The following is a 57671-nucleotide window of genomic DNA, read 5'->3' as shown; positions in this document are numbered from 1 at the left end:
GCGAGCGGCTGACCGCCGTCTGCGAGACGAAAAAGAAATCCGGCCCCGGGCTCATCAGTGCCACAATGTGCACCATCGCCACGGTGAGAAATAACATTAACATGATGAAATACTCGCGGGGGAAACAGTTCAGTGAGTCACCATCCTGGCACTTTTTTGTCTGGCTGACTACTGTTCGTCGTCACCATCGACATGAGCGCGGATAAGCGCCATAAATTCTTTGCCGAAGCGCTCCAGTTTACGCATGCCCACGCCGTTAACGCTGAGCATTTCGCTCGCGGAAACCGGCATCTGTTCCGCCATCTCAATTAACGTGGCATCGTTAAAGACGACGTACGGCGGGATGTTCTCTTCATCGGCAATGGCTTTACGCAGCTTGCGCAGTTTGGCGAACAGTTTGCGATCGTAATTGCCACCAAACGATTTCTGCATCACCCGTGGTTTCAGCGCGACAATACGCGGCACAGCGAGTTGCAGAGCGACCTCGCCGCGCAGCACCGGACGTGAAGCGTCGGTGAGCTGTAGCGCGGAATGCTGGGCGATATTCTGAGTAACGAAGCCCAGGTGAATCAACTGGCGGATCACGCTCACCCAGTGCTCGTGGCTCTGCTCGCGTCCCATACCGTACACTTTGAGCTTGTCATGGCCGAGCTCACGAATGCGCTGGCTGTTCGCTCCGCGAATCACTTCCACCACGTAACCCATCCCAAAGCGCTGATTTACCCGACCAATGGTTGAGAGCGCAATCTGCGCGTCCTTCACGCCATCATACTGTTTCGGTGGATCGAGACAGATATCGCAGTTACCGCACGGCTCCTGACGCCCCTCGCCAAAGTAGTTCAGAAGCACCAGACGACGGCAGGTTTGCGCCTCGGCAAACGCTCCCATCGCATTTAGCTTATGCCGTTCAATATCCTGTAATTGCCCTTGCGGTTTCTCTTCCAGGCAGCGTCGCAGCCAGGCCATATCCGCCGGATCGTAAAACAGCATTGCCTCCGCTGGCAGACCGTCACGCCCGGCACGACCCGTTTCCTGATAGTAGGATTCAATGTTGCGCGGAATATCGAAATGCACCACAAAGCGCACGTTGGGTTTATTGATCCCCATACCGAAAGCGACAGTCGCGACGACGATTTGCAGATCGTCGCGCTGAAATTTTTCCTGCACGTCGGCGCGAATATCATTTTCTAGTCCGGCATGGTACGCCGCAGCGCTAATGCCTCGACTTTGCAGACGCGCGGCGGTGTCTTCCACCTTTGCACGACTGTTGCAGTAAATAATGCCGGACTTACCGCGTTGCTCCTGAACATAACGCATGAGCTGATCGAGCGGTTTAAACTTCTCCATCAACATGTAGCGGATGTTCGGGCGGTCAAAGCTGCTGATCTGGATTAAGGGATCGTTCAGCCCAAGCAGGCGAACAATATCCAGCCGCGTGGTTTCATCGGCGGTGGCGGTCAGCGCCACAAACGGCAGGGCAGGAAAACGCTGTCTGAGCTGGCCCAGAGCGGCATATTCCGGGCGGAAGTCGTGTCCCCACTGTGAGATGCAGTGCGCTTCGTCCACGGCCAGCAGTACCGGATTCCAGTGCGCCAGATGTTCAAGAAAGTTGTCCAGCATCAGGCGTTCAGGCGCGATATACAGCAGGCGAATTTGCCCGGTTCGACAACCCGCCATCACCTCAAGCTGCTGTTCGCGCGTTTGCGTCGAGTTCAGACACGCCGCCGCCACGCCGTTCGCCAGCAACTGATCGACCTGATCTTTCATCAGGGAAATAAGCGGTGAAACGACCACTGTCAGGCCGTTGAGCAATAAGGCGGGGATTTGATAGCACAAGGATTTTCCGCCCCCGGTCGGCATCACGACCAGGCAGTCGCGTCCCGAAACAACGGTGTCGATAATCGCTTCCTGACCCGGGCGAAACTGTTGGTAGCCAAAGGTTTCCTGCAAAACCTGCTTAGCCCCTGACTCCAGATTCAACACTTCCGCCTGCGCCACATTAACCCCGTTCGCTTAAATCAAAACAGGCGCTATTTTCAGCGCCTGAGGAAGAAACTGCAATGTTTAAAACACAATCATCGGTCAGAAGATATCGTTGAGCATGACGCCCACGCCGACACGCGTCTGATTAAAGTTATAGTCGATCAGCGATTCGCCGTATCCGCTATACACCTGGGTATAGAGACGAATATGCTTCGTCATCGGATAACTCAGCCCCAGTTCCGCGCCGCCATAACCGGTGTTCCAGTTGTACTGGCCTTTCGCGCTCAGTACCGCATCACCCAGATGATAGCCGACCTTAAGCTGATAATAGCCCATGTATTTGGTGATATCCGGGTTGTCGTCGGTACTGCCGATGACATACCACGGTTTAACCTCCACCAGCCAGTTGCCGTTTTCCGCCATCAGGCGCGTGTAAAGACGGTTCCAACTGCGTGATGTCGGATCGGAACGCCCGTTCGAATCATGGTTGTAACCCATTTCCACGTCGCGCAGCGTCCATCCGGCAACGCGATAATCCGTCGCAAAACCCAGGAACAGCTGCGGTTCATAGTTGGTTTCACGAAATGGCGAAGACTCTTCTGTGTTGGAGAGCTGCCACCAGGACTTCTGCGTATAAGAAGCGCCCAGAACCGAGTTTGGCCCCACAATTCCTCGCCAGATCGGAAACGCCAGACTCAACTGGAACTTCACTTCATCTTTGCGGGCGTTTTCGGACCAGTTGTAGGAACTAATCGCTTCTTTGTTCATGTCGCTGGTGTTGGTGTAGATCAGGTAGTTCGTGTCGTAGGGGTAAAGCGTAAAAGGATTATCATGCTCCTGCAGCATATTGGCGATAATACTGCCCCGCACCGCGGGTGCATCATGAACCTCTTTCACTGTCGCCTCTTGCGCATACGCCGTCAGCGGCAGCATTGCTGCTGGTAGCAACCAAGCCAGAATCGCCCGCATTCTTGTTGTTCTCCTGAACGAAAAATTTTTGATTTGTCTATTATTCTGCCGACCATTTTACATATTTACACACCTCCTCGTTAGTTATCCCGTCTTAAAGTGGAAAACAACATTTAAGAAGCATAACATCAACATTCCATTAACCATTGGAGTGTTGAAATCGTATGTCTGCCGTACTGACTGCTGAGCAAGCCCTGAAGCTCGTGGGTGAAATGTTTGTCTATCACATGCCGTTTAATCGGGCTTTGGGGCTGGAGCTGGAACGCTACGAAAAAGAATTTGCCCAACTGGCCTTTAATAATCAGCCAATGATGGTCGGAAACTGGGCGCAGAGCATTCTGCATGGCGGGGTGATTGCCTCGGCTCTGGATGTGGCTGCCGGACTGGTGTGCGTCGGCAGTACCCTGACGCGCCATGAAACCATCAGTGAAGACGAACTGCGCCAGCGACTGTCCCGTATGGGGACCATCGATCTGCGCGTAGACTACCTGCGCCCGGGTCGGGGCAATCGCTTTACCGCCACCAGCAGTCTGTTGCGCGCCGGGAATAAAGTCGCCGTCGCACGCGTGGAATTGCACAACGAAGAGCAGCTTTATATTGCCAGCGCCACCGCCACTTATATGGTGGGGTAAAAACAGGTAAACTGTTGTTACATTTCAAACATGAGTTTTCCCGATGGATGCAAAACAAACGCGGCTGGGCGTGTTACTCGCGCTTGCCGCCTATTTTATTTGGGGGATCGCTCCGGCGTACTTCAAGCTAATTTATTACGTCCCCGCAGATGAAATCCTGACTCATCGCGTGATCTGGTCGTTTTTCTTTATGGTAGTGTTGATCAGCATCAGTCGTCAGTGGTCGAGCGTGAAAGCGCTACTACAAACGCCGAAGAAGATCTTCCTGCTGGCGCTCTCGGCGGTACTCGTGGGGGGTAACTGGCTGCTATTTATCTGGGCGGTAAACAACCACCATATGCTGGAAGCCAGCCTGGGTTACTTTATCAACCCATTGGTGAACATTCTCCTGGGGATGATTTTCCTCGGCGAACGCTTTCGCCGGATGCAGTGGCTGGCGGTGATTCTGGCGGTATGCGGTGTGCTGGTTCAGCTCTGGACCTTTGGTTCACTACCGGTAATTGCCCTGGGGCTGGCGTTCAGTTTTGCGTTTTACGGTCTGGTACGCAAGAAAATCGCCGTTGAAGCGCAAACCGGGATGTTAGTGGAGACCCTGTGGCTGTTGCCCGTTGCCGCGATCTACCTGTTCGGTATCGCCGACAGCTCAACGAGCCATATGGGGCAGAACCCGATGTCGCTCAACCTGCTGTTGATTGCCGCCGGGGTGGTGACCACGGTGCCGCTACTGTGCTTCACAGGCGCGGCGACGCGCCTGCGGCTTTCCACGTTGGGCTTCTTCCAGTATATCGGCCCGACGCTGATGTTCCTGCTGGCCGTGACGTTCTACGGCGAAGTGCCAGGATCGGATAAAATGGTGACCTTCGCTTTTATCTGGGTCGCGCTGGCGATCTTCGTGACGGATGCGATTTATACGCAAAGACGAGGACATCGGAGTTAGGGGATTGCCGGATGGCGCTGCGCTTATCCGGCCTACAAAAAGTTCATCATCGTAGGCCGGATAAGCGCAGCGCCATCCGGCATGACAATCATAGCCAGTTCTTGCGTTTAAAGTACAGGTACGGCGCCAGACCGGCGAGCAGCATAAAGATAATCGCGCCCGGGTAGCCAAAGCTCCACTTCAGTTCCGGCATAAACTCAAAGTTCATCCCATAGCTGGAGGCCACCAGCGTCGGCGGCAGGAAGACCACGGAGACCACCGAGAAGATCTTGATGATGCGGTTCTGTTCGATATTGATAAAGCCCATCGCCGCCTGCATCAGAAAGTTCACTTTCTGGAACAGGGATTCGTTATGCGGCAGCAGGGATTCGATATCTCGCAGGATTTCGCGGGCCTGTTCCAGTTGTCCGCCCGGCAAACGCGCCTTGCGGACCAGGAAGTTCAGCGCGCGCTGGGTATCCATCAGACACAAACGGACTTTCCAGCCGATATCTTCCAGTTCCGCCAGGGTGGAGAGCGCTTCGTCATACTCATCGCCCTGATGACCTTCCATAATCACCCGACTCAACTCTTCCAGATCGCTGTAGATGTTTTCAATTTCATCCGCCAGCTGTTCGATTTTGGTTTCGAACAAGTCCAACAGCAGTTCATAAGCGTTACCGTCAACCATCGCCTGGCTACGGGCACGCATACGATACAGACGAAACGCGGGCAGCTCACGCTCACGCAGGGTAAACAAGCGGCCATCGCGAATGGTGAATGCCACGGTGGAGTTACCCGCGTGGTCTTCCGCATCTTCGAAGAAGAAAAAGGAGTGGATGTGCAGACCGTCTTCATCTTCGAAGAAACGGGCGGAAGCTTCGATGTCTTCCAGTTCAGGACGGGTCGCCAGGCTCTGGCCCAGCTCAGATTGTACGCGTAGCCGCTCGTCGTCGTCCGGTTCGACCAGGTCGACCCAGACGGCATCAATCAGCGTTTGTGACTCTTCGACTTCCAGCCGGGTGAGTCGGTTATTTTCCAGTTGAAATGCGCTCAGCATGACCGGGACTCCCAATGCTTAAAAATATCGGACAGTTCGGTGGGCACACAGAAACAAATTGGGTTTCAGACCATTAAACAGCCTGACTCAGCGCGACGGGAAAATAGAGAAGGTCGCTGACAACCGCTAAGGCTATCAGCAAAAAGGGATAGCCTTAGGAGTTGATCCTGGATGACAGGATAATGAGCCAGTATCTACTGGGTGTGTCCAAGGCGAATGTCCTCTTAGCGTAATCGTGCGCGCATGTTACGCCAGCAAAAATTTGCCGTCAACACGCAACGAAACGCGAAAAAGTAATAATTTCCCCTTATGTAAAAAGGTTAGCAGAGGGGGGGTATTTATCTATGATTTCAGAATATTAAGCGGGAATGTGACGATGCAAAATCGTAGGCCTGATAAGCGCAATGTCATCAGGCGATAATACAATGCCGGATGACGGCTTCGTCTTATCAGGCCTACAAATCAACCGGTTAGAGCAATCAGACCGTTTCCAGCTTCGCATACGCGGCGACAAGCCACTTGATTCCCTGCCCCTGAAAAGCCACCTGCAACCGGCTGTGTTCGCCGCTGCCTTCCAGATTCACAATGGTGCCTTCACCGAACTTAGCATGACGTACACGCTGGCCCAACTTGTAGCCGGTGTCGTTCTCCGCCATCGGTGTCCCCATCCGCTGATGGCTCACCGGGCGGCTGATCGTGGCACGCAGGCGCACCTCTTCAACACACGCTTCTGGTAACTCGCCGATGAAGCGTGATGGACGGTGATACACCTCTTTGCCATACAGTCGACGCGTTTCGGCATAGGTTAAGGTCAGTTTTTGCATCGCACGAGTCACGCCGACGTAAGCCAGACGACGCTCTTCTTCAAGTCGTCCGCCCTCATCCAGCGACATCTGGCTGGGGAACATTCCCTCTTCCATCCCGACGATAAACACCTGCGGGAACTCCAGCCCCTTCGCCGAGTGTAGCGTCATGAGCTGTACCGCATCCTGCCAGGTATCCGCCTGCCCTTCGCCCGCTTCCAGCGCCGCATGGGAGAGAAATGCCTGCAATGGCATCAGGTCTTCGTCTTCTTCGTTGTAGCTGAACTGGCGCGTCGCCGTCACCAGTTCCTCTAAGTTCTCAATGCGCGTCTGACCTTTCTCGCCTTTCTCCTGCTCGTACATCATGCGCAGACCGGAATCTTTAATCACCCGGTCAGTCTGCACGTGCAGCGGCATATCGACGGTTTCCTGCGCCAGTGCGTCAATGAGTTCCATAAAGCGTTGCAGCGCACTGGCGGCACGACCGGCCAGCGCTTTTTCCTGTAACAGTTCGCGACACGCCTGCCACAGCGTGAGCTGGCGATCGCGAGAAGCCTGGCGCACCACGTCCAGCGTCCGATCGCCAATCCCGCGTGTCGGGGTATTCACCACGCGTTCAAAGGCGGCGTCGTCATTCCGGTTTGCAATCAAACGCAGATAAGAGAGGGCGTCTTTGATTTCCTGACGTTCGAAGAAGCGCATGCCACCGTAGATACGGTACGGCATACTGGCCTGCAGCAAGGCTTCTTCCAGCACTCGCGACTGGGCGTTACTGCGGTAGAGAATGGCGCACTGCTCCAGCGCGCCGCCGTTGTCCTGCCAGGTTTTGATCCGGTTGACGACAAAGCGCGCTTCATCCAGTTCGTTAAACGCGCAGTAAAGCGAAATCGGCTCGCCTTCTACGCCATCGGTCCACAGTTTTTTACCCAGACGCCCGTTGTTGTTCTCTATCAGGGCGTTCGCCGCGCTGAGGATATTGCTGGTTGAGCGATAGTTCTGCTCAAGGCGGATTGTTTGTGCGCCGGGGAAGTCGTTCAGGAAGCGCTGGATGTTCTCAACCTGTGCGCCACGCCAGCCGTAGATTGACTGGTCGTCATCGCCTACGATCATCACTTTACCGGTATCGCCAGCCAGCAGGCGGACCCAGGCATACTGGATGTTGTTGGTATCCTGGAATTCGTCCACCAGAATATTGGTGAAACGTTCGCGATAGTGCTGAAGAATATGCGGCTTGTTAAGCCACAACTCATGCGCACGCAGCAGCAGTTCGGCAAAATCCACTAAACCCGCACGATCGCACGCTTCCTGATAAGCCTGATACACCTTCTGCCAGGTCTGCTCAATCGGGTTACCGAAACTCTGAATATGATGCGGGCGCAGACCTTCGTCTTTCTGCCCGTTGATGTACCACATCGCCTGACGCGCCGGCCACTGCTTCTCGTCGAGGTTCATCGCCTTAATCAGACGCTTGAGCAGACGCAACTGGTCTTCGCTGTCGAGGATCTGGAAATCCTGCGGCAAATTCGCATCCATGTGATGCGCGCGCAACAGTCGGTGCGCCAGACCGTGGAAAGTGCCGACCCACATGCCGCCCTGGCTGGTGCCCATAATCTGGCCGATACGGTGACGCATTTCCGCCGCCGCTTTATTGGTAAAGGTCACCGCCATAATCGAGTACGGCGAGTTATTTTCTACCGTCAGCAGCCAGGCGATACGGTGTACCAGTACGCGCGTTTTACCACTCCCCGCCCCCGCGAGCACCAGCATGTTGCTTCGTGGCGCGGCCACCGCTTCGCGCTGTTTATCATTGAGGCTGTCGAGCAGGTAAGAAACGTCCATTGGCACCGCCGCGTTAGGAATAGATAAACTGCGAAATGCCCGATGGCGCTTCGCTTATCGGGCCTACGTGATCGCAGTCAGCGTAGGGCGGATAAGCGTAGCGCCATCCGCCAAAACCCTGGAATTTTATACAGAACTGCTGGTGATTATATCAGCGAGGTCAGAGATGCCAACTGTGAAATTTCGATATGCGGCAGTAAACGGCTGTCAACGGTGTGCATCAGGTCGGCATTTTCTGGCTTGATCCAGCAGGCCTGCAATCCGCTGCGGATCGCCCCGGCAACGTCTGTCGTCAGATCGTCGCCCACGTGCAGGATCTCGCCGATCGGCACATTTAACTTTTCCGCCGCCAGGAAGTACATATCGCTGAACGGCTTTGAGCGTCCGTCCGGACCGGCTCGCAGGACAAATTCGAAATAATCGCCGAGCCCAAACAGCTCCGGCTGCGCGTTGCCGTTGGTAATTGCCACCAGCGGCCACTTTTTCGCTAACGCTTTCAACGTGTCGTGCGTCTCTTGCGGGACATCGATCCGACTACGCCACTTCGCAAAATTCATCATCGCGGCATTCGCGCCCGCCACTGCGTCTTCAGTTGAGAGTCCGGCGTTCAGCATGGCACGCTCGACGGCGCGATGACGCCAGCGGGTTACATCGTGATAAATGTCTGGCTCCGCTTCACGTACTGCCTGACGCAGTCGATGCAAATCGGCATTCTCGAGCGTGCGTAGCGCTGGATGGTAGTTTTGCACAAAAGCGAGCGCTTCCTGCTCGGTGCGCTGGATAACCGGACGGTTATCGTAAAGCGTGTCATCGAGATCGAACGTGATCGCCGAGATGGGTCCTGGGGACCGGTAAAAACGCATTATTTCCCCCGTTTAGCGCGCGGATGCGCCGCATCGTACACCGAGGCCAGGTGTTGAAAATCAAGATGAGTATAGATTTGCGTGGTCGAGAGGTTAGCGTGTCCCAGCAGTTCCTGTACGCCTCGCAGGTCGCCGCTCGATTCCAGCATGTGCGTGGCAAAGGAGTGGCGCAACTTATGCGGATGAACGTGGCTGTTTAACCCCTGCTTTATGCCCCACTCGGCAAAACGCTTCTGAACATTCCGTGCAGAGATACGGTTGCCCAGCTTTGAGAGAAACAGCGCATCCTCGTCACTGCCAAATAGCCCGCGCAGATCCAGCCAGTGCTCAATCCATGCCACCGCATTGCGTCCAATGGGCAAGCGGCGCTCTTTGCTACCTTTCCCCATCACCCACACTTCACCGGTGTCGAGATCCAGATGTTTGATATCCAGTCCCACCAGCTCCGACAAACGCAAACCCGCGCCGTACATCACCTCGAGCATCGCGCGGTCGCGCACGGCGAGCGGATCGTTAAGGTCGATATCCAGAAGGCGGTTCATATCATCAACGTCGATATTTTTCGGCAAATGGCGCGGCGCTTTCGGGGCCTGTACCCCTTTCGCCGGATTGGCTTTCAGCTTGCCTTCGCTGACCATCCAGTCGAAGAAGCTGCGCAGTGCAGAAAGGCGTAACGCGAGACTCGCAGGGCCAAGCCCTTTACGGCGACTGCGCACCGCGAAACTACGCACCATTGCCGCATCACAGTGTTGCCAACTTTGCAGTCCGGTTTCTCCGGCTAAGGCGATGATGGCATCAAGCTGGCGCTGATAGTTTTTCAGCGTGATGGGGCTAAGCTGACGTTCTACGCCCAGATAGCGCAGAAAGCGGGTGACATCGGTGGTGAAATCGGTCATACGCGTTCAATCCAGCGCTCCAGCAGATCCGGCATCATCAGCGCAATTTCATGCAGGAGCTGCGTTCCCTGGCCTGTCTGATAATGATGCATGTCGCGGCTGCTGAACAGAATGACGCCCAAATCGCCGTCACGTCCCAGCATCGACATCGCCACCGACCCAATCGCCTTCGCCTCCGGCAGCACCACCAGTAATTCCGGACCGTTTAAGGTGCCCAGATAGTGCTGTTCCTGCCCTAGTCGCTGAATACGCAGCGGTTCGAAGGCCTGACGACTCAACGCCAGATGGGTATAACTCGACGGCGCCCCGAGACGCCAGCGATCGGGAAACAGACGCACCGTTGCACCAGCAAGGCCCAGCTCACGCGCCCAGCGGTGAAAGCGCATCAGCATATCGTCCAGGCTCGTCGCCGCGACCAGACGTCCCTGCAAATGCAGCAGGCGATAAAACAGGCTTTCGTTGGCATTCGCCTGCGCCATCAACAGCGACATATTTTCTTCAAGGACGTTGATGTGATTGCGCGCGCGAGCCATGTGCCATTCAACGAGCGAAACGGTGCCCCGCACCGGATGCGGCACCCGCATCGCTTCCACGGCATGCGCATTGCGGATAAAAAACTCAGGGTTTTTCTGCAGATAGTCGACGACCGCCCGGTCATCGAGTTCCGTCAGTGTTTCCTGTAGTTCTTCCCCTGGTTGCTTCATAGATGGATAAACCCGTCGTAGACATGTGCCGCCGGGCCAGTCATGTATAACGGATGACCCGGACCTTTCCAGGCGATATCAAGGCGACCGCCCGGTAATTCCACGCGGACCTCTTCCGCCAGCAAACCTTGTTGAATGCCGACGGCGACGGCCGCGCATGCGCCGCTCCCACAGGCCTGGGTCTCTCCCGCGCCGCGCTCATAAACGCGTAAGCGAATATGCTCGCGTTTGACGACCTGCATAAAGCCGATATTGGCCCGTTCAGGAAAACGTTCGTGACCTTCCAGAACCGGTCCCAGCGTTTCCACGGCCGCCGTATCCACATCGTCGACCTGAATCACGCAGTGCGGGTTACCCATTGAAACTACGCCGCACAATATTGTCTGTTCCGCCGCTCGCATAATATAGGTCTTTTCCGCTTTGTTAGCGCGAAATGGCACCTGCGATGGCTCAAAATTGGGTTCGCCCATGTTAACGCGCACCAGCTCATCATCCGTCACGCTCAGTACCATCCGCCCATTCGCCGTACTGACGCGAATATCACGTTTGTTAGTTAACCCTTTGAGGCGTACAAAACGGGCAAAACAGCGCGCGCCGTTACCACATTGCGACACTTCGCTACCGTCAGCATTGAAAATACGGTAATGAAAATCCAGCTCAGGATCGTACGGAGGTTCAACCACCAGCAGTTGATCAAACCCCACCCCCAGATGCCTGTCAGATAAGCGACGGATCAATTCTGGCGAAAAAAAGACATTCTGCGTTACCGCGTCGACGACCATAAAATCGTTGCCAAGGCCATGCATTTTAGAGAATTGCATTATTCACTCCGTTCACGCGGGTACAGAAACACACCGTCAGTAGTTCACCTGGGAAGGCCCATCTCCCGTGGCGCGATCGTTTTGATCGGGCGTGGTGGATTGCGTTTGCATATCAACCGGTTTAGTCGGCGGCGGTGCATTTTTATCAGCTGGTGGGAAGTAGAGCGGTCCTTTAAGGCCGCAACCCGTCAGGCTGAACAGAGTGAGAAGAACAGCGAGTGCCTGAAACACGTTTTTCATTATGGATTGCCTGTAAGTTCATACTTTCTGTTTTCTATCATCGCAGGAGAAGGCGTAAAAGCAAGAGTTTGCCTGTAATCTGCAACGCGATTTGTTTCAGGTTATACTGCCGCCATCACGAAAAAATGGGAAACGACAATGAACGACAGTGAATTTCATCGCCTGGCAGATACCCTGTGGATGACCATCGAAGAGCGTCTTGATGACTGGGACGGTGACAGCGATATCGACTGTGAAATCAATGGCGGCGTACTGACCATTAGCTTTGAAAACGGCAGCAAAATCATCATCAACCGTCAGGAACCACTACACCAGGTGTGGCTGGCGACCAAACAGGGCGGCTACCATTTTGACCTGAAAGGGGGCGAATGGGTGTGTGACCGCAGCGGAGAAACCTTCTGGGATCTGCTGGAACAGGCCGCCACTCAGCAGGCAGGTGAAACGGTAAGTTTTCGTTGAGATTTTATGCCGGATGGCGGCTTCGCCTTATCCGGCCTACAGTCTGAAAGAGCCGTTCAGCGTCGCGTCGCCGGGCATCACGAGAAATACTGCTGCAACTGCGGCGTGTCGTTATCCTGATTGGCTGGCGGAACGTTGCCGAGTGATTGTGCGCGGAACGGGATCACCTGTTCGCGCCCTTCGGTTTTCACAATCTGATAGAACTGCGGCAGGTTAAAGTTGATGAAGCTGGAGCCGTAGGTAAAGCGGTCATGTGACGAGGAGTAGAAACGGCTGACGTCACGCACCAGCTCTTCTTTGCTGCCTTCGCAGTGGTGATACACTTCCGCACGGTTACTCTCGTCCAGAATGTAGATATTAAAGCCCTTCTCATCGCCGGTCTCTTCAAAGAAGAACTGAATGATCCCTTCGCTGGCGAAACCATCCACAACCGACGGCAGTTTCACCTGATTGGTTTCCACCTGAACAGACAGACCGTGCAATTTGTTATGCGAGATTGCGCCGTAGAACTCAATGGCGTTTTCCAGCTTCTGTACCGATACGTTCAGGCGTTCAAAGAACAGGCCCCAGGTCTGACCGGAAACGCGCAGCGCCTTAAAGCGTCCTGTCTCCTGACGGGTACTGGAGAGTCGCAGTTCGATGCACTCTGAAACCAGCTGCTGTACACGGGTACGAATCAAACCACGCAGATGCTGGCTGTAGCAGAACACTTCCACACTGTCCGGCGGCGCGGCATCCTGGTGCATTTTGCCCAGAATCGTTTTCAGTGCTTCGATCATCGCCTGTTCGCCGTTGAAATGCAGGGTACGCACTTCGTTCCACGAGTTGCGGTACAGCAGGTCTACGCTGCCCACCAGGCAATTTTGCTCTTCGCCAAAGCTGAAGACGTCCAGCTTACGGAAGTCAAAATGGACCACCTGATTGCGGAAGGCCGCCGTAGGGTCGTATTCGAGGTTGACGATGATCGCCAGATGGCGAATCTCACACGGACTGTAGAGCGCTTTCGGCGTCGGTGCCGGCAAACGCAGTGGGAAATGGTGCGACACATCGGCCACCATCTCCTGCAATTTCGGCAGATCGACAATGCCGTTGCCCTTAATAAACAGATGCGTGCGCGACGTCAGCAGACCGTTAAACCACGCCCAGGCCACCAGCTTGTTCAGATAGCGGTTATATTCCAGCGGCTGATGGCTAATGATGGAATCCATGTTTGGCGCACGGTTGTAAAGATACCAGCCTGAACGGTTGGCACGACCCGGCGGAACGTGGATAAAGGTTAAGTTCGGTTCAGAGAGGTCCGGCGAAATCTGCGGGTTCACCAGCGTAACCTTACCAGGTAACGCTTCAAATGCGGCATAAAGCTTACGGGTCAGAACGCCGATATCCTGCGGACTGGCGCTGACGCTGAGATTATTACGGCGCGCAAAGCGGATCAGATTACGGTAGCTTTGCATCATCGCATCGAGCAGTTCGTTGTGTGCTTCACGCACCTGATCGATCTTCCAGTTCGCCCGGTTGTCGAGCATGGTCAGACGGGCTTCATCCCATCCCCACTCACTGACTAACTGACTGAGCACTTCACGGCGCCAGCCGACGCAGGCACGTTCGCGGCTCAGTTTCTCGCATACTTTTAAGTAGAAACATCGGCGCACCAAATCCAGGCGCGTCGGATCTTCAATCGCCGTGAGGTATTCCGTTACGCGTTCCAGCATCATGCAATACGGGTCAAGGCCAAACGAAACGATCTCGCCGTCATGCAGGCGCTGTTTAATGTCTTTCGCCAACAGGCGTGGATTGGGGTATTCCCAGGAGTAGGCTTCCAGCAACAAGGTTTTCAACACCGCTTTATACGGTGAATCGATACTTTTATACAGTTGCCAGAGGCTGGCGCCAAAGTACTCTTCGGCGGAGAGCGAGCTTAAGCCGCCCAGATCCAGCCACTCGTTCGGCGTAAGTACGCCCTGAGCGTAGAGCGTCATGACGTAGTCGTCGTAATGCTCTTCTTCATCGCCAGGCACCATATTCCACAGAATACGCTTACCGGCGAGACGCACCGCGGTACGGTAAAATTCGTCAAGCAGCAGGATATGCTGCGTCGAGCCACAGTCTTCACCACCCAGACTGCCGCTTTCATTATGGCGGAAACGGTTTTCATCGATCAGGAAGAAACTGACTTCCACCCCCAGCGAGGCAGCCCAGCTTTCCAGTAGGCTGCATTTACGCTGCAGCAGTTGTCGCTCTTCACTGTCGAGCCAGGACTGGTGACACACCCAGATATCCAGGTCAGAGGAACAACTTTGTCCGACGGAAGAGGTGCTACCCATCGAGTAAACGCCGGTGATCGGCAGTTCACCTTTCGGCGGGTCCTGCGGCGCCAGACCGCGATACAGTTCCAGTTCGTTCAGGTAGTGGCGTTGGGTTTCATCAGGCGTGTAGAAGCAAATGCCTCTGGGAACGTTACCATCGAGGTATCCCGGCATCAGCGGATGGTGATAATGCAATAATGTCGGCAGAAGACTGTACACCTGCTGAAAAGCAGGGCCCATGGCAGCAAGCGCGCGATCCACGCGCAATTGATTTATGGCATCCAGTCTCTGTTTCAGAGTCTCAATATAGAGGTACAAGACGTATCGCCTGATGTTGCTACCCGTCATGCTGTTGATTGCCGAAGCGCGATGCACTTACCCACAACCTTCACCATTCGGGATAAACCGTATGTCAAAAATAACCGTTACCCTTTTCGTCTGTTTTTTTTGTGCTCACCGACGAAAAAATGGTCTAAAACGTGATCAATTTAACACCTTGCTCATTGACCGTAAAGAAAGATGCGCTACATACAAGTGTAGCACCAATCGCTGTGCGTAAATTCTGAGATACGATCGGACGGTTCCTCGTCATCTAATGCTGCCAGTAGCGACGCAGCACCCTATCCTTTACTTACCTTTGACCGTAACACTGCCATCCCACTTCTAAGGATGTTAGGATGAACCACGGACGATAATGACGGTAACAAGCATGTTAGACAATGTTTTAAGAATTGCCACACGCCAAAGCCCCCTTGCGCTCTGGCAGGCACATTATGTCAAAGACGCCCTGATGGCAAACCACCCGGGACTGGTCGTGGAGCTGGTACCAATGGTGACGCGTGGCGATGTGATTCTTGATACCCCACTGGCAAAAGTGGGCGGTAAAGGCTTGTTCGTAAAAGAACTGGAAGTCGCGCTGCTCGAAAAACGCGCCGATATCGCAGTGCATTCCATGAAAGATGTTCCGGTCGAATTCCCGGAAGGCCTGGGACTGGTCACTATCTGCGAACGCGAAGATCCGCGCGATGCCTTTGTCTCAAATAAATACCGTACCCTTGATGAATTGCCTGTCGGCAGCATCGTGGGCACCTCCAGTTTACGTCGCCAGTGTCAACTGGCAGAACGCCGCCCGGATCTGATTATCCGATCGCTGCGTGGCAACGTGGGCACACGCCTGAGCAAGCTCGATAACGGCGACTACGATGCCATTATCCTGGCCGTCGCCGGTTTAAAACGCTTAGGGCTGGAATCGCGTATCCGCGCGGCAATACCACCAGAAGTGTCGCTGCCTGCCGTCGGGCAAGGCGCGGTCGGCATTGAATGTCGCCTTGACGATAGCCGGACGCAGGCGTTGTTGGCACCGCTGAATGATGAAACCACCGCCTTACGCGTGAAAGCTGAACGTGCAATGAATACTCGCCTGGAAGGGGGCTGCCAGGTACCAATAGGCAGCTATGCCGAACTCATTGACGGTGAGCTTTGGCTACGCGCGCTGGTCGGTGCGCCAGACGGATCGCAGATGGTTCGTGGAGAACGTAGAGGTTCGCCGGATCAGGCTGAGCAGATGGGTATTTCACTCGCCGAAGAGCTACTGGATAACGGCGCACGCGCGATTCTGACCGAGGTTTATAACGGAGAATCCCCCGCATGAGTATCCTGGTCACCCGCCCGTCTCCCGCAGGGGAAGAGTTAGTGAGCCGTCTGCGCACACTGGGGCAGGAGGCCTGGAGTTTTCCGCTCATCGAATTTACCCCAGGTCGGGATCTCCCGAAGCTCGCCGATGCCTTTTCGGCGCTCATCGATAACGACCTGCTCTTTGCGCTGTCACAACATGCGGTTTCTTTTGCCCATGCGCAACTGGAACGACAAGGGCTGAAGTGGCCCGCCGCTGCGCACTATTTTGCCATTGGTCGCACAACTGCGCTGGCGCTACATACCGTCAGTGGACACGACATTCTCTATCCGCGAGATCGGGAAATTAGCGAAGTCTTGCTACAATTACCTGAATTACAAAATATTGCGGGTAAACGTGCGCTGATTTTACGCGGCAACGGCGGTCGGGAGCTGTTAGGGGAAACGCTGGCGGAGCGCGGGGCTGATGTCACGTTTTATGAATGTTATCAACGCAGTGCTAAACATTACGATGGGGCACAAGAAGCGATGCGCTGGCAGTCGCGCGGTGTGACAACGATAGTCGTCACCAGCGGGGAGATGCTGCAACAGCTCAACGCGCTGATCCCGCAGTGGTATCGCGAAAACTGGTTATTACGCTGTCGGCTTATCGTCGTCAGTGAGCGTCTGGCGCACCTCGCCCGGGAACTGGGCTGGCAAGATATTAAGGTCGCTGATAACGCCGACAACGATGCGCTACTACGCGCATTACAATAACTCTCATAATGGGAAGCCATAATGACGGAACAAGAAAAATCCTCCGCCGTGGTTGAAGAGACCAGGGAGACCGTGGAGACTCAGCCGCAGCCAGCTACTGCTGAAAAAAAGAGTAAAAACGGCACTGCGCTGATCCTGAGTGCGGTGGCGATTGCCATTGCGCTGGCAGCCGGAGTTGGACTCTATGGCTGGGGAAAGCAACAAGCAACCACACAGACCGCCACCAGCGATGCGCTGGCTAATCAACTGACAGCGCTGCAAAAAGCGCAAGAAAACCAAAAAGCGGAGCTGGAAGGCGTCATCAAACAGCAGGCGGCGCAGCTGGAGCAGGCCAGTCGCCAGCAAACTGAACTGGCGAAACAACTGGATGAAGTCCAACAGAAAGTTGCCACCATCTCCGGTAGCGATGCCAAAACCTGGCTGCTCGCGCAGGCTGATTTTCTGGTCAAACTGGCCGGACGTAAACTGTGGAGCGATCAGGATGTAACGACGGCGGCGGCGCTACTGAAAAGCGCAGATGCCAGCCTCGCTGACATGAACGATCCCAGCCTGATCACCGCACGCCGGGCAATTACCGATGATATCGCCAGTCTTTCCTCTGTCGCTCAGGTAGATTACGACGGCATTATCCTGAAAATTAACCAGCTCTCTAACCAGATTGATAACCTGCGTCTGGCGGATAACGACAGCGACGGTTCGCCGATGGATGCCGATAGCCCGGAGCTGTCCAGTTCGATCAGCGAATGGCGCGTCAATCTGCAAAAAAGCTGGCAGAACTTTATGGACAGCTTTATCACTATCCGCCGCCGCGATGACACCGCCGTTCCGCTGTTAGCGCCAAATCAGGATGTCTATCTGCGAGAAAACATCCGTTCTCGCCTGCTGGTTGCCGCCCAGGCGGTGCCGCGTCATCAGGAAGAGACCTGGCGTCAGGCGCTGGATAACGTCTCCACTTGGGTACGTGCTTACTACGATACCGACGACGCCACGACAAAAGCCTTCCTTGAAGAAGTGGACAAGCTGAGCCAGCAGAGCATCACGATGGACGTACCGGAAACGCTGCAAAGCCAGGCGATCCTCGAAAAATTGATGCAAACTCGCGTGCGTAACCTGCTGGCGCAACCGGCTGCCGCACCGTCTGAAGCGGCTCCCGCCCCTGCGTCTGAAGCACCGCAGGCAGAAACACCGGCAGCCGCGCCGCAAGGAGAATAATGATGCTAAAAGTATTGTTGCTCTTTGTGCTGCTGATCGCGGGTATCGTGATCGGCCCGATGATTGCCGGTCATCAGGGTTATGTCCTGATCCAGACCGACACATACAATATTGAAACCAGCGTGACCGGGCTGGTCATCATCCTGATCCTCGCGATGGTCGCACTGTTTGCCGTCGAATGGTTGCTGCGCCGCCTCTTCCGTACCGGCGCACATACGCGCGGTTGGTTTGTGGGTCGCAAACGTCGTCGCGCTCGCAAGCAAACCGAACAGGCGCTGTTGAAACTGGCGGAAGGTGACTATCAGCAGGTTGAGAAGCTGATGGCGAAAAATGCCGATCATGCTGAACAGCCGGTGGTGAACTACCTGCTCGCCGCTGAAGCGGCGCAACAGCGCGGTGATGAAGCGCGTGCGAACCAGCATCTGGAACGTGCGGCAGAACTCGCGGGCAACGACACGATCCCGGTTGAGATTGCGCGTGTCCGTCTGCAACTTGCGCGCAACGAGAACCATGCCGCACGCCACGGCGTCGACAAGCTGTTGGAGGTGACTCCGCGTCATCCGGAAGTATTGCGCCTGGCGGAACAGGCCTACATTCGCACCGGTGCCTGGAGCTCACTGCTGGATATCATCCCGTCAATGGCAAAAGCGAATGTCGGCGATGAAGAGCATCGCGCGATGCTGGAACAGCAGGCGTGGATTGGTCTGATGGATCAGGCGCGTGCCGATCAGGGCAGCGATGGTTTGCGCGAATGGTGGAAAAACCAGAGCCGTAAAACCCGCCATCAGGTCGCCCTGCAGGTGGCGATGGCGGAGCATCTGATTGAATGCGACGATCACGATATGGCGCAGCAGATCATCATCGACGGTCTAAAGCGTCAGTATGACGATCGCCTGGTGCTGCCTGTCCCGCGTCTGAAAACCAATAACCCGGAACAGCTGGAAAAAGTGCTGCGCCAGCAGATTAAAACTGTCGGCGATCGTCCGCTGTTGTGGAGCACGCTGGGTCAGTCGTTGATGAAGCACGGTGAATGGCAGGAAGCGACCGTGGCCTTCCGTGCGGCGCTGAAACAGCGCCCGGACGCGTACGATTACGCCTGGCTTGCCGACGCGCTCGACCGCCTGCATCAACCGGAAGAAGCGGCCACCATGCGCCGTGACGGACTGATGCTGACGTTAAAGAACACGCCTGCGCAATAACCCTCAACGCCCGGTGACGCTGCGCTTACCGGGCCTGCAAATTTCCCGCTCCAGAAATAAAAAAACGCCTGCTTCGTGAAAAGCAGGCGTTAAACAGGTCTGTATGACAACATAAATGGGTGCTTCACTCAACGTTATGTCCATGGTGTTTGATGAGGCCGAAGCGACATCTGTCAGTGGACGATAAGCACCGTAAACGGCTCTGCATCATTCCTGAGTTTATGAGGCACTATGGCGAGCATAAGAGATGGAATGAGCATCTACCCGTCTATTATTGCACATTACATGCCAGGATTGCACCGCTAAAAATAAGGATTAAGATATTTCACGCTCCCAGTGCTGGCGCGGGTTGTCGATGATTTTCCCATTATCTGCCTGGCGGAAGTAAAACCTATTGTCGCTCAGCAGAGACAGATCTCACCAGATACAAGAAAGCGCTGAAATATCATAGCGTTAATCGTCACCAAATAGCGACAATGGCAATCAGCGCTGTCTCCGGGAAGCAACAGGGAAAAAGAAGAAGAAAGAGAGGGGCATGGAAAAAGAAAAACCCCGCCGAAGCGGGGTTCAAAATTGGTCGGCGAGAGAGGATTCGAACCTCCGACCCACTGGTCCCAAACCAGTTGCGCTACCAAGCTGCGCTACTCGCCGATGTACTGCTTTTTTGAATTTTTAGTTCAATTCTTTAAGTCGTGGTGCGAGGGGGGGGACTTGAACCCCCACGTCCGTAAGGACACTAACACCTGAAGCTAGCGCGTCTACCAATTCCGCCACCTTCGCATTTCACAACTTTTAATAATGGGGTGGCTAATGGGATTCGAACCCACGACAACTGGAATCACAATCCAGGGCTCTACCAACTGAGCTATAGCCACCACTACAAATCTATTTACGCGGTATCGAAACCACCGCAGCTCCAGCACCGGGTGAATGGTGCGCCCGACAGGATTCGAACCTGAGACCTCTGCCTCCGGAGGGCAGCGCTCTATCCAGCTGAGCTACGGGCGCTTAGCGCCGTTGCGGGGGTGGATAATACGGACTTCACACCCCGCTGTCTAGTGCCTTTTTAAATAAAATGCGCGTTTGGTTACGCTTTGCGCGTTTTGTCGCTTATTCCCCCGATTTCTGGGCGATACCCTGACGGTTGAGGCCAAAAACCTTGTAAACAGCCGTCACGGCGAGCAGGAAGATGATGCCGACAAACAGCGACATACGGGTATCTTCATTAAAGTACATGCCGATCAGTACGCAAACCAGGAAAGCCATCGTCAAATAGTTTGCCCACGGGAACAGAATCGAACGGAACGGATGGCTGGTCATCGCCGCTTTATGCGCCCGACGAAAACGCAGCTGGCTAATCAGGATCACAAACCACGGCACCATCCCCGGCAGCACGCTCGCACTATAAACATAGACGAAGACGCGCTGCGGATTAGGAATGATGTAATTCAGGCACGAACCGACCAGCAGGATCAAAATGGACAACGCTACGCCCGCCACCGGAACGCCGTGACGGGAGACTTTCGCCATCGCCGCCGGCAGCTGACGGTTCTTCGCCAATGCGTAGAGCATACGCCCACAGCTGTACATGCCGCTGTTACAACCAGACAGCGCGGCGGTCAGCACAACAAAGTTGATAATCGCCGCCGCAGTGGTGATCCCAATTTTGGCAAAGGTCAGGACGAACGGACTGCCATTGCTGCCAATTTCGTTCCACGGAAAGATAGTGACGATCACAAAAATCGCGCCCACATAGAAGATCAGAATACGCCACAGCACTTTCCCCACCGCGCTACGCAGCGTAACCTGCGGGTTTTTGGCTTCACCCGCCGTAATCCCGATCAGTTCCACGCCCTGATAAGAAGCGACCACAATACATAACGCGGTAAGGAAGCCTTTCCAGCCGCCGGCAAAGAAACCACCGTGCTCCGTCAGGTTACCAAAGCCAATCGGCTGACCACCGTTGCCGAGGCCGAAGAAAATCACGCCCAGACCCACCACTATCATCACGATGATGGTGGTGACTTTGATCATCGCAAACCAGAACTCGATTTCGCCATACAGACGAACGGCTGCCAGGTTTGCCAGCGCCACCAGTCCGACGGCAATAAGCGCCGGTATCCATTGCGCCATCTCCGGGAACCAGAATTGAACATAGACGCCGATCGCGGTGATCTCCGAAATCCCAACCGCCATCCACATAAACCAGTATGACCACGCGGTGAGATAACCGAAGAACGGGCTCATGTAGCGGTGGGCGTACACGGCGAAAGAACCAGCAACCGGCTCCAGGAACAGCATCTCGCCCATTGAGCGCATAATAAAAAAGACGAACAGGCCAGCGACAATATACGCCAGCAGCACCGATGGCCCAGCCCATTTAAGAGTACTTGCCGCCCCCATAAACAGGCCGACGCCAATGGTGCCCCCGAGGGCAATCAATTCGATATGACGAGCCTCCAGCCCACGCTGTAGCTCAGGTTTATTCTCTGCCATAAATCCTCTTGTCGTGTTTACATGCTTTCCGGCATTGCCGGTTATTGTTATGGGTACATCATTGGGGGCGCATGTTTTCGCAAATTTGGAAAAATGGCAAACGAAGCATTAAAAAAATGCAGTTTTTATGTAATAACGGAGCAAAAATGCGGCAATGAGGTAGCGCATGGAGCAGAATGCGCTACCTGCATAAGGAAGGGGTTTCAGATTTTTCCGCTGTAGTGCCAGCGCAGGTAACGCAGTAAACGAAGCTGGCGGGTAATGCGGCTCGGCTGCGACAGCAGGCGATACAACCACTCCAGCCCCAGGTTCTGCCACATTTTCGGCGCGCGTTTGACATGACCGGTGAAAACGTCATAGGTGCCGCCGACGCCCATATAGAGCGCATGCGGATGCACCTCGCGGCAATCGCGCATAAAAATTTCCTGTTTCGGCGATCCCATCGCCACGGTGACGATTTTCGCCCCACTGGCATGGATCTGTTCGAACAGCGCTGAGCGCTGATCCGGCGTAAAATAACCGTCCTGGCTACCGACAATGTTTACATTCCACTGGGCGCGCAGTTTCGCTTGTGTTTGCGCCAGCACTTCCGGCTTTCCGCCAACCAGGAATACCGGCGTGCCTTCCTCGCCCGCACGGGCCATCAATGCTTCCCAGAGATCGGCCCCCGCGACACGAGACACCTGGGCGTCTGGGTATTTTTTGCGTACCGAGCGCACGACGCTGATCCCGTCGGCATATTTATACTCAGCCGCCTCAATCAGGGTACGGACTTCCGGGTTATCTTCCGCCGTCAGGACCTTTTCTGCATTAATCGCCACCAGCGTACCTTGCTTAAGCTGGCCGCCGGCGTAGAGATAATCCAGCGCATGACGCATATCACGCCAACCAATCAGTTGGAGTCCGCGAAGATCGTAAATCGGTGCTGTTGTATTATCTGTCATTGCTATCCTTCAACCTGTTTGTCTGGCAGGGCTCGCAAACGTTTATGGATCAGTCCGGCCTGATCAAACAGCCAGAACAAAAGTTTTGCCATCAGCAAACAGGCACCAAAAACCACCAGGAAAAAAACAACACGCGAGACAAACGAGTCCAGCCCCTCTCGCGCCAGCACGATCATATTAAAAATCGCGCCAAAGCAGAAACTATGCAAAATCGCGGCCTTGTAGCGGTTGGTCTCACGATTGCCCAGCTCGTACAGCCAGTCGAACCATTTGATGATCATCCCTACCACGACCGCGCCTGGCGGGATAAACAGCGCGCCGCCCATCACCACCAGCGAACCAATCAGCGTCGGCGAAATCGCCAGACCGGAATGGTTGTTCAACACTTCCCACGTGAAATAGTTCGCCGTATTCAACACTACGCTTGGCCGCCCCGGCCACAGCCAGGAAGGAATAAAGACGTAGAAATCACGGGCAATCGGCGCCAGCCCCTGGAAGTCGATCTTGTCGTAATTTTGCAGCAACAGCGCCAGGTTCTCCCACGGAGAGAACGTGTCGCGGGTGAGGTAAAGAAACGTGTAGAACGCTTCGTCGCCGCTAACGTTCAGTCCGTAACGCTTCAGCGCCAGCCAGAACATACCGACAATCCCCAGCACGCCTGCCGCCACCAGCATCCACAGCGAGATCCAGCCGCGAATAATGCCGATAAACAGGAAGATGGCGAAGGCGATGATAATATTGGCGCGTGTACCGCCAACGATCATATAGGTCAACAGGCCAAATGCGACCGTGCTGACCAGGAAGAACAGCCACGCTTTGCTGTCCTCGCGCAGGAAATAGACCACCAGCATTGCCGGGATGAAAAAGTAAAAGAAGCGCTTTAACGCCACGCCAGAAACTTCGCTGGAGAAAATCTGGCTATACGACTGCAGGCGGAACAACAAAAAGCCATTATGCATGAAGAAGATGCCTACGCTTATCAGCGCAATCCCCATCAGAATCACCCAGGTGAGATGCGTTTCCACCCGATTCATCGTGAACAGCGGTTTATGCGGCACGTCCGTAACCCGTTTGCGTAAGCGGGTCTTATAGGTCACATAGTAGATCGCGTAGAAACAGGCGGCGGAAAGCAGTGCCTGTAGCAGAATTTCCGGCGGTGCAACGGCGACGTCAAAGCGGAACGCCAGCACGCTGGTTAGCGGAAAGCCAAAAAAGAAGGTCAGCAAAAACAGCAGCGAGAAAAACACGTTAAAGTTGAAGCGCACGCGGCGGAATTCAAACCAGGTCAGCGTGGCGATAAACAACGTGGAGAGGAGCCAGACGATAAACAGGCCGCTGAACTGCATCAGGCTCATAGCGCCTCCCCTGCGGCGATCTGCAATGCGTGATGCCAGGGCTGCAGGTAGTTCGGACTAAAGAAGGCAATGGTATTTTTATCCACTAACGCCAACTGGCGCTGCGCCTCGCGCACCACCTGCTCGTTCAGCGCATCGCTCGTAAACAGTACCGGAAGATGTTGTTCCACCATGTCCTGCCAGAACGGATTCTCGCGGTTCAGCACGCACGGCACGCCTGCCTGAATCAGCAAGCATAAGGTGCCAATCCCCTGCTGACGGGCAAAAATAAAGTACCCGAGATCGCACTCGCGAAGCAGCGCCAGATAGTCATCGAACGACAGTTTATCGTTGAGGATCCGCAGATTATCTGCGCTGAACAGGCTCAGTCCCGCCTGGCGAACCTCCGCAATGTATGCCTCGTTATTCGCCGGATAGCCCATCGGGACAATCACATTTACCGTATCGCCAAACTGCTGACGTACCGCCCGCAGCGCGGCTATATGTTCGTTACTGCGATCGCCTGAGTTACCTACCAGAATGGTCATTTTCCCGCTACGTTGGCGATCGTGCGCCATATTATTGAGCGAAGGATCCATTCGCGTCGGGAAATAGAGCAGTTCTCCTGGCACGCGCGGATGCTGTTGGGCGAAATAGTTCAGATCGCCACGAGTAGCAAAAACGCCCCCAACACGACGTTGCGCCAGACGGCGAAGCGGATAAAACAGTTTGAATTTCAGCCCACTGGAAACTTCATACAGATCGGCACCCCAGATGTGCCAGTAAAACTGGCTGGGTTTGATGCCGCCACTCAGTAACGCCAGCCATAGCGTGGTATTAAACTGACCATGGAAGAAGAAGCGCTGTTTTCTGTCTGCTTTCGCTTGCGCAATCACCGCTTCCGCCAGCGTTTTTTTACCACTGAAGAAACGTATGGAAAGCGCCGGGCAACTTTCCGTCAGTCCGGCATCCTGACCGGCGACCATAAAGATACGGGCATGCTCGCTGGTCGATGCCAGCGTATCGTTGAAAAACCGCAGTACGGTTTGATTATGGTGAGGGATATCCGATCCCAGTACGTGAATCAGTACAGTCATACCCGCCTACGCCAGAGTAAAAATACGCAACAACACAGAGAGAAATAGACGACATACGTGGCCATATAGGCTTGTGCCGCACCCAGCGCACCATGTGCCGGGATCAGCCAGTGCGCAAATGCCGTCAATAGAATGAACTGGCTGATTTCAGCCAAAATATAAAACCGCAGTGACGCTTTGGCGATCACCAGATAACCGAAAACATACGCCCCGACTTTTAGCACATCGCCGACCAACTGCCAGGCAAACAGATCGCGCATGGCGGTAAATTTCTCAGAGAACAGCAGCCAGATAGCAAAATCACGCAGCAGCCAGACGGTGAAGCTCGCCGCGGCCACCGCAGGCAAAACAAACTTCAGCGACTTCACCACTTCCCGCGTGATGTCCCGCTTTTCAGTAAGGCGCGACAGCGTCGGCAACAGATAAACGCTAAACGAGGCGGTAATAAATTGTAGGTAAGCATCCGAGATACTGCTCACCCCCTGCCAGATCCCGACGTCGTCCCAACTGTAATGGGCCGCCAGCAGGTTTCGCATCATCACATACGCCACGGGCAATGTAACAGAGGTGATCAGCGCCATCAGGGTAAACTTGCTGAGCTGACCCGCCAGCCCCTTGTCCCAGGATGGCCGCAGATAATGCAGCGGGATCGTCCCGCGTTTCATCAGCATGACGGCCGCCGGGATCACCACCAGCGCGGGCACCAGCGCCAGGCCGAGGAGCGCGCCTTCATAGCCACCCAACCGATAACAGCCATAATAGGCGACAACGCCCACCAGACTACCAACAATCAGTGACAGCGCATTCCCGGCCGCATCGCGAAAACCTTTCATTAACGCCAGCAGCAGGTTGGCCCAGGCAATCCCCATTTGTACCAGCGCCACTAAACGCACTAACCCCTGATACTGAGAATGGCCGAACAGTCCCTGGCTAATCGGTGCCGCCGCGAGCAGAAACACCAGCGCCAGCAGCGTCGAAAATCCCAGCACCATGGCCGAGGACGTCCCGACCACCCGCCGCAGTTGGTCGGGAGTATCGTGAGACTGCGCAACGTATTTGGTGACGCCGTTGAAAATCCCGGCCCCCGCCAGGACACCAAGCACGGTAACCATCTGACGGAAATTTCCCGCCTGTCCGACGCCTGCCGGGCCGAATGACACCGCCAGCAGCTTAACGACCAGTAACCCCGCGCCAATTTTGACCAGCGTACTGGCTGCCGTCCACAAGGACGCTTTCGCAAGCGACATATCAGGCGAAATAGTTCAACAATGTCGTAATCACCGTGCGCTGATTCACTGCCGACAGGTTGTAGAACAGCGGCAGGCGCAGCAGACGTTCGCTCTCTTTGGTGGTGTAGCGATCTTCGCCATGGAACTCGCCAAACTTATCGCCAGCCGGGCAGTCATGCAGCGGAATGTAGTGGAACACCGCCATAATCTCGGCTTCTTTCAGGAAGCTAATCAGCGCGCTACGATCGTCAATGTCGCGCAGCTTGATATAGAACATATGCGCGTTCTGTTTGCAATCATCCGGAATGGATGGCAATTCAATTCTACCCGCACGCGCCAGCGGTGCGAGAGCATCGTAGTAGGTCTGCCACAGCGCCAGACGCTGCTGATTAATACGGTCCGCCGCTTCCAGTTGTGCCCAGAGATAGGCAGCCTGTAGATCGGACATCAAATAGCTGGAACCAATATCGCGCCAGGTATATTTGTCAACCTGGCCGCGGAAGAACTGGCTGCGGTTAGTGCCTTTTTCGCGAATGATTTCCGCACGCTCAATAAGGCTGCGATCGTTAATCAGCGTTGCGCCGCCTTCGCCACCCGCAGTGTAGTTTTTGGTTTCGTGGAAGCTGAAACAGCCGATGTGGCCTATCGTTCCCAACGCACGCCCTTTGTAAGTCGACATTACGCCCTGAGCGGCATCTTCCACCACAAACAGGTTGTACTTCTCTGCCAGCGCCATGATGGTGTCCATCTCACAGGCCACACCCGCGTAATGTACAGGCACAATCGCCCGCGTTTTGTCGGTGATCGCCGCTTCAATACGCGTTTCGTCGATGTTCATGGTATCCGGACGGATATCAACAAAGATGATTTTAGCGCCACGCAGTACGAAGGCATTCGCGGTCGACACGAAGGTGTAACTCGGCATGATCACTTCATCACCCGGCTGGATATCCAGCAGCAACGCCGCCATCTCCAGCGAGGCGGTACAGGAAGGCGTCAGTAGCACCTTCGCACTGCCAAAACGCTGCTCCAGCCACTGCTGACAACGACGGGTAAAACCGCCATCGCCGCACAGTTTGCCGCTACCCATCGCGGACTGCATATAATCAAGTTCGGTTCCCACCACCGGCGGTGCGTTAAACGGAATCATGTTGTCACCTGTATAACCAGTACGCAGTGCTTTCCACATTCGCACCGCTTTGAATATAACGTTTAAGCGCGGCGGTGTTGCCCATCTGGGTCGCCACCCGCAATGTTGTTTTACCGCGCGCCTGCGCCCAGCCCAGCGCGGCCTGCATCAACTCTGCTCCGGCTCCGCGCCCGGCGAGCAAACCAATACGCGCATCGCTGCCATTAAGTTCACGCAGCGAGACATAGCCGCGAATGTCCCCATTTGAGGTGCGAAGAACCAGACACTGATGATCAAACGTGCCGCGTACCGCGTTTTCAATCCACTGCGCATAAAAGCGGGCGCTAGCGTCAGACGCATACCACGGCGCCCGAAAACGACTTTGCGCAAAGGCCACCGCTGCATGCTGACGTAATGCGGCGATATCGGCTAATTGTGCAATTTCCGCGCCAGTTTGGCCGTCGTATTTCCCGACAGGGAGAACAAGGTCGACTTCCCCTTCCACCAGCGCAAATCCCAGGTGTTGCAAAGCATCCAGCGCGGCAGTATTGGCCGCCGGAATTTTAGCCTGCACCCGTGACCAGGGCTGTAAAACTTCAGCGGTTAATAACGGTGCCGCCAGGTCCAGCCGGACAATCGCACTGTTCACCCCAAAGAAGCGGTTTTCCCAGCCCAGCGGCTCAATACTGGCGTGGACGTGCACGTCATTAGCCCTTCAGACCTAAACGTTGTCCCTGGTAGCTGCCATCCTGCACGGGCTTCCACCAGGCTTCGTTTGCCAGATACCACTGCACAGTTTTACGCATGCCCGTTTCAAAGGTTTCCTGCGGCATCCAGCCAAGCTCACGGGCGATTTTTGACGCATCAATGGCGTAACGTAAGTCATGCCCTGGACGGTCATCCACAAAGGTAATCAGATCGCGATACTGCGCGATGCCCTGTGGTTTTTCTGGTGCCAGCTCTTCCAGCAGGTCGCAAATCGCCTCAACCACGTCCAGATTCTTACGCTCGTTATGACCCCCGATATTATACGTTTCACCGACTTCACCGGTGGTCGCTACGCAATACAGCGCTCTGGCGTGATCGTCAACATACAACCAGTCGCGAATCTGCTGCCCATTGCCATACACCGGCAGCGGTTTGCCCGCCAATGCATTGAGAATCATCAGCGGGATCAGTTTTTCCGGGAAGTGATATGGGCCATAGTTGTTGGAGCAGTTGGTAATAAGCGTCGGGAAACCGTAGGTACGCAGCCAGGCGCGCACCAGGTGATCGCTGCTGGCTTTTGACGCGGAATAGGGGCTGCTGGGGGCGTACGGCGTCGTCTCGGTAAAGAAATCATCCGCCGAATGCAGATCGCCATATACCTCGTCCGTGGAAATATGATGGAAGCGAAACGCCGATTTTTTCTCATCAGCCAGTTCACTCCAGTACGCTCGCGCCGCTTCCAGCAACGTGTAGGTGCCAACGATGTTGGTTTCAATAAATGCTGCCGGACCATCGATAGAGCGATCGACATGGCTTTCGGCGGCCAGGTGCATCACACAGTCTGGCTGATACTGTTGAAAAACCCTATCCAGCGAGGAGCGATCGCAAATATCCACTTTCTCGAAAGCAAAGCGCTCGCTCTGCGCAACCGGTGCCAGCGACATCAGATTGCCGGCGTAGGTGAGTTTATCCACCACCACTACAGCATCTGTCGTCTCATTAATGATATGCCTTACCACTGCTGAGCCAATGAAGCCTGCGCCCCCAGTCACCAGAATCCGTTTCATTAACGCCACACTCCTTTGGTATCCACGACGTACTGCTGCAGCACCGCATCACCCTGAATAGCTTTAAACTGGCGATGATCGACCAGCATTACCAGCACGTCGGCAGTCGCCAGCGCGTCGTTCAGTTCTGCAAGTGTGCAAAGACCATCCAGCTTTTTCGGCAACTGGTGGATGTTCGGTTCAACCACCAGCGTTTCACCGCTGTGCCACTGGGCGATACTTTTTGCGATCCCCATTGCCGGGCTTTCACGCAGATCGTCGATATTGGGTTTGAATGCAAGACCAAAGCAGGCGATTTTCACTTCACTGGCGCGCTTGTCCGTCGCCGCCAGACAGTCTGCAACGGCGGCTTTCACCTGATCAACAACCCAGTGTGGCTTACCGTCGTTTACTTCACGCGCGGTACGAATCAGGCGCGACTGCTGTGGATTCTGCGCCACAATAAACCACGGGTCGACAGCAATACAGTGCCCGCCGACGCCCGGTCCTGGCTGGAGAATATTGACGCGTGGATGACGATTTGCCAGGCGAATCAGTTCCCAGACGTTAATCCCCTGCTCAGCGCAAATCAGCGACAGTTCGTTAGCAAAAGCGATATTGACGTCGCGGAAGCTGTTTTCTGTCAGCTTGCACATTTCGGCGGTTCGGGAATTGGTGACCACGCACTCGCCCTCAAGAAATATCTTGTACAGCTCGCTGGCACGCGCCGAACACACGGGCGTCATGCCGCCAATAACGCGGTCATTCTTGATCAGTTCAACCATTACCTGACCCGGCAGCACGCGCTCAGGGCAATAGGCGATATTCACATCTGCCTGCTCACCCGCCTGCTGCGGGAAAGTGAGATCCGAACGCATTTCAGCCAACCACGCCGCCATCTGTTCGGTTGCGCCAACCGGAGAGGTTGACTCGAGGATCACCAGAGCGCCCTTTTTAAGCACCGGCGCAACGGATTTCGCCGCCGCCTCGACAAAGGCCATGTCAGGTTCATGCTCACCTTTAAACGGTGTTGGAACCGCAATCAGGTACGCATCCGCCGCAACCGGCGTGGTGGAGGCGCGCAGAAAACCGCCTTCCACCGCCGTTTTCACCACTTTATCCAGATCCGGTTCGACAATATGGATCTCACCGCGGTTGATGGTCTCCACCGCATGCGGGTTAACGTCCACCCCTATCACCTGCTTTTGGCGCGAAGCAAAGGCAGCCGCTGTCGGCAACCCGATATAACCCAGCCCAATAACGGAAATGGTAGAAAAACTCATAGCGATACCCGATTGTTTTTTAACGCGTCTAAAATGCGGCCACAAGCCTGCCCGTCGCCGTAAGGATTATGGGCGCGGCTCATGGCCTGATATTCGTTTTCGTCATGCAGCAAACGCGTGACTTCTTCGACAATGCGCAGTGGATCTGTCCCAACCAGGCGCACGGTTCCTGCAGTGATGGCCTCAGGTCGTTCGGTTGTTTCACGCATTACCAGCACGGGTTTACCCAGTGACGGCGCCTCTTCCTGAATCCCACCGGAGTCCGTCAGAATCAGCCATGCGTGGTTCATCAGCCAGACAAAGGGCAGATAGTCCTGCGGTTCAATCAGCATGACGTTGTTAACATGGCCGAGAATACGGTTTACTGGTTCGCTGACGTTCGGATTCAGGTGTACCGGATAGACAATCTGCACATCCTGATTGGCGGCCGCAATCTCCGCCAGTGCGTGGCAAATCTGCTCAAATCCGCGACCAAAACTTTCGCGACGATGACCGGTCACCAGGATTAGCTTTTTATTCGAGCAGAGGAATGGATACTGCTCGGCCAGTTCTGAACGCAACGTATCGCTTGCCAGAACGCGATCACGTACCCAGATCAGCGCGTCGATCACCGTATTGCCAGTCACAAAGATGCGGCTGTCGGCGATATTCTCGCGCAACAGGTTTTGCCGCGAGTTTTCCGTTGGCGCAAAGTGATACATCGCCAGATGCCCGGTCAGCGTACGGTTTGCCTCTTCCGGCCACGGGGAATAGAGATCGCCAGTGCGTAACCCGGCTTCGACATGACCTACCGGTATGCGTTGGTAAAACGCGGCCAGACTGGTCGCAATCGTGGTGGTGGTATCTCCGTGTACCAGCACCACATCCGGCTTGAAGTCAGCGAGGATAGGCTTCAGCCCTTCCAGTATCCGACAGGTAATTTCGGTTAACCCCTGACCTGGCTGCATGATGTTGAGATCGTAGTCAGGAACAATGGAAAAAAGGGTTAATACCTGATCGAGCATCTCCCGGTGTTGCGCGGTGACGCAAACTTTGGCGTCGAAATCAGGATCCTTTGCCAGCGCATGAACCAGAGGTGCCATTTTAATGGCTTCCGGACGCGTGCCAAATACAGTCAGTACTTTCACATCGATTCTCTTCGAATAGTCAGTGAGGGCCCAGCCCCTCACTGCGGCAGTCGTGCTAGATCGCGCGGCGGCGGGTTAACGCAACGCCTGCGCCGATAAGCCCCCCCACGATGCCCCACATCACCATCAGGAAGGCACGGCGCGGGCTATCGCGTTTTACCGGTTCTTCCGGTGTACGCAAATAGCGATAGGTCTGAAAACGTGGATCCAGGGTTGGGCCCACATTCAATGTATTTAGCATGGCTCGATTCTGGAAGTAGTCCAGATCGAAAGAAGGGCCGACCGCCTGTAAATTTTCAAGGCGAGCCTGGAGCATCGGACGTCCGAGCAAAAACAGCTCTGAATCTGGTAATTCATCCGCTGGCACATCGGTCGCACTACGGGAGATATTATGCTGTTCAGCAATTTTAAGCGCCTGCTCAATACTGCTCACGCGACGGGAGAAAATCGCTTTCGCCACCTCTTCCTGACGTTTGACCTGTGCTTTCATTTGCACGGTCCGCGCGGCCCATGCGCCTTTTAGTTCTTCGTTAAGATGGCTTGCCGCACGCTGGCTGGAGAACGCGACGTACTGTCGCAGCAAATTGTTCGCATCAGGCGCAGTTTCGGCAATAAGCTTGACGCTGTCGTTGATTGCGCGGGCAAAATCACCGGGAGTGAACTGAATATTATTGATCATCTCATCCAGCATGGCGGCGTCGGCTTTGCTATTGCCAACCATCCTCTGCTTGTAATAGTCGGTTTGCAGCCAGAAGTCGCGACGCGTATCCCAGGAGGCCAGCTGCATCACGAACTCTTTATAGGCTTCATCCATAACCGAAGGCTGATCGCCTGACGCGTTGTCAGATTTCGTATCCAGATTCCGCAAAAACTGCTGTTGAGAATAGTACCCGCCCAGCATATTCACCGTGGGGCGATCGGAGATCGCGGTGGCGCTCCACTCCTGACGAGCAAAAAAAGTATATGCCAGCGCGATTAGCGCGAATAACAGCGCGATACCGACAATCCACACCTTTCCGGCCCACAAGGTACGAAACAACCCACGAATATCCAGTTCATTTTCAACGCTCACAGCGTGTGCCCCCGGTAATGGTTGAGTCATCGCACCCTCATTTACTTGGTTAATTTTGGATTGTTATCACGGTTTCTTCGTAATCTGCGCTTCAGGCGCTTAATGAACCTTGCCACCTTCCAGGCACGCTTAATGCAGTAACCGTAGAGGAAGAATGCTAGCAAAAAGAGCACCAACATGACCCATTCCGGGACAAAATGAGAATATTCTGCCAGCACACCAATTGAGGCCAGTATTGCAGCGGCAAGCGTAATCAGGACAAACGCCTGACGAGAAGTAAACCCTGCACGCATGATCAAATGATGAATATGCTGACGGTCTGGCGAGAATGGGCTCATCCCTTTACGCAGACGACGATACATGATGGCCACCATGTCCATCAGCGGAATGGCGATGATCCACAGCGCGGTAACCGGGCTTATCGGATGGGTTTGGCCCTGAGTCGTTTCGAGGAGGATCCAGATAACGGTGAAGCCAATCAGCGTACTGCCGGCGTCCCCCATAAACACTTTATAGCGACGACCAAGTGCACCGAGGTTCAACAGGATATACGGCAGGATGGCGGCGATCATAGCAAAGCACCAGATAGCCAGACTTATCTGTCCATCAAACCACAGAATAAGCCCCATCGCGGCAAATGAAACGCTTGAGAGTCCGCCTAATAAGCCATCGATACCATCCACCATGTTGAAGGCGTTAATCGCGGCCCACACGGCGAAGAGCGTGAGGAAATAACCAAACGGCCCAAGCACCATCTCCCATGGGCCAAAGATATAACCCAGGCTGCTGAGATAGAGTTTGCCCACCACCATCATAATCACGCCGATAGCAGCCTGAATGGTGGCACGAATTTTTACGCTAATATCAAAGCGATCGTCCAGGGCGCCGATAAAAACCAGCACGCCGGCACATGCCAGATAGAGAGCCGCGTGAGGAATATAGACATTCACAATGCTAAATGTGAAACAAATCCCCGCATAAACTGAGATGCCCCCAACCAACGGTATCAATCCCTGGTGGCGTTTACGGAAGTTGGGTTTATCCACTAAACCGACCTTTTTTGCGACCTTGCGCGCAAAAAACAGGAACAGTGTCGTGAATAAAAAAATACTGATGAGATCAGTACTGACGGTCAGTAAATTCACAATGCGTGCTCTCAGAGAAAATTATTAGCAGAAGTATAACCACGAAGACCTGTATTCAGAAGGGAAACTCCTCTCCGAACCGTCTGTTTTGTATAATTATTAACCATACGTCGCACTTACTGACTGACATACGTGCAGCGGAGGACGATAACCTCTGATTTGTTAATTTGTCGTTAAGATTACAGACATAAAAGCAAAACGCCACGTAAAAACGTGGCGTTTTCGGCTAAAGGCAAATTTACGAGCGCTTCATCATGTCGAAGAAGTCGTCGTTAGTCTTGGTCATCGCCAGTTTATTAATGAGGAATTCCATTGCGTCGATTTCGCCCATCGGGTGAATAATTTTGCGCAGGATCCACATTTTCTGTAGCTCTTCCTGAGTGGTGAGCAGCTCTTCTTTACGGGTACCGGAACGATTGTAGTCGATAGCCGGGAAGACGCGTTTTTCAGCAATCTTACGGGAGAGGTGCAATTCCATGTTACCGGTGCCTTTAAACTCTTCGTAGATGACTTCATCCATCTTAGAGCCGGTATCGATCAGCGCCGTTGCAATGATGGTCAGGCTACCGCCCTCTTCCACGTTACGTGCCGCACCGAAGAAACGCTTCGGACGATGCAGGGCGTTAGCATCCACACCACCGGTCAGCACTTTACCGGAGGCCGGAACCACGGTGTTGTAAGCACGCGCCAGACGAGTGATGGAGTCGAGCAGAATGATAACGTCTTTTTTGTGTTCAACCAGACGTTTCGCTTTCTCGATCACCATTTCCGCCACCTGAACGTGACGGGATGCCGGTTCGTCAAAGGTAGAAGCAACCACTTCACCTTTCACCAGACGCTGCATCTCGGTCACTTCTTCCGGACGTTCGTCGATCAGCAGCACCATCAGCACACAGTCAGGATGGTTGTAAGCGATGCTCTGCGCAATGTTTTGCAGCAGCATGGTTTTACCGGCTTTCGGCGGTGCGACGATCAGGCCACGCTGACCACGACCGATTGGCGAAGCCAGATCCAGAACGCGTGCCGTTAAGTCTTCGGTAGAACCGTTACCACGTTCCATACGCAGACGAGAGTTTGCGTGCAGCGGGGTTAAGTTTTCGAAGAGAATTTTGTTACGGGCGTTTTCCGGTTTGTCGTAGTTAACTTCGTTAACTTTTAGCAGCGCAAAGTAGCGTTCGCCTTCTTTTGGCGGGCGAATCTTACCAGAGATGGTATCACCAGTGCGGAGGTTGAAACGGCGGATTTGGCTGGGGGAAACGTAGATGTCATCAGGGCCGGCGAGGTAGGAGCTGTCTGCAGAACGGAGGAAACCAAATCCATCCTGCAATATCTCCAGCACACCGTCACCAAAGATATCTTCGCCACTCTTTGCGTGCTGCTTCAGGATGGCAAAAATAATGTCCTGCTTACGCATACGAGCCAGGTTTTCCAGCCCCATATTTTCGCCGAGAGTAATCAGCTCAGAAACCGGCGTATTCTTTAATTCGGTAAGATTCATAGTGGTGTGAGTTCTTAAACTTGGGGTAAATCTCGAACTTAATGTTGTGAATGGTATGGCAGGGTCATCCATGCCTGTTTACGGCCATCAACTCATGTCTGTTCGCTGTCTGGTCACAGGAAAGTACGCAGAACTGAAACGACAAGACGGATTGAATGATAAGGCCCTGAATCTGTCCACTTCACGTGCGAGAAAAAACGGGAAGTATTGGAGTTATCAAGATTCAAACTTAATAAGGTATGTTTAATACGAAGTCAACACTAACTTAGCACGACTCAAGTCGGGCGTCCAGTCATCCGAATCAATTAGGATCCTGGGCACCCGAACATGAGACGCCCGGCTTACGCCAGGTTAGCGTCGAGGAACTCTTTCAGCTGACCTTTGGACAGTGCGCCCACTTTGGTCGCTGCAACCTCACCGTTCTTGAACAGCAGCAGAGTCGGGATGCCACGGATACCATACTTCGGCGCAGTGCCTGGGTTTTGGTCAATGTTCAGTTTAGCAACCGTCAATTTGCCCTGATATTCGTCAGCGATTTCATCCAGAATCGGGGCGATCATTTTGCACGGTCCGCACCACTCTGCCCAGAAATCAACGAGGATCGCCCCGTCCGCTTTGAGTACATCCGTGTCAAAACTGTCGTCAGTCAGGTGAATAATTTTATCGCTCATATAAACTCCACAGGAATAAGCCTGGTGTGTTGGTGTATACACATCATCCTTTAAGCTGCCTCTTTGTTGGCTGCGTTCATCGCCCCAGTCACGTACTATTTACGTTCTTGTGGACGCATTCGCTTGCCGCCTCGACGCATCATGAATGATTTGTGTACAGCATTAACCAACTAAAGGTTGACTTTATTTCACCGGATACGCTTTCGTAAAGCAATAGTAAGCTGATATTCTACCACACTATGAGCAAAACACATTTAACAGAACAGAAGTTTTCCGACTTCGCCCTGCACCCAAAGGTTATTGAAGCCCTTGAAAACAAAGGATTTCATAACTGCACGCCCATTCAGGCCCTCGCGCTGCCGCTTACGCTGGCTGGTCGCGATGTTGCAGGGCAGGCGCAAACCGGTACCGGAAAAACGATGGCGTTCCTGACGTCAACGTTTCATTATCTTCTCTCTCATCCCGCGATTGACGACCGCAAGGTGAACCAGCCGCGCGCCTTAATTATGGCGCCGACGCGTGAGTTAGCCGTGCAGATCCACGCCGATGCCGAGCCGCTGGCACAGACAACCGGCCTGAAGCTGGGTCTCGCTTACGGCGGTGACGGTTACGACAAACAGCTGAAAGTGCTGGAAAGCGGCGTTGATATCCTAATCGGCACCACGGGTCGTCTGATCGATTACGCAAAACAGAATCACATCAACCTGGGCGCTATCCAGGTGGTGGTCCTCGATGAAGCCGATCGCATGTACGATCTGGGCTTTATTAAAGATATCCGCTGGTTGTTCCGCCGCATGCCACCGGCTACCCAGCGCCTGAACATGTTGTTCTCAGCCACCCTCTCTTACCGCGTGCGTGAACTGGCGTTCGAACAAATGAATAACGCCGAATATGTTGAAGTCGAGCCGGAACAAAAAACGGGGCACCGTATTAAAGAAGAGCTTTTCTATCCGTCTAACGAAGAGAAAATGCGCTTACTGCAAACGCTCATCGAAGAAGAGTGGCCAGATCGCGCCATCATTTTCGCGAACACCAAACACCGCTGTGAAGATATCTGGGGCCATCTGGCCGCCGATGGTCATCGCGTCGGTTTACTGACTGGGGATGTGGCACAGAAAAAACGTCTGCGTATTCTCGACGAATTCACCCGTGGCGATCTGGATATTCTGGTCGCAACCGACGTTGCTGCGCGCGGCCTGCACATTCCTGCTGTCACACACGTCTTCAACTACGATCTGCCGGACGATTGCGAAGACTATGTACACCGTATCGGTCGTACAGGTCGTGCCGGCGCAAGCGGTCACTCCATCAGCCTGGCCTGTGAAGAGTACGCCCTGAACCTGCCTGCGATTGAAACCTACATTGGCCACTCTATTCCGGTCAGTAAATATAATCCGGATGCGTTGATGAACAACCTGCCAAAACCGCTGCGTCTGACGCGCACGCGTCCTGGCAATGGCCCGCGTCGCTCCGGTGGTGCTCCGCGTAATCGTCGCCGTTCAGGTTAAGAAAAGTTATGCCATACACAAAATCATTCAGCCTGTATCAAGGCGGCAAGAAAACGAATCCCGATGAGCTTACTTTCGTAAGTGATTTGGGTGAGAAAACGCAGCCAACACCGATACAGGTTGAAGGATGAAGTGTATGAATTCGACCTCGTTGTACGCCGCTATCGATCTCGGTTCCAATAGTTTTCATATGCTGGTAGTACGCGAGGTAGCGGGTAGCATCCAGACGCTCACGCGTATCAAACGTAAAGTGCGTCTGGCCGCCGGTCTGAACAGCAACAATGTCCTCTCTGCCGAAGCAATGGAGCGTGGCTGGCAATGCCTGCGTCTGTTCGCTGAACGCCTTCAGGATATTCCGCAGCCGCAAATCCGCGTGGTCGCCACAGCAACCTTACGTATCGCGGTGAATGCCAGCGAGTTTATCGCTAAAGCGCAAGACATCCTTGGTTGTCCGGTTCAGGTTATCAGCGGTGAAGAAGAAGCGCGTCTGATTTATCAGGGTGTGGCACACACTACGGGCGGCGCGGATCAGCGTCTGGTCGTTGATATCGGCGGCGCCAGCACTGAACTGGTCACCGGAACGGGTGCGCAAACTACCTCTCTGTTCAGCCTGTCGATGGGCTGTGTCACCTGGCTTGAACGCTACTTTACCGATCGCAATCTGGCGCAAGAAAATTTCGACGACGCGGAAAAAGCCGCGCGCGATGTGCTGCGCCCGGTCGCCGATGAACTTCGCTATCACGGCTGGAAAGTCTGCGTCGGTGCCTCTGGTACCGTTCAGGCGTTGCAGGAAATCATGATGGCGCAGGGGATGGATGAGCGTATCACGCTGGCGAAACTGCAGCAGTTGAAACAGCGAGCGATTCACTGTGGCCGTCTGGAAGAGCTGGAAATTGAAGGCTTAACTCTGGAACGCGCGCTGGTGTTCCCTAGCGGGCTGGCTATTCTGATCGCCATTTTCACCGAACTCAATATTCAGTGTATGACGCTGGCGGGCGGGGCATTGCGTGAAGGACTGGTCTACGGGATGCTGCATCTCGCGGTGGATCAGGATATTCGTAGCCGCACTCTGCGTAACATTCAGCGTCGGTTTATGGTGGATACCGAACAGGCGCATCGCGTCGCGAATCTCGCGGTGAGTTTTCTCGATCAGGTAGAAAATGAGTGGCATCTTGAGCCGATCAGCCGCGAACTGCTGATCAGCGCCTGCCAGTTGCATGAGATAGGCTTGAGCGTTGATTTTAAGCAAGCGCCTCAGCATGCTGCCTATCTGGTTCGTAATCTGGATTTGCCGGGTTTCACCCCTGCACAGAAAAAACTGCTCGCCACGCTGTTGTTAAATCAGACCAACCCGGTCGATCTCTCGTCGTTGCATCAGCAAAATGCCGTGCCTCCGCGGGTGGCCGAACACCTCTGTCGTTTGCTCAGACTGGCGATTATCTTTGCCAGTCGCCGCCGCGACGATCTGGTGCCTGCCATTACGCTGCGGGCGTCAAATGAAATACTCGCCTTAAGACTGCCGCCTGACTGGCTGGAACAGCATCCGCTGGGTAAAGAATTGATTGAGCAAGAAAGCCAGTGGCAAAGTTACGTTCACTGGCCTTTAGACGTGAAATAAGGCTTACGATTTTTCTCTCTTCGCCGCCATCATGGCTTTCAGATTCGCCAAATGGCTCTGCCCTTTCTGCATTCGCTCTTCGGCGCTCACCACTTTACGCTCCTGCTCCCAGATCAGATCGTCCTGCGGTAACTCCAGCAGGAAGCGGCTCGGCTCCGGGCGCACCAGTTCACCGTACTGACGCCGCTCTTTACACAGCGTAAAAATCAGCTCTTTCTGCGCACGGGTGATTCCAACATAGGCCAGACGACGCTCTTCGTCGATGTTGTCTTCATCGATACTGCTCTGGTGTGGCAGGAATCCTTCTTCCATTCCCACCATAAACACATACGGGAACTCCAGCCCTTTCGAGGCGTGTAGCGTCATCAGTTGCACCTGGTCCAGCTCTTCCTCGCTCTCGCCGCGCTCCATCATATCGCGCAGCGTGAAACGCGTGACAACCTGAGTGAGCGTCATGGGCTCATCCAGTTCGCTCCCTTCCAGCATTTCGGTCATCCAGCTAAACAGCTGGTTGACGTTTTTCATGCGCATTTCAGCCGCTTTTGGGCTGGGGGAGGTTTCATAAAGCCACGATTCGTAATCAATTCCATGAATAAGATCGCGGACAGCGGCGATCGGCTCACGTTCAGCCAGCCTTTGAACATCGCCCAGCCAGTGGGTAAAACGGGTGAGCGAATCATAGCCGCGCCCGGTGAGCGTCTGGCTCAGCCCCAGATCAAAACTGGCGGTAAACAGGCTTTTGTTCCGCGTCATCGCCCATTCACCGAGCTTTTGCAGCGTGGCGGGGCCGATTTCACGTTTAGGCGTATTCACGATGCGCAGGAACGCGCTGTCATCGTCCGGGTTGGTCAAGACCCGCAGATAGGCCAGCAAATCTTTAATTTCCGGACGCGAAAAGAACGAGGTACCGCCAGAAATTTTGTAGGGAATACGGTTCTGCATGAGGAATTTTTCGAACACCCGCGCCTGGTGGTTACCGCGATACAGAATGGCGTAATCCTTATATTCCGTTTTATTCACAAAGTGATGAGCAATAAGTTCCCCGGTCACTCGCTCGGCTTCGTGTTCCTCATTATTCGCACTCAGGACTTTGAGCTCCGCGCCGTATCCCAGCTCGGAAAAGAGCCGTTTTTCAAAGACGTGCGGGTTGTTAGCAATGAGGATGTTCGCCGCCTTCAGGATCCTCCCGGAGGAGCGGTAGTTCTGCTCCAGTTTGATCACCTGTAACGCCGGAAAATCCTGGCTTAACAACACCAGGTTTTGCGGGCGCGCTCCGCGCCACGAGTAGATAGACTGATCGTCGTCACCCACAACGGTGAATCGCGCCCGGCTTCCTACCAGTAGTTTCACCAGCTCGTACTGGCTGGTGTTAGTGTCCTGATATTCATCCACCAGCAGATAGCGGATCTTGTTCTGCCAGCGCTCACGCACCTCTTCATTACGCTGCAACAGTAGCGTCGGCAGCAAAATCAGATCGTCAAAGTCGAGGACGTTACAGGCTTTCATATGCGCATCGTACAGCCCGTAACAGTGTGCAAAGATACGATCGCGTTCGCCTTTCGCACTGGCTGCCGCCTGTGCTGGTGTTTTGAGATCGTTCTTCCAGTTCGAGATCGTTGAGATCAGCTGTTGCAGCACGACTTTATCGTCTTCAATCAGCCCTTCCGTCAGATCTTTAAGCAGCGCCACCTGATCCGTATCGTCAAACAGCGAAAAATTCGATTTCATCCCCAGCGCGGCGTATTCGCGTTTAATCACCTCCAGCCCCAGCGTATGGAAAGTGGAGATCATTAACCCGCGCGCTTCTTTGCGCCCCAGCGTCTGTCCGACACGCTCTTTCATCTCGCGCGCCGCTTTGTTGGTAAAGGTCACCGCCGCAATATGTCGCGCCTGGTAGCCGCAGCCACGGATCAGGTGAGCAATCTTATTGGTGATAACGCGTGTCTTACCGGAACCCGCACCCGCCAGCACCAGGCAAGGTCCGGTGACGAATTCGACAGCTTGTTGTTGGCCGGGATTTAAACGCATAGGGAAAAGTGCTCAATCTTCGAACGGGGGACGAATTGTAGCAGAAAGCGAGGCCAAGGGAGTAACAGGCTGCCTGTCAGGCAGCCTGAGAGTGATGACAAACCTCATCCCGATACCGGGTAAGCAGAGATAACCTAATTATAAACCAGGAAAATCAATGTATTGATTTTCGGCTGATAACCACAAAGAAGGAAAAACCACGTTTTATCCTTCTTTGTCAGCGGTCTGAGGCTGCCTGTCAGGCAGCCTGAAAAATATCAATCAGGATGCGCTGGCAGCGAGTGGCGTATAGCCGTTACGTTTCGCGCTCAGAATCCAGCTGTAAGAACCCATTACCGCAATGGCTGTCAGCAAGACATACTCTAGCGACATGGCATAAACACCCTGAACCGCATAAATCACCACGCTAATGACATCAATGAGCACCCACAGCAGCCAGTTTTCCACATACTTGCGGGTCATCAACACCATCGCGGCAATCGACAACACCAGCATGGTGGAATCCCAGAACGGGAAAGCATCCGGCTGTAATTCAGGCATTACCACTGACACCCCCACGGTGTGCAACAGCGCAATCATAATCCGGGTGAGCGTCGCAAATACCGGGTCAATAAATAGCGTCATCAACAGGATAGCGACAATGCAGACACTGCCCAGCACCAGCGTTTGCTGCCGGGAAAGCCAGCGAACCTTCAGCGCCGCCTCTTGTTCTTCATTCTGGCGACTCCACGCATACCAGCCGTAGATATTCGCTGCAAAGAAGAACACCTGAAGCAGCAAACTGGCATACAGTTGGATCTGGAAAAAGATTGCGGCAAACAGGGTGACGTTAATCAGACCGAACAGGTAATTAATAATTTTTTCCCTGCTGGCGCACCAGATACACAGTAAACCAAAAACGGTACCGATAGCCTCTATCCACGAGAGTGCGTACCCACCCTCTCCGAGAGGAATGTTGACCATGACGTTGTTAATACTGAAAAAGTCCATCATTGCTCTCCTTGCTGACTGTCGAAGTAAATGGCCTGTAGCGCCAGGGAAATCTGATGAACTTCACCCTGCTGACACAGCGTTTCTTGTTGCACATAATTGTTGATGCTGCTGTCCAGACAGCCGTTATGGGCGACAACCACATTGAGCAACGACGCTGTACGCAACCCGCGTAATGCACCGACCACCATCAGTGCGGCCGTCTCCATATCTGCGCCAAGGATACCGCGGGCGGACCATTCGGCATCCAGTTCAGCCTCGCGGTCGGTGTAAAAACTGTCGTGGCTGCGCACCAGTCCGCATCGGACGGGTATGTTCATTTGCAACGCCAACTGCATCAGCGTGGCCATGAGTTGCGGATCCGCACATGCCGGATAGCTGGCTGGCGCATAGGTTTTACTGGTGCCATCATCCGCGACCGCGCCGTGGGCGATAATCACCTCTCCCAGCGCCAGCGTATCCTGCAATGCTCCGCAACTTCCGATCCGGATCAGCGTGTCGATGCCAATCTGGCGTAACTCCTCAACCGCGATAGCGGTCGATGGCCCGCCTATTCCCGTCGATAGCACCAGAATTTCAACGCCCTTGTACTCACCACGCGCCGCGCGAAACTCCCGGTTTTGCTCCAGAATTTCGGGGTTATCAAGGAAACGGACGATCCGATCCACCCGTTCGGGATCGCCAGGCAATAGTGCATATTTTGCCTTCGTCATACTTTTGCTTAATCGAATATGGGGTTGCATCTCTCGTCTCCTTACGCCCCAGGGCGTTTAACTTTCCGCCTCCTGTTTCAGTTTTTCAGGAGCCAGCAGAACAATACGATCCCCATCGCTATCAATAATTTTCAATGATTTAAGATCGTGCAGAATACGGTTAATACTGCGTGTGGTTGCTGCAAATTCCTGACTCAGATTTTGTTTATCCAGCAAAATAGACGTCGATTTATTTTGTTGATATCGCTGCCATAATGCCTGGCATACCCGCTGGTGCAGTGAATATAAATTGTCGCTACTGGCCTTTTTCGACAGCTGATAATATTGCTGACTGAAGAAGCGCAACATTCGCTGGTTGAAATGATTATCCAGAGCCAGCCAGTGACTAAAATGTTCCTGCGACAGACTTAGCAGCTGGACATTACCCACAGCTACCACCGAGCAGATGTAATGCCGCGACTCAAATATCTCGAGCTCTCCCAGCATGTCACCTTTGCAGTAATGCGCCTGTCGATAACGACGACCATCTTCAGCCTCGTAAAAGACATCCACTTCACCCGATACAATCAGTGAAAACTGTCGACAGACCTCACCCTGACGACAAATCAACGCGCCGCACGGGATATCTTCAAAACGCCAGCGCTGCATAACCTCCAGCGGGCAGTATTTGAGGAGTTCATACAACAGAGGGTCATGTACAACCTGAGTTAACCCGATAAGCCAGTCGCCTGAAAAATCTGCTTTTTTCATTGTGTCCATGTTATCTCTCTCCCCTGACGGAAAGACAGGACCGTTGTCCCGCCTCTCAGGAATACACCCGACGAAATTGCTGTCTATCTCCCGATTCAATACACCCGATGAGACATCTGTCCTTCGCTGGCAAAGAGTATATGTCTGACGCCCAGAGGAATGATAAAGTGGCGGACAACCTTTGAGACATGAGAACGTAATAATGGCAAAAACCGCAGCAGCACTGCATATCCTTGTTAAAGAAGAGAAACTAGCACTGGATCTTCTGGAGCAGATTAAAAACGGCGCCGACTTCGGCAAGCTGGCGAAGAAGCACTCTATCTGCCCGTCAGGCAAAAGAGGCGGTGACTTAGGCGAATTCCGCCAGGGCCAGATGGTTCCGGCATTCGATAAAGTGGTCTTTTCCTGTCCGGTGCTGGAGCCTACCGGCCCACTGCACACCCAGTTCGGTTACCACATCATTAAGGTGCTGTACCGTAACTAAGCAAAAGCCCAGAGGGTGTAGACTCTGGGCTTTTTTTGCCGGATGACGGCGTACAAAAAATTGACCGTTTCGTAGGCCGGATAAGCGTAGCGCCATCCGGCAATTCTTGTCAGACCTTAACCCGCAACAGCAATGCGTTTCATATCCGTCATATAGCCACGCAGTTTCTTACCAACCTGCTCGATAGCGTGGCTGCGGATCGCTTCGTTCACATCACGCAGTTGGGCGTTATCGACGGCGCCTTCAGCGATCGCTTTACCCAGGTCGCCGGTTTGCAGCGTGGTCATGAACTCTTTCAGCAGCGGTACGCAAGCGTAAGAGAACAGGTAGTTACCGTATTCTGCGGTATCAGAAATGACCACGTTCATTTCGTACAGACGCTTACGCGCGATGGTGTTCGCAATCAGCGGCAGCTCGTGCAGTGATTCATAGTATGCGGATTCTTCGATGATGCCGGAATCCACCATGGTTTCAAACGCCAGCTCAACGCCCGCTTTTACCATCGCGATCATCAGTACGCCTTTATCGAAATACTCCTGCTCGCTGATTTTGCCTTCATACTGCGGCGCGGTTTCGAACGCGGTTTTGCCGGTCTCTTCACGCCAGGTCAGCAGTTTCTTATCGTCGTTCGCCCAGTCCGCCATCATGCCGGAGGAGAACTCGCCGGAGATAATGTCGTCCATGTGTTTCTGGAACAGCGGCGCCATAATCTCTTTCAATTGTTCTGACAGCGCATAAGCGCGCAGTTTCGCCGGGTTAGACAGGCGATCCATCATCAGGGTGATACCGCCCTGCTTCAGCGCTTCGGTGATGGTTTCCCAACCGAACTGAATCAGTTTCTCGGCATACGCCGGATCGGTACCCTCTTCCACCAGCTTGTCGAAGCACAGCAGAGAACCCGCCTGCAGCATACCGCAGAGAATGGTCTGCTCGCCCATCAGGTCAGATTTCACTTCCGCAACAAAGGAAGATTCCAGCACGCCCGCACGGTGGCCACCGGTCGCTGCAGCCCAGGCTTTAGCAATCGCCATGCCTTCGCCTTTCGGATCGTTTTCCGGATGGACTGCGATCAGCGTCGGCACACCGAAACCACGTTTGTACTCTTCACGCACTTCGGTACCCGGACACTTCGGCGCCACCATCACCACAGTGATGTCTTTACGGATCTGCTCGCCCACCTCAACGATGTTGAAGCCATGAGAGTAACCCAGTGCCGCGCCGTCTTTCATCAGCGGTTGTACGGAACGCACCACGTCGGAGTGCTGTTTGTCTGGCGTCAGGTTCACCACCAGGTCCGCCTGCGGGATCAGCTCTTCATACGTGCCAACGTTGAAGCCATTTTCCGTTGCTTTACGCCAGGATGCACGCTTCTCAGCAATCGCTTCTTTACGCAGCGCGTAGGAGATATCCAGACCGGAATCACGCATGTTCAGGCCCTGGTTCAGCCCCTGCGCGCCACAACCGACGATGACCACTTTCTTACCCTGAAGGTAGCTCGCGCCATCGGCAAATTCGTCGCGGCCCATAAAGCGACATTTACCCAGTTGCGCCAGCTGCTGGCGCAAATTCAGTGTATTGAAGTAGTTAGCCATGGTGATTCCTCGTGATGTTGTGTTGTCGTGCTTATTATTCGGCTCGGTTCGCTTTTGCGAGAATGAACCCACTATATGACAGGAAATTTATTGCGGAAATTGATATATTCACAACATCACATTGCAATTTCTGCAACGTAAAAATGGAGAGGTTCGCTGGTGGATTTACGCGATCTGAAAATGTTCCTGCATCTGGCAGAAAGCCGCCACTTTGGCCGCAGCGCGCGAGCGATGCACGTCAGCCCTTCCACGCTCTCCCGGCAGATCCAGCGCCTTGAGGAAGACCTTGGACAGCCGCTGTTTGTCCGCGATAACCGCACGGTTACGCTGACCGAAGCGGGTGAAGAGCTACGAACGTTTGCTCAACAGACGCTATTGCAGTATCAGCAACTGCGCCACACTCTCGATCAGCAAGGCCCGTCACTATCGGGAGAGCTGCATATTTTCTGCTCGGTGACCGCCGCCTATAGTCATCTGCCCCCCATCCTCGATCGCTTTCGTGCTGAGCATCCTTCGGTAGAAATTAAACTCACCACCGGCGACGCCGCCGATGCCATGGAAAAGGTAGTAACCGGCGAAGCGGATCTGGCGATTGCCGGAAAACCGGAGACATTGCCCGGCGCGGTGGCGTTTTCGATGCTGGAGAATCTCGCGGTGGTGCTCATTGCTCCGGCGCTGCCCTGCCCGGTCCGCAATCAGGTTTCGGTGGCGAAACCCGACTGGTCTACGGTGCCCTTCATCATGGCCGATCAGGGCCCCGTGCGACGTCGCATTGAGCTGTGGTTTCGTCGTCATAAAATCAGCAACCCGCAGATTTATGCCACCGTTGGCGGGCATGAAGCAATGGTGTCGATGGTGGCGCTCGGCTGTGGCGTGGCGCTACTGCCCGAAGTGGTGCTGGAAAACAGCCCCGAACCAGTGCGCAATCGCGTGATGATTCTGGAACGCAGCGACGAGAAAACCCCGTTCGAACTGGGCGTCTGTGCACCGAAAAAGCGGCTGCATGAGCCGCTCATCGACGCGTTCTGGAAAATTGTCCTCGAAAGGAAAATCGACGAAGGACGGTAACCGTTACAGATCCGCCGGATCAATTTGCTTCAGCGTTTCCACCTGCATGAGCCACTGGTACAGCGGTTCCAGCTGGCGGAAACCGTCGGCCAGCAACGTTACCAGATCGGCATGAAAGAGTTTTTCCACGTCGGTATCCGTTGCCATTGCGGCAAAAGATTTACGGTGATACCAGTCGGAAATCGTTGGATCAAGTTCCTTTACCAGCAGTCGCTTATAGCGCTCTCCCACCAGTTCAAACGGCGGCCGACAACAGTCAGCCACCTCGAGAAACTGGGTGGGGCGCTGTTTTAGCGTATGACGAAACAGATCCATCGTCGGCTTGCTGGCGCTGTAGTAACCCAGTCCATAGCGCAACGTATCGGGGCTTATCTCAAAAAAATACGCGGGCGCATCGGTCCAGTTTTTGGCTGAACGTTTGAAAGTCAGCCACATCCGGCTGCGATAAAGCGATTTGTCGTGGGAAAAGCGGGTATCGCGGTGAATGCGAGATAGCGTTTTGCCGATGGCAGAACGTGTCTCAAGCTGAGGATCGATCTCCAGCATCACCGGCGCTAAGTCATCCACCAGCGCCCGGAACGGCGTGAGTATGCTGCGATCGTAAATAAAACGGTGCTCCTCGAACCACGTTTTATCATTTTCAATTTTTACCTGCTGAAGAAACGTCAGCCCTTCCTGCGCAAATCCCTGAAAGCGTCCAGCCATCTTGCTTGCCTCTGAAAATAATTGCCGGATAGCGCAAAGCCCAGCGCCATCCGGTCATGCCAGCACGCTTAACCCGCGAGGAAAAAGCGAAATGCCGGGTTATGCGTTTCGTCGTGACACTCATAGCCCAGTTCTTGCAGTCGCGTTTCGAAATCGGGTTCGTGATCGCCCAGTTCAAACGCGGCAAGCACGCGGCCATAGTCCGTGCCGTGGCTGCGGTAATGGAACAACGAGATATTCCAGTGGGTCCCCAGCGTATGCAAAAACTTGAGCAGCGCGCCGGGTGATTCCGGAAACTCGAAGCTGAATAAACGCTCCTGTAGCGGTTTCGACGGACGTCCGCCAACCATGTAGCGCACGTGCAGCTTCGCCATTTCGTCGTCAGAGAGATCGACCACGCTGTAGCCACCGTCGCGCAACAGATTCAGGATCTCGGTGCGTTCTTCCATCCCCCTGCTCAGCCGGACACCGACGAAAATGCAGGCATTCTTATCATCGGCAAAGCGATAGTTAAATTCAGTGACCGAGCGACCACCCAGCAACTGGCAAAACTTCAGGAAGCTGCCTTTTTCTTCCGGAATGGTCACGGCCAGCAGCGCTTCGCGCTGTTCGCCCAGTTCACAACGCTCAGAAACATAGCGCAGGCCGTGGAAATTGACGTTCGCACCGGAAAGAATATGCGCCAGACGTTCACCGCGGATGTTGTGCTGGGCGACGTACTTTTTCATTCCCGCCAGCGCCAGCGCACCGGAAGGTTCCGCCACGGCGCGCACATCCTCGAACAGGTCCTTCATCGCCGCACATATCGCATCGCTATCCACGGTGATGATGTCGTCGAGATATTCCTGGCATAGACGGAAGGTTTCATCGCCAATGCGCTTCACCGCCACGCCTTCCGCGAACAAACCGACGCGCGGGAGATCGACCGGATGACCCGCCTCCAGCGCCGCTTTCAGACAGGCGGAGTCTTCTGCTTCCACCGCAATGACTTTGATTTGCGGCATCAGCTGTTTGATCAGTACCGCGACGCCTGCCGCCAGACCGCCGCCGCCGACCGGTACAAACACACGATCGAGATGGGCATCCTGTTGGAGCAATTCCAGCGCCAGCGTCCCCTGACCGGCGATCACCATTGGGTGATCGAACGGTGGAACCCAGGTAAAACCCTGCTGCTGCGACAGTTCAATCGCTTTCGCTTTTGCTTCATCAAAGTTTGCGCCATGCAGCAGCACTTCGCCGCCAAAGCCTCGAACAGCATCGACTTTGATATCCGCCGTCGCAACAGGCATCACGATCAGTGCCTTCACGCCCAGACGAGCAGAAGAGAACGCCACGCCCTGGGCGTGGTTGCCCGCAGACGCGGTGATAACCCCGTGGGCTTTTTGTGCCTCGGTCAGCCCTGCCATCATCGCGTAAGCACCACGAAGCTTGAAACTGTGAACCGGCTGTCGGTCTTCGCGCTTCACGAGGATCACGTTATCAAGACGCGATGAGAGTTTGTCCATTTTTTGTAGCGGCGTCACTTGCGCCGCTTCGTATACCGGCGCGCGGAGCACCGCACGCAGATATTCAGCCCCTTCCGGGGCTGCTGACAGAGGTTGTGATTCGGCCATCATCAGCCTCCCAGTTTCGATTTATCGCGGACCGCGCCTTTATCTGCGCTGGTCGCAAGACTCGCGTAAGCGCGAAGTGCAAACGACACCTGACGCTGACGATCTTTCGGTGTCCATGCTTTGTCGCCGCGTGCTTCCTGCGCTTCACGACGCGCAGCAATTTCCGCATCGCTCAGTTGCAGTTGAATACCACGGTTTGGAATATCAATAGCAATCATGTCGCCGTCTTCAATGATCGCGATATTACCGCCGCTAGCCGCTTCCGGTGAAACGTGACCAATGGAGAGGCCGGAGGTGCCGCCAGAGAAACGACCGTCGGTAACCAGCGCGCACGCTTTGCCAAGGCCCATCGATTTGAGGAAGGTGGTCGGGTAGAGCATTTCCTGCATTCCCGGTCCGCCTTTCGGCCCTTCGTAACGGATCACGACCACATCGCCGGCCACCACTTTGCCGCCGAGAATAGCGTCAACCGCCTCATCCTGGCTTTCATACACTTTGGCCGGGCCTGTGAATTTCAGAATGCTGTCATCCACGCCGGCGGTTTTGACGATGCAGCCATTTTCCGCGAAGTTACCGTAAAGGACCGCCAGACCACCGTCTTTGCTGTAGGCATGCTCCAGCGAACGGATACAGCCTTCGGCGCGATCGTCATCCAGCGAGTCCCAGCGACAGTCCTGCGAGAACGCTTCTGTGGTACGGATACCCGCCGGACCTGCGCGGAACATCTGCTTCACGGCGTCATCTTGCGTCACCGTGATGTCATACTGCTCAAGGGTTTGCGGCAGCGTCAGTCCCAGTACGTTTTTCACGTCCCGGTTCAACAAACTCGCGCGATCCAGTTCGCCCAGAATCCCCAAAACCCCACCCGCACGGTGAACGTCTTCCATGTGGTATTTCTGTGTACTCGGCGCCACTTTGCACAACTGCGGGACTTTGCGGGAAAGCTTGTCGATATCACTCATCGTGAAGTCGATTTCCGCTTCCTGTGCCGCTGCCAACAGGTGCAGAACGGTATTGGTGGAACCACCCATCGCGATATCCAGCGTCATAGCGTTTTCAAACGCCGCCTTGCTGGCAATGTTTCGCGGCAGCGCGGAGTCGTCATTCTGCTCGTAATAACGTTTTGTCAGCTCAACAATGCGTTTACCGGCATTAAGGAACAGTTGCTTACGGTCGGCGTGGGTCGCCAGCAGTGAACCGTTACCCGGCTGCGACAGGCCCAGCGCTTCGGTCAGACAGTTCATCGAGTTTGCCGTAAACATCCCGGAACAGGAACCACAGGTCGGACAGGCGGAACGTTCAACCTGATTACTCTGATCGTCAGACACTTTCGGGTCCGCCCCCTGAATCATGGCGTCAACCAGATCGAGCTTGATGATTTTGTCAGAAAGCTTGGTTTTCCCGGCTTCCATCGGACCGCCGGACACGAAGATCACCGGAATATTCAGGCGAAGGGAGGCCATCAGCATCCCTGGGGTGATTTTGTCGCAGTTGGAGATACAGACCATCGCATCGGCGCAATGGGCATTCACCATGTACTCGACCGAGTCGGCGATCAGCTCGCGCGACGGCAGTGAATAAAGCATGCCCCCGTGGCCCATAGCGATACCATCATCCACGGCAATGGTATTGAACTCTTTAGCCACGCCGCCGGACGCTTCGATCTGTTCAGCGACCAGTTTACCGAGATCGCGCAGGTGCACGTGCCCTGGCACAAACTGGGTGAATGAGTTCACGACGGCAATGATCGGTTTGCCAAAATCGGCATCGGTCATTCCGGTTGCGCGCCACAGCGCGCGGGCTCCTGCCATATTGCGGCCATGAGTGGTGGTGGCGGAACGGTACTTTGGCATGCGTTATTTACTCCTGGTGTCTGTCTGTAAAACGGGACGGTGCGTGCCGTCCCATTTAGCTTTAATTATGAATTTACCTGATCCAACCAGCCCCATTTGTCCTCGGTTTCGCCGGTAAACAGGCCGAAGAACGCTTGCTGGATGCGTTTGGTGACCGGACCACACCGGCCTTCGCCCACCTGAATGCCGTCAACGCTACGAACCGGGGTGATTTCTGCCGCGGTACCAGACATGAAGACTTCATCCGCCAGATACAGAGATTCGCGGGACAGAACCTGCTCACGGACTTCAATACCCAGTTCTTTCGCCAGTTTAATGATGGCGTCACGGGTGATCCCCGGCAGCGCGGAAGAGGTAAACGGCGGGGTAAACAGCACACCGTCTTTCACTTCAAACAGGTTTTCACCGGCGCCTTCGGAGATGTAGCCATTCACATCCAGCGCGATACCTTCCTGGTAGCCATGACGACGCGCTTCGCTACCCACCAGTAGTGATGAGAGGTAGTTACCGCCCGCTTTTGCCGCAGTCGGGATAGTGTTGGGCGCGGCACGGTTCCATGAGGAAACCATTGCATCGATCCCTTGTTCCAGCGCTTCAGCACCCAGATACGCGCCCCATGGGAACGCGGCAATGATGACGTCGGTGGTGTATCCTGCAGGCGGGTTCACGCCCATGCCCACATCGCCAACAAACACCAGCGGGCGAATATAAGCGCTGGTCAGGTTGTTTTTACGGATCACCTCACGGCAGGCTTCCATCAACTCATCCACGCTCTGAGAGACCGGGAAACGATAAATTTTGGCTGAGTCATGCAGGCGTTGCATATGTTCGCGATGACGGAACACCACCGGGCCTTTGTGCGAGTCATAGCAACGGATGCCTTCAAAGACAGACGTACCGTAATGCAGCGCGTGGGACATCACGTGAACTTTCGCGTCTTCCCAACGAACCATCTCGCCATTGAACCAAATGTAATCAGCTTTTTTCGTCGTCATTTCTTCTTCCTGTCACGCTTACGCGCGGATTTGTTGTGATATGGTTGTGCTCTGGCAGATGGCAACATGTGCCACATCCACCAGCTTACTTAACTGACTAAACAGTAAGTCGACCGACCGTGGACTGGCAACGGTCAATTCGATATTTATATTCTGCGCGTCACGGGCAGCTTCCATATTCATGGCACAGACCTGGAAGCCACGGTGGCGTACCACACGTAAAACACGTTCCAGTGTTTCCGGATTAAAGCGAGCTTCTACGGCGACCTGATGTTGCATCATGATAATTTCTCCAGCATTTCAGAGTTGCTGGCGCCAGGCGGCACCAGTGGCCAGACATTCTCAAGTTCGTCAATTGAGACATGAAGCAGGTATGGCCCGTCGCTGTTCAGCAGGGTATCGAGTGCCGCTTCAACCTGGTCTTTTCGGGTGATGTGTTGGCCAGGGATGCCGAAGGCGCTGGCTAACGTGAGGAAATCGGGATTATCGGTCAGGGTAGTTTCGCTATATCGTTCCTGGAAAAACAGCTGCTGCCATTGTCGAACCATGCCTAACCGTTGGTTATCCAGTAAAACTATTTTCAACGGTAACTGCTTACGTTTTACGGTGCCCAGCTCCTGAACATTCATCATGAAGGAGCCGTCACCGGAGATACAGATAACGGTGTCATCCGGTCGAGCGACTTGCGCCCCAACGGCTGCCGGTAAACCAAAACCCATCGTGCCTAAGCCGCTGGAGGTGATGAAATTCTCCGGGCGACTGTACGTCATATGCTGTGCGGACCACATCTGATGTTGACCAACATCCGTCGTGACAACACAGTTGGCAGGCTTACGTTCCGACAGCTGTTTCAACAGCAACGGTGCGTAGATGGCCTCTCCGGGGTGATCATAACGCCAGGTGTGATCCGTACGCAGTTCCGCATTACGCTGACGCCATTCATCGATGTCGACCGGCTGTTGCAGCGCAGGCAGCAGCGCATTCAAATCGCCCTGCAAGGTCACATGCGCCCGACGCAGTTTGTTCAGTTCAGCCGGGTCGATATCCATGTGGATCACGCTGGCATGCGGCGCGAAGGTATCGAGTTTGCCGGTCACCCGGTCATCAAAACGTGCACCTACTGCAATCAGCAAATCACACTCCTGCACGGCGAAGTTCGCCGCTTTAGTGCCGTGCATACCCAGCATCCCCAGATAGTAGGGATAATCCGCCTCGACAGCTCCCAGTCCTTTCAACGTGCAGGTGACCGGCATTTGCGTTACCGCAATGAACTCACGCAGCGCCGGAACCGCTCGCGCCATCCCTACGCCACCGCCCACGTACAGCATTGGCTTTTGCGCCTGAGCCAGCATTTTTCGCGCCTGATCAACGTCAGCCTGCGGGAAAACCGCAGCGTTTTCGACGGTCGTGAAATACGGTTCCAGCGCCCCGCTGGCTAACTGGATATCTTTCGGGATATCAACCACAACCGGACCAGGACGCCCGGCGTTAGCGACCTCAAACGCCTCGGCCATGATGCGTGGCAACTCTTCCAGTGACTGCACCAGGAAACTGTGCTTGGTACAGGCCAGCGACAGTCCCAATACATCCACTTCCTGAAACGCATCGGTACCGATGAGCGGCGCAGCAACCTGCCCGGTGATCGCCACAACAGGGACCGAATCTAACAGCGCATCTGCAAGACCGGTGATCAGGTTGGTTGCTCCTGGACCTGAAGTGGCGATGCAGACCCCCGTCTTACCGGTGGAACGGGCATAGCCAATGGCTGCAATCGCGGCCCCCTGTTCGTGTCGGCACAGCAGGTGTTCCACGCCACCGTCGTACAACGCATCGTAGACCGGCATAATTGCGCCACCGGGATAGCCGAATACTGTCTCGACACCCTGTGCACGCAACGCATGTACCACCCACTGTGCTCCATTCATAGTTAGTTCCCCGTCGTAAATCTTAAGAAACAGAATTTTATGCTGTTATTCATTTTCTGCTCCTCTGATGTGTTTTTAAGGTCAAAAAAAACCCCCGGACCTTTCGGTGCGGGGGTCTTAGTTCGTTAAGGCTTGTTTTTTAAGCCTTTCCTCGTCCAAGTGCAGCCCCGCACGGTGGGATAATAATCACCACCACGCTAATCACGACCAGGCTAATCACTCGTAGAAGGGCTGTCATTTTTGTCGATTCTTGCATCTTGTTCGAAGGAATACCTAAAGAGTTACCATAGATTTCGCCAATAGCACAAGATTTTTTTCTTTGCATTTTTCTGACTCAGCTAACGGATTTGTGAAAAATCATTGTTTTTTATACAAAAATAAAGAATTGAAAAAAATTCACTTTCCGGGCGGGAGTAACTCCTTTTTTCAGAATGGATGGGATGGGGGAAACCTGACTGCGAGCCCCCTTCCAGTAAAAGAGAAAACCAAAAAAATTGCATTAAAAGTGCGGAATGCTCTGCGAATAAACATTATTTTGCACTGATATTGCAGAAAAGAGTGAAGACATAATAGTGGCATCTGGAGGAGTTATGTCACTGTCAATTGTTCATACACGTGCTGCGCTGGGTGTAAATGCACCGGCGATTACCATCGAAGTACATATCAGCAACGGGCTACCCGGTTTAACACTGGTGGGGTTACCAGAAACGACCGTCAAAGAAGCGCGAGACCGGGTACGCAGCGCGATCATTAATAGCGGATATGACTTTCCCGCAAAGAAAATCACCATCAATCTCGCCCCTGCCGATCTTCCCAAAGAGGGAGGGAGATATGATTTACCTATTGCTGTGGCGCTTCTGGTTGCATCTGAGCAGCTTACAACTCATAAACTCGACCAATATGAGTTAGTGGGTGAATTAGCGCTTACAGGTGCGTTACGCGGCGTTCCCGGCGCCATATCCAGTGCAACCGAAGCGATACGGGCGGGAAGAAGCATTATCGTAGCCAAAGAGAACGAAGAAGAGGTTGGGTTGATTGAGGGTGAAGGATGTCTGGTTGCCGATCATCTACAAGCCGTCTGTGCATTCCTGGAAGGAAAGCATGGCCTTAGCCATCCAGGTGTTAGCAACGGAGCTATCAGCGTCTCATCTGACGATCTCAGCGATATTATTGGTCAGGAGCAAGGGAAGCGTAGCCTTGAGATCACTGCCGCGGGTGGGCACAACCTGCTGTTAGTTGGCCCACCGGGTACGGGGAAAACGATGCTCGCCAGCCGTCTTAATGGTCTGTTGCCGGCGTTAAGTAACGAAGAAGCCCTGGAAAGCGCCGCTATCCTCAGTCTGGTTAACTCGACCAGCGTGCAAAAGTTGTGGAAACAACGACCTTTTCGCTCACCACACCACAGCGCATCCCTGACCGCGATGGTCGGGGGCGGTACCATTCCTGCGCCAGGCGAAATTTCATTGGCTCACAACGGGATACTGTTTCTGGATGAATTGCCTGAGTTTGAACGACGAACATTAGATGCTTTACGTGAACCTATTGAGTCTGGTCAGATCCATCTTTCGCGCACGCGCGCTAAGATCACTTATCCTGCACGCTTTCAATTGGTGGCGGCAATGAATCCCAGTCCGACAGGGCACTATCAGGGCAATCATAACCGCACTACGCCTGAACAGACATTACGCTATCTCAGTCGGCTCTCGGGCCCCTTTCTGGACCGCTTTGATCTTTCTCTTGAGATCCCCCTCCCACCGCCAGGCATACTCAGCCAGCCTGGTGTAAAGGGAGAAAACAGCCTTATGGTTAAACGGCGGGTCATTGCTGCGCGGGAATGTCAGCATAAACGCCAGGGAAAGCTGAATGCGCACCTGCAAAACAAGGAAATACGTGAACACTGTCCGTTAACGGATGAAGACGCACAGTGGCTTGAGGAGACACTCATTCAGCTTGGATTGTCTATACGGGCCTGGCAGCGCTTGTTAAAGGTATCGAGGACAATTGCCGATCTTGCGCAAGCCGAACACATTTCTCGCAGACACTTACAGGAAGCCGTCAGCTACCGGGCGATAGATCGACTGCTTGCTCACTTGCAGAAACAGCTGACATAAAAAAAGGGCCTTCGCCCTTTTTTTATTAGTCATCAGACTCGGTGTAGTCCTCAGCCCCTTCCATTTGTGGTTTACCACCGGACAGGGTGTGGAAACGTTTTGGACGCTTGATACGCGTCATGTATTTAGACCAGACGCGTTCTGCTTCGGTCACTGGCTCACGTTCACCACGACATACCGCAACAAAGAGCTTCTCTTCTTCGGTAACCGGCTCACGTTTGCCCAGATCCAGCTCGTTGAAGGCATAACCATGACGTTCAAGCAGTTGCGCCTCTTTGATGGTGAAATCACCATGACGAGAGAATCCTCGTGGATAATATTTGTTGTCGAAATATCGATTAGTCGTCGTAAAGCTTTCCGCCATCCTGCACGCTCCTAATTCTTTTGGCCGAGCTATTTATGGCGCGGAGTATTAGTTACGCTTGACAGAGTGTAAAACAAAACATTTAAATCATAACGACAAATAATTTTGCGGAGAGCACTGTGGATACGGAATTGTTAAAAACTTTCCTGGAAGTTAGCCGAACGCGCCACTTTGGCCGGGCTGCGGAAGCGCTCTACCTGACTCAGTCGGCGGTAAGCTTTCGCATCAGACAGTTGGAAAATCAACTGGGTGTGAATCTTTTTACCCGCCACAGAAATAATATCCGCTTAACGGCGGCCGGCGAGAAGCTTCTGCCCTATGCGGAAACGCTGATGAATACATGGCAGGCAGCACGCAAAGAGGTCGCCCATACATCAAGGCATAATGAGTTTTCAATCGGTGCCAGCGCCTCCCTGTGGGAGTGCATGCTCAACGGCTGGTTGGGGCGTTTGTATCAGTCACAAGAGCCTCAGAACTGTCTGCAATTCGAAGCCCGTATTGCGCAGCGCCAGTCACTTGTAAAACAGTTGCATGAACGCCAACTTGATTTGCTTATCACCACGGAAGCCCCAAAAATGGATGAGTTTAGCAGCCAGCTACTGGGGCATTTCACCCTGGCGTTATACTGCGCCAGCCCTTCAACGATGAAAGAGGCTTTGAATTATCTGCGCCTGGAGTGGGGACCTGATTTTCAACAGAACGAAGTGGGATTGATTGCCGCTGATGAAGTCCCGGTACTCACTACCAGTTCAGCTGAACTGGCCAGACAGCAGCTTTATGCCCTGAACGGTTGCACCTGGCTACCCACGCGTTGGGCCAAAGAGAAAGGGGGGCTGCATACCGTTGCAGACAGCGCAACGCTTTCGCGTCCGTTGTATGCTATTTGGCTGCAAAATAGCGATAAACATGCGCTAATTAAAGATCTTCTAAAGACAGATGTCCTGAAAGAATAAGTAAAAACGAGGTGGGCATGGATGCCAGAAAAGGATGAGATCGGTATCTGGAGGGGGTTACAGACAAAAAAAATCCTTAGCAGATGCTAAGGATTATTTTCTGGCAGGGGCGGAGAGACTCGAACTCCCAACACCCGGTTTTGGAGACCGGTGCTCTACCAATTGAACTACGCCCCTAATTAGGGTGGCGGAACGGACGGGACTCGAACCCGCGACCCCCTGCGTGACAGGCAGGTATTCTAACCAACTGAACTACCGCTCCACCGAATTTTTCTACAACCACTGATTTTTACATCAGTTCACTGCTTAATTTGATGCCTGGCAGTTCCCTA

General features: G+C 54.1%; 54 protein-coding genes and 6 tRNA genes (1 of these 60 running past the window's edge). 13 read left to right on the top strand and 47 right to left on the bottom strand.

Annotated elements, in window-relative coordinates; genetic code table 11:
• The 3 genes from rhtC to pldA form a co-directional block, all read right to left on the bottom strand.
• Window positions 1-103, bottom strand: the beginning of a protein-coding gene (gene rhtC / locus KE671_RS21490) for a threonine export protein RhtC (RefSeq protein ID WP_042326133.1). It extends 518 nt beyond the left edge of the window; only the first 103 of its 621 coding nucleotides appear in the window; it begins with the start codon at window positions 101-103; the stop codon falls past the left edge of the window.
• Between the two features lie 65 nt (window positions 104-168).
• Window positions 169-1998: an ATP-dependent DNA helicase RecQ gene (gene recQ / locus KE671_RS21485; protein ID WP_206164663.1), complete on the bottom strand. Its 1830-nt coding sequence runs from the start codon at window positions 1996-1998 to the stop codon at window positions 169-171.
• An 84-nt stretch (window positions 1999-2082) separates the two neighbouring features.
• Complete coding sequence (gene pldA, locus KE671_RS21480) at window positions 2083-2952, bottom strand: phospholipase A (protein ID WP_206164662.1); 870 nt, start codon at window positions 2950-2952, stop codon at window positions 2083-2085.
• Window positions 2953-3116: 164 nt separating this feature from the next.
• Between pldA and yigI the strand changes: the two genes are divergently transcribed.
• Together yigI and rarD are read left to right on the top strand one after the other, a co-directional pair.
• On the top strand, window positions 3117-3584 hold the full coding sequence (gene yigI, locus KE671_RS21475) for an acyl-CoA thioesterase YigI (RefSeq protein WP_042292767.1): 468 nt from the start codon (window positions 3117-3119) through the stop codon (window positions 3582-3584).
• Window positions 3585-3627: 43 nt separating this feature from the next.
• Window positions 3628-4521 (top strand): EamA family transporter RarD, encoded by an 894-nt coding sequence (gene rarD / locus KE671_RS21470; protein WP_206164661.1) that lies wholly within the window; start codon window positions 3628-3630, stop codon window positions 4519-4521.
• Between the two features lie 88 nt (window positions 4522-4609).
• On the opposite strand, the gene corA is transcribed toward rarD, so the two are convergent.
• From corA to lptM, 8 genes are all read right to left on the bottom strand, one after another.
• Window positions 4610-5560, bottom strand: a complete 951-nt coding sequence (gene corA, locus KE671_RS21465; RefSeq protein ID WP_042326126.1) for a magnesium/cobalt transporter CorA — start codon at window positions 5558-5560, stop codon at window positions 4610-4612.
• A gap of 154 nt (window positions 5561-5714) precedes the next feature.
• Complete coding sequence (gene ysgD / locus KE671_RS22865) at window positions 5715-5771, bottom strand: YsgD/CorL family protein (RefSeq protein WP_212723238.1); 57 nt, start codon at window positions 5769-5771, stop codon at window positions 5715-5717.
• Window positions 5772-6039: 268 nt separating this feature from the next.
• Window positions 6040-8202 carry a DNA helicase II gene (gene uvrD / locus KE671_RS21460; RefSeq protein ID WP_206164660.1) on the bottom strand — a complete coding sequence of 721 codons (2163 nt, stop codon included), beginning with the start codon at window positions 8200-8202 and terminating at the stop codon, window positions 6040-6042.
• Between the two features lie 146 nt (window positions 8203-8348).
• Window positions 8349-9065: a 5-amino-6-(5-phospho-D-ribitylamino)uracil phosphatase YigB gene (yigB, locus tag KE671_RS21455; RefSeq protein WP_206164659.1), complete on the bottom strand. Its 717-nt coding sequence runs from the start codon at window positions 9063-9065 to the stop codon at window positions 8349-8351.
• Window positions 9065-9961: a tyrosine recombinase XerC gene (xerC, locus tag KE671_RS21450; protein WP_206164658.1), complete on the bottom strand. Its 897-nt coding sequence runs from the start codon at window positions 9959-9961 to the stop codon at window positions 9065-9067. Before xerC ends, yigB begins: the two co-directional genes overlap by 1 nt.
• Window positions 9958-10665, bottom strand: a complete 708-nt coding sequence (locus KE671_RS21445; RefSeq protein WP_042326117.1) for a DUF484 domain-containing protein — start codon at window positions 10663-10665, stop codon at window positions 9958-9960. Before KE671_RS21445 ends, xerC begins: the two co-directional genes overlap by 4 nt.
• On the bottom strand, window positions 10662-11486 hold the full coding sequence (gene dapF / locus KE671_RS21440) for a diaminopimelate epimerase (protein WP_206164657.1): 825 nt from the start codon (window positions 11484-11486) through the stop codon (window positions 10662-10664). Before dapF ends, KE671_RS21445 begins: the two co-directional genes overlap by 4 nt.
• 36 nt (window positions 11487-11522) lie before the next feature.
• On the bottom strand, window positions 11523-11726 hold the full coding sequence (gene lptM, locus KE671_RS21435; RefSeq protein WP_206164656.1) for an LPS translocon maturation chaperone LptM: 204 nt from the start codon (window positions 11724-11726) through the stop codon (window positions 11523-11525).
• Between the two features lie 138 nt (window positions 11727-11864).
• On the opposite strand from lptM, the gene cyaY reads away from it, so the two are divergent.
• Complete coding sequence (cyaY, locus tag KE671_RS21430; RefSeq protein WP_206164655.1) at window positions 11865-12185, top strand: iron donor protein CyaY; 321 nt, start codon at window positions 11865-11867, stop codon at window positions 12183-12185.
• Between the two features lie 77 nt (window positions 12186-12262).
• Here cyaY and cyaA read toward each other — a convergent pair whose 3' ends face one another.
• On the bottom strand, window positions 12263-14809 hold the full coding sequence (gene cyaA / locus KE671_RS21425; RefSeq protein ID WP_206164654.1) for a class I adenylate cyclase: 2547 nt from the start codon (window positions 14807-14809) through the stop codon (window positions 12263-12265).
• 391 nt (window positions 14810-15200) lie between these two features.
• Here cyaA and hemC point away from each other — a divergent pair, with 391 nt between their 5' ends.
• The 4 genes from hemC to hemY are packed head-to-tail and all read left to right on the top strand — an operon-like array spanning window position 15201 to window position 19290.
• Window positions 15201-16142: a hydroxymethylbilane synthase gene (gene hemC / locus KE671_RS21420; protein WP_206164653.1), complete on the top strand. Its 942-nt coding sequence runs from the start codon at window positions 15201-15203 to the stop codon at window positions 16140-16142.
• Window positions 16139-16879 carry a uroporphyrinogen-III synthase gene (gene hemD, locus KE671_RS21415; RefSeq protein WP_206164652.1) on the top strand — a complete coding sequence of 247 codons (741 nt, stop codon included), beginning with the start codon at window positions 16139-16141 and terminating at the stop codon, window positions 16877-16879. The genes hemC and hemD overlap by 4 nt, the downstream gene beginning before the upstream one ends.
• A 21-nt stretch (window positions 16880-16900) precedes the next feature.
• The gene (gene hemX, locus KE671_RS21410) at window positions 16901-18091 is read left to right on the top strand and encodes a uroporphyrinogen-III C-methyltransferase (RefSeq protein WP_206164651.1); all 1191 of its coding nucleotides are present in this window, start codon (window positions 16901-16903) and stop codon (window positions 18089-18091) included.
• 2 nt (window positions 18092-18093) lie between these two features.
• Entirely contained in the window at window positions 18094-19290 is a 1197-nt protein-coding gene (gene hemY, locus KE671_RS21405) for a protoheme IX biogenesis protein HemY (protein WP_206164688.1), read from the top strand.
• Between the two features lie 574 nt (window positions 19291-19864).
• On the opposite strand, the gene KE671_RS21400 is transcribed toward hemY, so the two are convergent.
• The 19 genes from KE671_RS21400 to trxA form a co-directional block, all read right to left on the bottom strand.
• Window positions 19865-19941: transfer RNA gene (locus KE671_RS21400), tRNA-Pro, on the bottom strand.
• Between the two features lie 42 nt (window positions 19942-19983).
• Window positions 19984-20070 (bottom strand) — tRNA-Leu (locus KE671_RS21395).
• Between the two features lie 19 nt (window positions 20071-20089).
• A tRNA-His gene (locus tag KE671_RS21390) sits at window positions 20090-20165 on the bottom strand.
• Between the two features lie 56 nt (window positions 20166-20221).
• Window positions 20222-20298 (bottom strand) — tRNA-Arg (locus KE671_RS21385).
• A 102-nt stretch (window positions 20299-20400) separates the two neighbouring features.
• Window positions 20401-21786 (bottom strand): bifunctional threonine/serine APC transporter ThrP, encoded by a 1386-nt coding sequence (thrP, locus tag KE671_RS21380; RefSeq protein ID WP_206164650.1) that lies wholly within the window; start codon window positions 21784-21786, stop codon window positions 20401-20403.
• A gap of 203 nt (window positions 21787-21989) precedes the next feature.
• Complete coding sequence (gene wecG, locus KE671_RS21375) at window positions 21990-22730, bottom strand: lipopolysaccharide N-acetylmannosaminouronosyltransferase (RefSeq protein WP_206164649.1); 741 nt, start codon at window positions 22728-22730, stop codon at window positions 21990-21992.
• A gap of 2 nt (window positions 22731-22732) precedes the next feature.
• Window positions 22733-24085: an ECA oligosaccharide polymerase gene (gene wzyE, locus KE671_RS21370; protein WP_206164648.1), complete on the bottom strand. Its 1353-nt coding sequence runs from the start codon at window positions 24083-24085 to the stop codon at window positions 22733-22735.
• Entirely contained in the window at window positions 24082-25161 is a 1080-nt protein-coding gene (locus tag KE671_RS21365; protein ID WP_206164647.1) for a TDP-N-acetylfucosamine:lipid II N-acetylfucosaminyltransferase, read from the bottom strand. Before KE671_RS21365 ends, wzyE begins: the two co-directional genes overlap by 4 nt.
• Window positions 25158-26408 (bottom strand): lipid III flippase WzxE, encoded by a 1251-nt coding sequence (wzxE, locus tag KE671_RS21360; protein ID WP_206164646.1) that lies wholly within the window; start codon window positions 26406-26408, stop codon window positions 25158-25160. Before wzxE ends, KE671_RS21365 begins: the two co-directional genes overlap by 4 nt.
• 1 nt (window position 26409) lies before the next feature.
• Window positions 26410-27540 (bottom strand): dTDP-4-amino-4,6-dideoxygalactose transaminase, encoded by a 1131-nt coding sequence (rffA, locus tag KE671_RS21355; protein WP_206164645.1) that lies wholly within the window; start codon window positions 27538-27540, stop codon window positions 26410-26412.
• Window positions 27541-27544: 4 nt separating this feature from the next.
• Window positions 27545-28222, bottom strand: coding sequence for a dTDP-4-amino-4,6-dideoxy-D-galactose acyltransferase (gene rffC / locus KE671_RS21350; protein ID WP_206164644.1), 678 nt, complete (start codon window positions 28220-28222; stop codon window positions 27545-27547).
• Between the two features lie 4 nt (window positions 28223-28226).
• The gene (rffG, locus tag KE671_RS21345) at window positions 28227-29294 is read right to left on the bottom strand and encodes a dTDP-glucose 4,6-dehydratase (protein WP_206164643.1); all 1068 of its coding nucleotides are present in this window, start codon (window positions 29292-29294) and stop codon (window positions 28227-28229) included.
• The gene (gene wecC, locus KE671_RS21340) at window positions 29294-30556 is read right to left on the bottom strand and encodes a UDP-N-acetyl-D-mannosamine dehydrogenase (protein ID WP_206164642.1); all 1263 of its coding nucleotides are present in this window, start codon (window positions 30554-30556) and stop codon (window positions 29294-29296) included. The genes rffG and wecC overlap by 1 nt, the downstream gene beginning before the upstream one ends.
• On the bottom strand, window positions 30553-31683 hold the full coding sequence (gene wecB / locus KE671_RS21335) for a non-hydrolyzing UDP-N-acetylglucosamine 2-epimerase (RefSeq protein ID WP_206164641.1): 1131 nt from the start codon (window positions 31681-31683) through the stop codon (window positions 30553-30555). Before wecB ends, wecC begins: the two co-directional genes overlap by 4 nt.
• Window positions 31684-31738: 55 nt before the next feature.
• A complete protein-coding gene (gene wzzE, locus KE671_RS21330; protein ID WP_206164640.1) occupies window positions 31739-32785 on the bottom strand; it encodes an ECA polysaccharide chain length modulation protein in 1047 nt (348 codons plus the stop codon).
• An 11-nt stretch (window positions 32786-32796) separates the two neighbouring features.
• Window positions 32797-33900, bottom strand: coding sequence for a UDP-N-acetylglucosamine--undecaprenyl-phosphate N-acetylglucosaminephosphotransferase (gene wecA, locus KE671_RS21325; RefSeq protein WP_206164639.1), 1104 nt, complete (start codon window positions 33898-33900; stop codon window positions 32797-32799).
• Window positions 33901-34138: 238 nt separating this feature from the next.
• On the bottom strand, window positions 34139-35398 hold the full coding sequence (rho, locus tag KE671_RS21320) for a transcription termination factor Rho (RefSeq protein ID WP_002437993.1): 1260 nt from the start codon (window positions 35396-35398) through the stop codon (window positions 34139-34141).
• 87 nt (window positions 35399-35485) lie between these two features.
• The gene (locus tag KE671_RS21315; protein ID WP_206164638.1) at window positions 35486-35578 is read right to left on the bottom strand and encodes a rho operon leader peptide; all 93 of its coding nucleotides are present in this window, start codon (window positions 35576-35578) and stop codon (window positions 35486-35488) included.
• Window positions 35579-35739: 161 nt separating this feature from the next.
• Complete coding sequence (trxA, locus tag KE671_RS21310; protein WP_001280776.1) at window positions 35740-36069, bottom strand: thioredoxin TrxA; 330 nt, start codon at window positions 36067-36069, stop codon at window positions 35740-35742.
• 239 nt (window positions 36070-36308) lie between these two features.
• On the opposite strand from trxA, the gene rhlB reads away from it, so the two are divergent.
• Together rhlB and gppA are read left to right on the top strand one after the other, a co-directional pair.
• Window positions 36309-37577, top strand: a complete 1269-nt coding sequence (gene rhlB / locus KE671_RS21305; RefSeq protein WP_206164637.1) for an ATP-dependent RNA helicase RhlB — start codon at window positions 36309-36311, stop codon at window positions 37575-37577.
• Between the two features lie 136 nt (window positions 37578-37713).
• Window positions 37714-39195 (top strand): guanosine-5'-triphosphate,3'-diphosphate diphosphatase, encoded by a 1482-nt coding sequence (gene gppA, locus KE671_RS21300; protein WP_206164636.1) that lies wholly within the window; start codon window positions 37714-37716, stop codon window positions 39193-39195.
• A gap of 3 nt (window positions 39196-39198) precedes the next feature.
• Here gppA and rep read toward each other — a convergent pair whose 3' ends face one another.
• From rep to KE671_RS21280, 4 genes are all read right to left on the bottom strand, one after another.
• Window positions 39199-41223, bottom strand: coding sequence for a DNA helicase Rep (rep, locus tag KE671_RS21295; RefSeq protein WP_206164635.1), 2025 nt, complete (start codon window positions 41221-41223; stop codon window positions 39199-39201).
• A gap of 261 nt (window positions 41224-41484) precedes the next feature.
• Window positions 41485-42213 carry a nicotinamide riboside transporter PnuC gene (gene pnuC, locus KE671_RS21290; protein WP_206164687.1) on the bottom strand — a complete coding sequence of 243 codons (729 nt, stop codon included), beginning with the start codon at window positions 42211-42213 and terminating at the stop codon, window positions 41485-41487.
• On the bottom strand, window positions 42213-42956 hold the full coding sequence (locus KE671_RS21285) for a nucleoside phosphorylase (protein WP_206164634.1): 744 nt from the start codon (window positions 42954-42956) through the stop codon (window positions 42213-42215). Before KE671_RS21285 ends, pnuC begins: the two co-directional genes overlap by 1 nt.
• Before the next feature lie 27 nt (window positions 42957-42983).
• Entirely contained in the window at window positions 42984-43685 is a 702-nt protein-coding gene (locus KE671_RS21280; protein ID WP_206164633.1) for a Crp/Fnr family transcriptional regulator, read from the bottom strand.
• A gap of 193 nt (window positions 43686-43878) precedes the next feature.
• Between KE671_RS21280 and ppiC the strand changes: the two genes are divergently transcribed.
• Entirely contained in the window at window positions 43879-44160 is a 282-nt protein-coding gene (ppiC, locus tag KE671_RS21275; RefSeq protein ID WP_001140251.1) for a peptidylprolyl isomerase PpiC, read from the top strand.
• Window positions 44161-44276: 116 nt separating this feature from the next.
• Here ppiC and ilvC read toward each other — a convergent pair whose 3' ends face one another.
• A complete protein-coding gene (gene ilvC / locus KE671_RS21270; protein WP_206164632.1) occupies window positions 44277-45752 on the bottom strand; it encodes a ketol-acid reductoisomerase in 1476 nt (491 codons plus the stop codon).
• A gap of 159 nt (window positions 45753-45911) precedes the next feature.
• Here ilvC and ilvY point away from each other — a divergent pair, with 159 nt between their 5' ends.
• Window positions 45912-46820, top strand: coding sequence for an HTH-type transcriptional activator IlvY (ilvY, locus tag KE671_RS21265; protein ID WP_206164631.1), 909 nt, complete (start codon window positions 45912-45914; stop codon window positions 46818-46820).
• 3 nt (window positions 46821-46823) lie between these two features.
• On the opposite strand, the gene KE671_RS21260 is transcribed toward ilvY, so the two are convergent.
• The 8 genes from KE671_RS21260 to ilvL form a co-directional block, all read right to left on the bottom strand.
• Complete coding sequence (locus KE671_RS21260) at window positions 46824-47525, bottom strand: DUF2461 domain-containing protein (protein WP_206164630.1); 702 nt, start codon at window positions 47523-47525, stop codon at window positions 46824-46826.
• 68 nt (window positions 47526-47593) lie between these two features.
• Window positions 47594-49138 carry a threonine ammonia-lyase, biosynthetic gene (gene ilvA / locus KE671_RS21255; RefSeq protein ID WP_206164686.1) on the bottom strand — a complete coding sequence of 515 codons (1545 nt, stop codon included), beginning with the start codon at window positions 49136-49138 and terminating at the stop codon, window positions 47594-47596.
• Window positions 49139-49140: 2 nt separating this feature from the next.
• A complete protein-coding gene (gene ilvD / locus KE671_RS21250; protein ID WP_206164629.1) occupies window positions 49141-50991 on the bottom strand; it encodes a dihydroxy-acid dehydratase in 1851 nt (616 codons plus the stop codon).
• 65 nt (window positions 50992-51056) lie between these two features.
• The gene (gene ilvE / locus KE671_RS21245) at window positions 51057-51986 is read right to left on the bottom strand and encodes a branched-chain-amino-acid transaminase (protein WP_206164628.1); all 930 of its coding nucleotides are present in this window, start codon (window positions 51984-51986) and stop codon (window positions 51057-51059) included.
• Between the two features lie 18 nt (window positions 51987-52004).
• Window positions 52005-52268 (bottom strand): acetolactate synthase 2 small subunit, encoded by a 264-nt coding sequence (gene ilvM, locus KE671_RS21240; protein ID WP_206164627.1) that lies wholly within the window; start codon window positions 52266-52268, stop codon window positions 52005-52007.
• Window positions 52265-53911, bottom strand: coding sequence for an acetolactate synthase 2 catalytic subunit (ilvG, locus tag KE671_RS21235; RefSeq protein WP_206164626.1), 1647 nt, complete (start codon window positions 53909-53911; stop codon window positions 52265-52267). Before ilvG ends, ilvM begins: the two co-directional genes overlap by 4 nt.
• A gap of 2 nt (window positions 53912-53913) precedes the next feature.
• Window positions 53914-53964, bottom strand: coding sequence for a peptide IlvX (gene ilvX, locus KE671_RS21230; RefSeq protein ID WP_193388322.1), 51 nt, complete (start codon window positions 53962-53964; stop codon window positions 53914-53916).
• An 86-nt stretch (window positions 53965-54050) separates the two neighbouring features.
• A complete protein-coding gene (ilvL, locus tag KE671_RS21225) occupies window positions 54051-54149 on the bottom strand; it encodes an ilv operon leader peptide (RefSeq protein WP_001311244.1) in 99 nt (32 codons plus the stop codon).
• A 352-nt stretch (window positions 54150-54501) separates the two neighbouring features.
• Between ilvL and KE671_RS21220 the strand changes: the two genes are divergently transcribed.
• A complete protein-coding gene (locus tag KE671_RS21220) occupies window positions 54502-56022 on the top strand; it encodes a YifB family Mg chelatase-like AAA ATPase (protein WP_206164625.1) in 1521 nt (506 codons plus the stop codon).
• 25 nt (window positions 56023-56047) lie between these two features.
• Here KE671_RS21220 and maoP read toward each other — a convergent pair whose 3' ends face one another.
• Window positions 56048-56386 (bottom strand): macrodomain Ori organization protein MaoP, encoded by a 339-nt coding sequence (maoP, locus tag KE671_RS21215; protein ID WP_042326051.1) that lies wholly within the window; start codon window positions 56384-56386, stop codon window positions 56048-56050.
• A 119-nt stretch (window positions 56387-56505) separates the two neighbouring features.
• Here maoP and hdfR point away from each other — a divergent pair, with 119 nt between their 5' ends.
• On the top strand, window positions 56506-57339 hold the full coding sequence (gene hdfR / locus KE671_RS21210; protein WP_206164624.1) for an HTH-type transcriptional regulator HdfR: 834 nt from the start codon (window positions 56506-56508) through the stop codon (window positions 57337-57339).
• A gap of 101 nt (window positions 57340-57440) precedes the next feature.
• Here the strand turns inward: hdfR and KE671_RS21205 are convergent.
• Both KE671_RS21205 and KE671_RS21200 read right to left on the bottom strand, forming a co-directional pair.
• A tRNA-Trp gene (locus KE671_RS21205) sits at window positions 57441-57516 on the bottom strand.
• An 8-nt stretch (window positions 57517-57524) separates the two neighbouring features.
• Window positions 57525-57601: transfer RNA gene (locus KE671_RS21200), tRNA-Asp, on the bottom strand.
• Window positions 57602-57671: the final 70 nt, after the last annotated feature.

The sequence above is a fragment of the Citrobacter amalonaticus genome, from assembly GCF_018252635.1.
GTDB lineage: Bacteria > Pseudomonadota > Gammaproteobacteria > Enterobacterales > Enterobacteriaceae > Citrobacter_A > Citrobacter_A amalonaticus_E.
This window is presented reverse-complemented; position numbering and strand designations above follow the sequence as displayed.

What these genes read in the sequence shown, in the direction of transcription:
- pldA (WP_206164662.1), bottom strand. Translation starts at nt 2,952, where the DNA reads ATGCGGGCGATTCTGGCTTGGTTGCTACCAGCAGCAATGCTGCCGCTG.
- yigI (WP_042292767.1), top strand. Translation starts at nt 3,117, where the DNA reads ATGTCTGCCGTACTGACTGCTGAGCAAGCCCTGAAGCTCGTGGGTGAA.
- rarD (WP_206164661.1), top strand. Translation starts at nt 3,628, where the DNA reads ATGGATGCAAAACAAACGCGGCTGGGCGTGTTACTCGCGCTTGCCGCC.
- corA (WP_042326126.1), bottom strand. Translation starts at nt 5,560, where the DNA reads ATGCTGAGCGCATTTCAACTGGAAAATAACCGACTCACCCGGCTGGAA.
- uvrD (WP_206164660.1), bottom strand. Translation starts at nt 8,202, where the DNA reads ATGGACGTTTCTTACCTGCTCGACAGCCTCAATGATAAACAGCGCGAA.
- yigB (WP_206164659.1), bottom strand. Translation starts at nt 9,065, where the DNA reads ATGCGTTTTTACCGGTCCCCAGGACCCATCTCGGCGATCACGTTCGAT.
- xerC (WP_206164658.1), bottom strand. Translation starts at nt 9,961, where the DNA reads ATGACCGATTTCACCACCGATGTCACCCGCTTTCTGCGCTATCTGGGC.
- KE671_RS21445 (WP_042326117.1), bottom strand. Translation starts at nt 10,665, where the DNA reads ATGAAGCAACCAGGGGAAGAACTACAGGAAACACTGACGGAACTCGAT.
- dapF (WP_206164657.1), bottom strand. Translation starts at nt 11,486, where the DNA reads ATGCAATTCTCTAAAATGCATGGCCTTGGCAACGATTTTATGGTCGTC.
- lptM (WP_206164656.1), bottom strand. Translation starts at nt 11,726, where the DNA reads ATGAAAAACGTGTTTCAGGCACTCGCTGTTCTTCTCACTCTGTTCAGC.
- cyaY (WP_206164655.1), top strand. Translation starts at nt 11,865, where the DNA reads ATGAACGACAGTGAATTTCATCGCCTGGCAGATACCCTGTGGATGACC.
- hemC (WP_206164653.1), top strand. Translation starts at nt 15,201, where the DNA reads ATGTTAGACAATGTTTTAAGAATTGCCACACGCCAAAGCCCCCTTGCG.
- hemD (WP_206164652.1), top strand. Translation starts at nt 16,139, where the DNA reads ATGAGTATCCTGGTCACCCGCCCGTCTCCCGCAGGGGAAGAGTTAGTG.
- hemX (WP_206164651.1), top strand. Translation starts at nt 16,901, where the DNA reads ATGACGGAACAAGAAAAATCCTCCGCCGTGGTTGAAGAGACCAGGGAG.
- hemY (WP_206164688.1), top strand. Translation starts at nt 18,094, where the DNA reads ATGCTAAAAGTATTGTTGCTCTTTGTGCTGCTGATCGCGGGTATCGTG.
- thrP (WP_206164650.1), bottom strand. Translation starts at nt 21,786, where the DNA reads ATGGCAGAGAATAAACCTGAGCTACAGCGTGGGCTGGAGGCTCGTCAT.
- wecG (WP_206164649.1), bottom strand. Translation starts at nt 22,730, where the DNA reads ATGACAGATAATACAACAGCACCGATTTACGATCTTCGCGGACTCCAA.
- wzyE (WP_206164648.1), bottom strand. Translation starts at nt 24,085, where the DNA reads ATGAGCCTGATGCAGTTCAGCGGCCTGTTTATCGTCTGGCTCCTCTCC.
- KE671_RS21365 (WP_206164647.1), bottom strand. Translation starts at nt 25,161, where the DNA reads ATGACTGTACTGATTCACGTACTGGGATCGGATATCCCTCACCATAAT.
- wzxE (WP_206164646.1), bottom strand. Translation starts at nt 26,408, where the DNA reads ATGTCGCTTGCGAAAGCGTCCTTGTGGACGGCAGCCAGTACGCTGGTC.
- rffA (WP_206164645.1), bottom strand. Translation starts at nt 27,540, where the DNA reads ATGATTCCGTTTAACGCACCGCCGGTGGTGGGAACCGAACTTGATTAT.
- rffG (WP_206164643.1), bottom strand. Translation starts at nt 29,294, where the DNA reads ATGAAACGGATTCTGGTGACTGGGGGCGCAGGCTTCATTGGCTCAGCA.
- wecC (WP_206164642.1), bottom strand. Translation starts at nt 30,556, where the DNA reads ATGAGTTTTTCTACCATTTCCGTTATTGGGCTGGGTTATATCGGGTTG.
- wzzE (WP_206164640.1), bottom strand. Translation starts at nt 32,785, where the DNA reads ATGACTCAACCATTACCGGGGGCACACGCTGTGAGCGTTGAAAATGAA.
- rho (WP_002437993.1), bottom strand. Translation starts at nt 35,398, where the DNA reads ATGAATCTTACCGAATTAAAGAATACGCCGGTTTCTGAGCTGATTACT.
- trxA (WP_001280776.1), bottom strand. Translation starts at nt 36,069, where the DNA reads ATGAGCGATAAAATTATTCACCTGACTGACGACAGTTTTGACACGGAT.
- rhlB (WP_206164637.1), top strand. Translation starts at nt 36,309, where the DNA reads ATGAGCAAAACACATTTAACAGAACAGAAGTTTTCCGACTTCGCCCTG.
- gppA (WP_206164636.1), top strand. Translation starts at nt 37,714, where the DNA reads ATGAATTCGACCTCGTTGTACGCCGCTATCGATCTCGGTTCCAATAGT.
- rep (WP_206164635.1), bottom strand. Translation starts at nt 41,223, where the DNA reads ATGCGTTTAAATCCCGGCCAACAACAAGCTGTCGAATTCGTCACCGGA.
- pnuC (WP_206164687.1), bottom strand. Translation starts at nt 42,213, where the DNA reads ATGGACTTTTTCAGTATTAACAACGTCATGGTCAACATTCCTCTCGGA.
- KE671_RS21285 (WP_206164634.1), bottom strand. Translation starts at nt 42,956, where the DNA reads ATGCAACCCCATATTCGATTAAGCAAAAGTATGACGAAGGCAAAATAT.
- KE671_RS21280 (WP_206164633.1), bottom strand. Translation starts at nt 43,685, where the DNA reads ATGGACACAATGAAAAAAGCAGATTTTTCAGGCGACTGGCTTATCGGG.
- ppiC (WP_001140251.1), top strand. Translation starts at nt 43,879, where the DNA reads ATGGCAAAAACCGCAGCAGCACTGCATATCCTTGTTAAAGAAGAGAAA.
- ilvC (WP_206164632.1), bottom strand. Translation starts at nt 45,752, where the DNA reads ATGGCTAACTACTTCAATACACTGAATTTGCGCCAGCAGCTGGCGCAA.
- KE671_RS21260 (WP_206164630.1), bottom strand. Translation starts at nt 47,525, where the DNA reads ATGGCTGGACGCTTTCAGGGATTTGCGCAGGAAGGGCTGACGTTTCTT.
- ilvA (WP_206164686.1), bottom strand. Translation starts at nt 49,138, where the DNA reads ATGGCCGAATCACAACCTCTGTCAGCAGCCCCGGAAGGGGCTGAATAT.
- ilvD (WP_206164629.1), bottom strand. Translation starts at nt 50,991, where the DNA reads ATGCCAAAGTACCGTTCCGCCACCACCACTCATGGCCGCAATATGGCA.
- ilvE (WP_206164628.1), bottom strand. Translation starts at nt 51,986, where the DNA reads ATGACGACGAAAAAAGCTGATTACATTTGGTTCAATGGCGAGATGGTT.
- ilvM (WP_206164627.1), bottom strand. Translation starts at nt 52,268, where the DNA reads ATGATGCAACATCAGGTCGCCGTAGAAGCTCGCTTTAATCCGGAAACA.
- ilvG (WP_206164626.1), bottom strand. Translation starts at nt 53,911, where the DNA reads ATGAATGGAGCACAGTGGGTGGTACATGCGTTGCGTGCACAGGGTGTC.
- ilvL (WP_001311244.1), bottom strand. Translation starts at nt 54,149, where the DNA reads ATGACAGCCCTTCTACGAGTGATTAGCCTGGTCGTGATTAGCGTGGTG.
- KE671_RS21220 (WP_206164625.1), top strand. Translation starts at nt 54,502, where the DNA reads ATGTCACTGTCAATTGTTCATACACGTGCTGCGCTGGGTGTAAATGCA.
- maoP (WP_042326051.1), bottom strand. Translation starts at nt 56,386, where the DNA reads ATGGCGGAAAGCTTTACGACGACTAATCGATATTTCGACAACAAATAT.